This window comes from Mesorhizobium sp., assembly GCF_004962245.1.
In the GTDB taxonomy this organism is placed as follows: Bacteria; Pseudomonadota; Alphaproteobacteria; order Rhizobiales; family Rhizobiaceae; genus Mesorhizobium.
In genome coordinates this window covers 57,672-115,342 of record NZ_SUHQ01000026.1, presented here as the reverse complement: position 1 = coordinate 115,342, position 57,671 = coordinate 57,672, and the positions used below count along the sequence as shown (strand labels likewise).

The 57,671-nt window shown below is 63.3% G+C and carries 46 protein-coding genes, 2 pseudogenes and 1 riboswitch (1 of these 49 only partly in view); of the genes and pseudogenes, 25 read left to right on the top strand and 23 right to left on the bottom strand.

Features of this window, described 5'->3' with window-relative positions; translation table 11 throughout:
* Positions 1–907: 907 nt before the first annotated feature.
* A complete protein-coding gene (locus E5X88_RS24870; RefSeq protein WP_292165975.1) occupies positions 908–1,585 on the bottom strand; it encodes a TetR/AcrR family transcriptional regulator in 678 nt (225 codons plus the stop codon).
* Between the two features lie 38 nt (positions 1,586–1,623).
* Between E5X88_RS24870 and E5X88_RS24865 the strand changes: the two genes are divergently transcribed.
* The 8 genes from E5X88_RS24865 to E5X88_RS24830 all read left to right on the top strand — a co-directional run bounded on the left by E5X88_RS24865 (position 1,624) and on the right by E5X88_RS24830 (position 10,872).
* Complete coding sequence (locus E5X88_RS24865) at positions 1,624–2,661, top strand: uracil-DNA glycosylase (RefSeq protein ID WP_292165973.1); 1,038 nt, start codon at positions 1,624–1,626, stop codon at positions 2,659–2,661.
* A gap of 2 nt (positions 2,662–2,663) precedes the next feature.
* On the top strand, positions 2,664–4,295 hold the full coding sequence (locus E5X88_RS24860; RefSeq protein WP_292165971.1) for a choline dehydrogenase: 1,632 nt from the start codon (positions 2,664–2,666) through the stop codon (positions 4,293–4,295).
* A complete protein-coding gene (locus E5X88_RS24855) occupies positions 4,292–4,612 on the top strand; it encodes an NIPSNAP family protein (RefSeq protein WP_292165969.1) in 321 nt (106 codons plus the stop codon). Before E5X88_RS24860 ends, E5X88_RS24855 begins: the two co-directional genes overlap by 4 nt.
* Positions 4,613–4,719: 107 nt before the next feature.
* A complete protein-coding gene (locus E5X88_RS24850) occupies positions 4,720–5,790 on the top strand; it encodes a BMP family ABC transporter substrate-binding protein (protein WP_292165967.1) in 1,071 nt (356 codons plus the stop codon).
* Positions 5,791–5,812: 22 nt separating this feature from the next.
* Complete coding sequence (locus tag E5X88_RS24845; RefSeq protein ID WP_292165966.1) at positions 5,813–7,372, top strand: ATP-binding cassette domain-containing protein; 1,560 nt, start codon at positions 5,813–5,815, stop codon at positions 7,370–7,372.
* Positions 7,369–8,415: an ABC transporter permease gene (locus E5X88_RS24840; RefSeq protein ID WP_292165964.1), complete on the top strand. Its 1,047-nt coding sequence runs from the start codon at positions 7,369–7,371 to the stop codon at positions 8,413–8,415. Before E5X88_RS24845 ends, E5X88_RS24840 begins: the two co-directional genes overlap by 4 nt.
* Positions 8,400–9,293, top strand: coding sequence for an ABC transporter permease (locus tag E5X88_RS24835; protein ID WP_292165961.1), 894 nt, complete (start codon positions 8,400–8,402; stop codon positions 9,291–9,293). The genes E5X88_RS24840 and E5X88_RS24835 overlap by 16 nt, the downstream gene beginning before the upstream one ends.
* Before the next feature lie 67 nt (positions 9,294–9,360).
* A complete protein-coding gene (locus tag E5X88_RS24830) occupies positions 9,361–10,872 on the top strand; it encodes an amidohydrolase (protein ID WP_292165959.1) in 1,512 nt (503 codons plus the stop codon).
* A gap of 207 nt (positions 10,873–11,079) precedes the next feature.
* Here E5X88_RS24830 and E5X88_RS24825 read toward each other — a convergent pair whose 3' ends face one another.
* From E5X88_RS24825 to E5X88_RS24785, 9 genes and pseudogenes are all read right to left on the bottom strand, one after another.
* Positions 11,080–11,937, bottom strand: a complete 858-nt coding sequence (locus E5X88_RS24825; protein WP_292165957.1) for a sigma-70 family RNA polymerase sigma factor — start codon at positions 11,935–11,937, stop codon at positions 11,080–11,082.
* The gene (locus E5X88_RS24820) at positions 11,937–12,407 is read right to left on the bottom strand and encodes a carboxymuconolactone decarboxylase family protein (RefSeq protein WP_292165955.1); all 471 of its coding nucleotides are present in this window, start codon (positions 12,405–12,407) and stop codon (positions 11,937–11,939) included. Before E5X88_RS24820 ends, E5X88_RS24825 begins: the two co-directional genes overlap by 1 nt.
* 127 nt (positions 12,408–12,534) lie before the next feature.
* Positions 12,535–13,221, bottom strand: coding sequence for an ABC transporter ATP-binding protein (locus E5X88_RS24815; RefSeq protein WP_292165954.1), 687 nt, complete (start codon positions 13,219–13,221; stop codon positions 12,535–12,537).
* The gene (locus tag E5X88_RS24810; protein ID WP_292165952.1) at positions 13,218–13,967 is read right to left on the bottom strand and encodes an ABC transporter ATP-binding protein; all 750 of its coding nucleotides are present in this window, start codon (positions 13,965–13,967) and stop codon (positions 13,218–13,220) included. The genes E5X88_RS24815 and E5X88_RS24810 overlap by 4 nt, the downstream gene beginning before the upstream one ends.
* Positions 13,960–14,940: a branched-chain amino acid ABC transporter permease gene (locus E5X88_RS24805; RefSeq protein WP_292165987.1), complete on the bottom strand. Its 981-nt coding sequence runs from the start codon at positions 14,938–14,940 to the stop codon at positions 13,960–13,962. The genes E5X88_RS24810 and E5X88_RS24805 overlap by 8 nt, the downstream gene beginning before the upstream one ends.
* Positions 14,941–14,949: 9 nt before the next feature.
* Positions 14,950–15,870, bottom strand: a complete 921-nt coding sequence (locus E5X88_RS24800; protein ID WP_292165951.1) for a branched-chain amino acid ABC transporter permease — start codon at positions 15,868–15,870, stop codon at positions 14,950–14,952.
* Positions 15,871–16,034: 164 nt separating this feature from the next.
* Positions 16,035–17,174, bottom strand: coding sequence for an ABC transporter substrate-binding protein (locus E5X88_RS24795; RefSeq protein WP_292165950.1), 1,140 nt, complete (start codon positions 17,172–17,174; stop codon positions 16,035–16,037).
* Between the two features lie 127 nt (positions 17,175–17,301).
* Positions 17,302–17,436 (bottom strand): annotated as a pseudogene (locus E5X88_RS24790) (tryptophan 2,3-dioxygenase); the annotation flags it as partial.
* Positions 17,437–17,465: 29 nt separating this feature from the next.
* On the bottom strand, positions 17,466–19,091 hold the full coding sequence (locus E5X88_RS24785; RefSeq protein ID WP_292165948.1) for an AMP-binding protein: 1,626 nt from the start codon (positions 19,089–19,091) through the stop codon (positions 17,466–17,468).
* A 424-nt stretch (positions 19,092–19,515) separates the two neighbouring features.
* Here E5X88_RS24785 and E5X88_RS24780 point away from each other — a divergent pair, with 424 nt between their 5' ends.
* On the top strand, positions 19,516–20,346 hold the full coding sequence (locus E5X88_RS24780) for an alpha/beta hydrolase (RefSeq protein ID WP_292165945.1): 831 nt from the start codon (positions 19,516–19,518) through the stop codon (positions 20,344–20,346).
* Between the two features lie 58 nt (positions 20,347–20,404).
* A pseudogene (locus E5X88_RS24775) lies at positions 20,405–20,640 on the top strand (Lrp/AsnC ligand binding domain-containing protein).
* Between the two features lie 148 nt (positions 20,641–20,788).
* On the opposite strand, the gene E5X88_RS24770 reads toward E5X88_RS24775, so the two are convergent.
* On the bottom strand, positions 20,789–21,868 hold the full coding sequence (locus tag E5X88_RS24770) for an AI-2E family transporter (RefSeq protein WP_292165943.1): 1,080 nt from the start codon (positions 21,866–21,868) through the stop codon (positions 20,789–20,791).
* Positions 21,869–22,020: 152 nt separating this feature from the next.
* The gene (locus E5X88_RS24765; RefSeq protein WP_292165942.1) at positions 22,021–22,857 is read right to left on the bottom strand and encodes a universal stress protein; all 837 of its coding nucleotides are present in this window, start codon (positions 22,855–22,857) and stop codon (positions 22,021–22,023) included.
* 334 nt (positions 22,858–23,191) lie between these two features.
* Here E5X88_RS24765 and E5X88_RS24760 point away from each other — a divergent pair, with 334 nt between their 5' ends.
* The 12 genes from E5X88_RS24760 to E5X88_RS24705 all read left to right on the top strand — a co-directional run bounded on the left by E5X88_RS24760 (position 23,192) and on the right by E5X88_RS24705 (position 38,446).
* Positions 23,192–23,389 (top strand): hypothetical protein, encoded by a 198-nt coding sequence (locus tag E5X88_RS24760; protein ID WP_292165941.1) that lies wholly within the window; start codon positions 23,192–23,194, stop codon positions 23,387–23,389.
* Positions 23,390–23,877: 488 nt separating this feature from the next.
* Positions 23,878–25,281 (top strand): sigma-54 dependent transcriptional regulator, encoded by a 1,404-nt coding sequence (locus tag E5X88_RS24755; RefSeq protein ID WP_292165939.1) that lies wholly within the window; start codon positions 23,878–23,880, stop codon positions 25,279–25,281.
* A complete protein-coding gene (locus E5X88_RS24750) occupies positions 25,274–27,352 on the top strand; it encodes a HAMP domain-containing sensor histidine kinase (RefSeq protein WP_292165937.1) in 2,079 nt (692 codons plus the stop codon). Before E5X88_RS24755 ends, E5X88_RS24750 begins: the two co-directional genes overlap by 8 nt.
* A gap of 324 nt (positions 27,353–27,676) precedes the next feature.
* The gene (locus E5X88_RS24745; protein WP_292165936.1) at positions 27,677–29,326 is read left to right on the top strand and encodes an OFA family MFS transporter; all 1,650 of its coding nucleotides are present in this window, start codon (positions 27,677–27,679) and stop codon (positions 29,324–29,326) included.
* A gap of 318 nt (positions 29,327–29,644) precedes the next feature.
* Complete coding sequence (gene otnK / locus E5X88_RS24740) at positions 29,645–30,898, top strand: 3-oxo-tetronate kinase (RefSeq protein WP_292165935.1); 1,254 nt, start codon at positions 29,645–29,647, stop codon at positions 30,896–30,898.
* The gene (locus E5X88_RS24735; RefSeq protein WP_292165933.1) at positions 30,895–31,530 is read left to right on the top strand and encodes an aldolase; all 636 of its coding nucleotides are present in this window, start codon (positions 30,895–30,897) and stop codon (positions 31,528–31,530) included. The genes otnK and E5X88_RS24735 overlap by 4 nt, the downstream gene beginning before the upstream one ends.
* Before the next feature lie 2 nt (positions 31,531–31,532).
* On the top strand, positions 31,533–32,309 hold the full coding sequence (locus tag E5X88_RS24730) for a TIM barrel protein (protein WP_292165932.1): 777 nt from the start codon (positions 31,533–31,535) through the stop codon (positions 32,307–32,309).
* A gap of 90 nt (positions 32,310–32,399) precedes the next feature.
* A riboswitch (cobalamin riboswitch) is annotated at positions 32,400–32,610 on the top strand.
* Between the two features lie 192 nt (positions 32,611–32,802).
* Positions 32,803–34,746 (top strand): TonB-dependent siderophore receptor, encoded by a 1,944-nt coding sequence (locus E5X88_RS24725; RefSeq protein WP_292165930.1) that lies wholly within the window; start codon positions 32,803–32,805, stop codon positions 34,744–34,746.
* Positions 34,747–34,772: 26 nt separating this feature from the next.
* On the top strand, positions 34,773–35,615 hold the full coding sequence (locus E5X88_RS24720) for an ABC transporter substrate-binding protein (protein ID WP_292165928.1): 843 nt from the start codon (positions 34,773–34,775) through the stop codon (positions 35,613–35,615).
* Positions 35,612–36,613, top strand: coding sequence for an iron ABC transporter permease (locus E5X88_RS24715; RefSeq protein ID WP_292165926.1), 1,002 nt, complete (start codon positions 35,612–35,614; stop codon positions 36,611–36,613). The genes E5X88_RS24720 and E5X88_RS24715 overlap by 4 nt, the downstream gene beginning before the upstream one ends.
* Positions 36,610–37,407 (top strand): ABC transporter ATP-binding protein, encoded by a 798-nt coding sequence (locus E5X88_RS24710; protein WP_292165924.1) that lies wholly within the window; start codon positions 36,610–36,612, stop codon positions 37,405–37,407. Before E5X88_RS24715 ends, E5X88_RS24710 begins: the two co-directional genes overlap by 4 nt.
* Positions 37,408–37,411: 4 nt before the next feature.
* Positions 37,412–38,446, top strand: a complete 1,035-nt coding sequence (locus tag E5X88_RS24705; protein WP_292165923.1) for a hypothetical protein — start codon at positions 37,412–37,414, stop codon at positions 38,444–38,446.
* A gap of 158 nt (positions 38,447–38,604) precedes the next feature.
* On the opposite strand, the gene E5X88_RS24700 is transcribed toward E5X88_RS24705, so the two are convergent.
* The 8 genes from E5X88_RS24700 to E5X88_RS24665 all read right to left on the bottom strand — a co-directional run bounded on the left by E5X88_RS24700 (position 38,605) and on the right by E5X88_RS24665 (position 51,289).
* Positions 38,605–40,116 (bottom strand): aldehyde dehydrogenase family protein, encoded by a 1,512-nt coding sequence (locus E5X88_RS24700; protein ID WP_292165921.1) that lies wholly within the window; start codon positions 40,114–40,116, stop codon positions 38,605–38,607.
* Positions 40,117–40,284: 168 nt separating this feature from the next.
* Entirely contained in the window at positions 40,285–41,559 is a 1,275-nt protein-coding gene (locus tag E5X88_RS24695; protein ID WP_292165920.1) for an RNA polymerase sigma factor, read from the bottom strand.
* The gene (locus E5X88_RS24690) at positions 41,556–41,930 is read right to left on the bottom strand and encodes a YciI family protein (protein WP_292165918.1); all 375 of its coding nucleotides are present in this window, start codon (positions 41,928–41,930) and stop codon (positions 41,556–41,558) included. The genes E5X88_RS24695 and E5X88_RS24690 overlap by 4 nt, the downstream gene beginning before the upstream one ends.
* Before the next feature lie 114 nt (positions 41,931–42,044).
* Positions 42,045–43,148 carry a DNA topoisomerase IB gene (locus E5X88_RS24685; protein ID WP_292165916.1) on the bottom strand — a complete coding sequence of 368 codons (1,104 nt, stop codon included), beginning with the start codon at positions 43,146–43,148 and terminating at the stop codon, positions 42,045–42,047.
* A 139-nt stretch (positions 43,149–43,287) separates the two neighbouring features.
* On the bottom strand, positions 43,288–44,172 hold the full coding sequence (locus E5X88_RS24680) for a transglutaminase family protein (protein ID WP_292165914.1): 885 nt from the start codon (positions 44,170–44,172) through the stop codon (positions 43,288–43,290).
* A 24-nt stretch (positions 44,173–44,196) separates the two neighbouring features.
* Positions 44,197–46,602, bottom strand: a complete 2,406-nt coding sequence (locus E5X88_RS24675; protein WP_292165912.1) for a circularly permuted type 2 ATP-grasp protein — start codon at positions 46,600–46,602, stop codon at positions 44,197–44,199.
* A 6-nt stretch (positions 46,603–46,608) separates the two neighbouring features.
* On the bottom strand, positions 46,609–49,986 hold the full coding sequence (locus E5X88_RS24670) for a DUF2126 domain-containing protein (protein ID WP_292165911.1): 3,378 nt from the start codon (positions 49,984–49,986) through the stop codon (positions 46,609–46,611).
* Between the two features lie 112 nt (positions 49,987–50,098).
* Positions 50,099–51,289, bottom strand: a complete 1,191-nt coding sequence (locus tag E5X88_RS24665) for an acyl-CoA dehydrogenase (protein ID WP_292165908.1) — start codon at positions 51,287–51,289, stop codon at positions 50,099–50,101.
* 100 nt (positions 51,290–51,389) lie between these two features.
* Between E5X88_RS24665 and E5X88_RS24660 the strand changes: the two genes are divergently transcribed.
* The 3 genes from E5X88_RS24660 to E5X88_RS24650 all read left to right on the top strand — a co-directional run bounded on the left by E5X88_RS24660 (position 51,390) and on the right by E5X88_RS24650 (position 52,997).
* On the top strand, positions 51,390–52,286 hold the full coding sequence (locus E5X88_RS24660; protein ID WP_292165906.1) for a LysR family transcriptional regulator: 897 nt from the start codon (positions 51,390–51,392) through the stop codon (positions 52,284–52,286).
* Positions 52,287–52,428: 142 nt separating this feature from the next.
* Positions 52,429–52,686, top strand: coding sequence for a type II toxin-antitoxin system ParD family antitoxin (locus E5X88_RS24655; RefSeq protein WP_292165904.1), 258 nt, complete (start codon positions 52,429–52,431; stop codon positions 52,684–52,686).
* Positions 52,686–52,997, top strand: coding sequence for a type II toxin-antitoxin system RelE/ParE family toxin (locus E5X88_RS24650; protein ID WP_292165902.1), 312 nt, complete (start codon positions 52,686–52,688; stop codon positions 52,995–52,997). The genes E5X88_RS24655 and E5X88_RS24650 overlap by 1 nt, the downstream gene beginning before the upstream one ends.
* Before the next feature lie 88 nt (positions 52,998–53,085).
* On the opposite strand, the gene E5X88_RS24645 is transcribed toward E5X88_RS24650, so the two are convergent.
* The 3 genes from E5X88_RS24645 to E5X88_RS24635 form a co-directional block, all read right to left on the bottom strand.
* Positions 53,086–55,398, bottom strand: a complete 2,313-nt coding sequence (locus tag E5X88_RS24645; RefSeq protein WP_292165985.1) for a Tex family protein — start codon at positions 55,396–55,398, stop codon at positions 53,086–53,088.
* A gap of 131 nt (positions 55,399–55,529) precedes the next feature.
* A complete protein-coding gene (locus tag E5X88_RS24640) occupies positions 55,530–56,711 on the bottom strand; it encodes a serine hydrolase (protein WP_292165901.1) in 1,182 nt (393 codons plus the stop codon).
* 27 nt (positions 56,712–56,738) lie between these two features.
* On the bottom strand, positions 56,739–57,671 hold the 3' portion of the coding sequence (locus E5X88_RS24635) for a serine hydrolase (RefSeq protein ID WP_292165900.1). The gene runs 264 nt beyond the window's last position; the window shows 933 of its 1,197 coding nt (coding positions 265–1,197); its start codon lies beyond the right edge, outside the window — the gene reads right to left on this strand; the stop codon is at positions 56,739–56,741.

The window sequence follows — 57,671 nt, the reverse complement described above, 5'->3', positions numbered from 1 at the left end:
ATTGAGGCGCGAAGCCGCCATTCGCTGTGGGACAGACATAAGTCGCCTTTGGGTCACAACTTCTTGACCGGCGACCGTCGGCGAAGGTCCGAGAAAGATGGAAGACTGTCCTTTGAGTTGAAGCCTCGAGAGGCTTAGGGCTCCGCCCTCGGCGCGCTTCGGAGCGCCTTCCGCCCAGCTTCGGTCGCTTCCCTCCATGCAGCCGGTTCCCCGCGAAGGCGCCCACTCCGCTTGCACACCCGCTGCTCGCCGCGAGGCAGGGCTGCAGCGCAGTGCTGCGCCGCACCCCGACCTCAAGGCCGGCGTGGACGAGAGTGGTGGCTGGGTGAAAATCAGCCTTGCAAAAAGGTGGGGAGTCCTCCGCCAGCCCGCTCTTGTCCTCTGCTATCTTGGTCTCGGCGATGGCCAGAAGATCATTGCTCAGCTGCGATTTGTGCGGCAATCGGCGGTCTATAGAGGGCCGGGAGGGTTTCGAACTCCGCGTTAGGAAGAGCGTCCTTCTCGTCTTCACCGTGCAGGCTGGTTACTCTGGGCGGCAGAGTGCCCTTCCGCGCTTCGCAAACCTGCCGTGGGAAAAGCCTTGCCGTTTTTTCCGGCGGGGCTTTGATCAGATCGCGACTATAGTGATTTATGCTGGAACTGGTTGCGGAGGTTGGAGTCGGACCAATTTGCGCCGATTAAGAAACCCCGTCAGCAAACGAACTCGGTCACAGCACTGTATTGGCGGTATCCCTCTCCCGCTACCATCTTCCAACTCCTTTGACGCCGTTGGGAAGCCTTCTTGCCCAAAAGCGCGGATAGATGTCCCGATATCTCGACCTCGACGTCACCGAGCCTTAGCGAGTGCGGCTAGGCTCCTCGACAGTTCGCTCCGGACGACGACGGACCATCTGCCTTTTCTTAATCGTCACAACGGACGGGTAAGGAGCCCCCCTAAGACCGTTCTCGTGATCGTCTTCGCTGCCATATTGTAGTCAGCCGGCTTTAGTTGGCTGACATGTAGCGCGTCGCAGGCAAGAGCCTCGAACTCGACATAGAATTGCGTTGCGGACCATAACAGAATGAACAGATGGCGCGCGTCGACTTTCTCGATCTTTCCGGCCGCGGCCCAGGCATCGATCACCCGCGCCTTCTCGGACGTGACGGTTCGCATGTGATCGCGGGCCTCGGTCGAGAGATGTACGGCTCCCTGCAGTATCTCGTTTGCGAAAAGGCGCGTCTCTGCGGCATTCTCCCGGGCATGGTCCAACTTCGCTCGAATGTAAGCCTCGATTGCCTCGCCGGGCTCACGATCGGCTGATATATGCTGGAACGCATCATCCCAGCTATGGATGAGGCGATCGATGGCGGCGTTGTAGATCTCCTCTTTCGACGAGAAGTAATAGTAGACATTGCCCTTCGGCAGCCCTGACGCCTTCGCGATCTCAACGATGCGTGCACCGTCAAGGCCCTTCCGCGAGAATATCTCGACAGCAGCCGCCAGGATCTTGAGCACGTTCCGCGCTCTGATCCGCTCATCTGCCGCGGCTTGCAGCGGGAGCCCTTTTTCAGCGGAAGCATAGGGCGCGTTACGTTCTTCTGCCATTATCTATCTCGTTGTTATCATTTAATTTTTATTCCTAAATGACCACCCGGGTCAGCAGTCCGATTCTCGGGGCCTCATACAATCCGTCGAAAGACCTCCGAGCAAAACGACGCTTCAATAAAAAAGAAGTTGACAATCTGGTCAAGTTTTTTCATGAAAAGCTGACAAAACGGTCAGGTTCTTGGAAGGGCCGCCGCAGTCGACCACCTTGGAGAGGGGTGCGAATGGCAATGTTGCTAAAGGCCGCCATGGAGGAATTCCTGTCAGATTGGTCCACCGATCTGAACGAACCCTGGCGTTCACTGATCAGGCATCCGGGCCCGGACGTTGACGGGATCGCCGCCGAACTCGAGCTCGAAGTCTGGGAACCGATCTTTCCCGTTCGTCGCGGCAAGCACCTTCCGGGAATGCCTGCGGGCGCGCATTGCCTGAGAGCTTTCGACGGTATCGCCCCGGAAGAGGTTCGCTGCGTCGTTCTGGGCCAGGACCCCTACCCTGAACCCGGGTTTGCCACCGGACGGGCCTTCGAAGCTGGAAACCTCGCGGGATGGCACGAGCTCGACAAGATGTTTTCCAAGAGCATCCGAGCCTACATGCAGATGATCTTGGCAGCGCGCACCGGCGACCTGTCCTATGCCCGCAGCTTCGACGATTGGCCGAAGACACTTGCGGCCATGGAGGGCGGTGCGGCCGACATCGAGCAGCCGTCTGACATCGCGGACCGCTGGGTCTCAAATGGCGTTCTGCTGCTCAATGCGTCGCTGACACTGACCCGCTTCAAGGTGGATATGGATCCACATCAGTCCAAGGGCCATCTCCGGCTCTGGCGTCCGCTGATCGTGGAGACCTTGCGCGCGCTTGCCTTGCAGGGAAAGCCGCTGGTCTTACTGGGATTCGGCGACGCCGCCGCGGAAGCATTGGCAGAAGCGGGAATTGACGAGAACGCGAGCGGGCGCCTTCGCTGTGTTCTGCGCGATCATCCCGCCCACGCCGAAGCCGTCCTTTCCCGACCCAATCCATTCATTCTTTGCAACCGCTACCTGGAGGAGATGGGCTCTCGTCCCATCGCGTGGTGACCATGGCGGCAACGAAGACGTTCGACTTCATCATCGTCGGTGCCGGTTCGGCAGGCTGCGTCCTGGCAAACCGCCTGTCCGCAGATCCCGCCAACAAGGTGCTTTTGCTCGAGGCCGGCGGCAGAGACCTCAACCCACTGTTCCGGCTGCCCATGCTGATGGGCAAGCTGTTCCATTCGGGCATCTACAACTGGCACTACCACACGGAGCCCGAGCCGCATCTGAACGGACGCTCGCTCTACTGGCCTCGTGGCAAGGTGCTCGGCGGCACGTCCACCATCAACGGCATGATCTATGTTCGCGGAAGCCGGCACGACTACGATCGCTGGGCGCAGATGGGCGCTACAGGATGGTCCTACGATGAGGTGTTGCCAGCGTTCCTGCGCTCGGAAACCCATGTGCAGCGCAATGGCGCCTATCACAACACCGAAGGCGAACTGACCGTCTGCCGGGCGCGCGGCTGGAACAGCCTGCTTGATGTCTTCCACGAGGCAGGCGGACAGGCGGGATATCCTCACAACGACGATTTCAACGGCGAAGAGCAGGAAGGTTTCGGCCGCTATGACTTCACCATCGCGAAGGGCAAACGCTGCTCGGCAGCCTATGCCTTCCTGCGGCCTGCAAAGAAACGCCCGAATCTGACGATTATCACCCGCGCCCATACGAGGCGCATCCTCATCGAGAACGGCCAGGCTGTCGGGGTCGAGTTCAGCCGAAAAGGCAACATTTCGAAAGCCTATGCGAACCGTCAGGTGATCCTGTCGGCCGGCGTCGTCAACTCGCCGCAGATCCTCATGCTTTCAGGGATAGGCGCTGCTGATGAGCTCGCACAGCATGACATCCCCGTCGTCCAGGATCTTCCCGGTGTCGGCAAGAACCTGCAGGATCATGTCGATTGCGTCATGGCCTATGAATGCCGGGAGCCAGTCACGCTCTATTCGGACCTTCGCGTCGACAAGCTCACCTGGTCGGTGATCCAGGGCATGCTGTTCGGTGAAGGCATCGCCACGACCTTCCCCTACGAAGCCGGAGCCTTCGTCAAATCGCGAACCGATCTGGCCGCACCCGACATCCAGCTTCATTTCATGCCGGCGCTCGAAAAGACGGCGAACCTGCATTTTCCAAACCCGTTCAAGAAAGAGCGGGTGGAGGCCAACCATGGCTTCTCGTTGCGCGTCGGCCCGGTCAATCCCGAGAGCCGCGGCGAGATCAGGCTGCGCTCGGCCGATCCGACTGACCGGCCGCGCATCAATGCGAACTATCTTCAAACCGAGTTTGATATTCGTACGATGATCAACGCGATCCGCATGACGCGGGACATCATCAATCAGAAGGCTTTCGAGAAATATCGCGGCAAGGAACTCGCTCCGGGTCCAGCCGTCGAAAGCGATGCCGAAATGGTCAAGTGGCTGCGTACCAATGCCATGACGACCTTCCATCCGGTCGGCACCTGCAAGATGGGCAACGACCCAATGGCTGTGGTCGACGCTCGACTGAAAGTTCACGGCATCGAGGGCCTGCGTGTGGCGGACGCCTCGATCATGCCAATCATTTCCAGCGGCAACACGAACGCGCCGGCGATCATGATCGGGGAGCGGGCCGCCGAATTCATTCTCAATGAGGCGTCCAGATGATCGTTGAACATCGCACGTACACGTTCCAGCCCGGAACAGTCGATGGTTGGCTGAAGAGATACGAGACCGAGGGCCTGCCGATCCAGAAGCGGCATCTCAACACCTTTCTCGGGCTCTATGTCAGCGAGATCGGCCGGCTGCACACGACGGTCCTGATGTGGCGTTATGACAGCCTCGCCGACCGCGAGGCGCGGCGGGCAGCCATGTATGCCGACCCGGAATGGCAGGCGTTCATCTCCGGCGTGTGGTCTCTCGACGCCATTCAGAGTCAGGACGTGATGATCATGAATCCGGCGCCGTTTTCTCCCGGCGCCTGAGGAAGAAGGGTGCGAGACCTTGCACCCTGATGACGACAGGGCGGCGAACGAATCCACCCCAATAAGAAGTTACGGATATCGAACCTCTAGAGCAAGGAAATGGGAACATGACCAACAAGACTTCAAATGAAATGAATGTGCTGCACCGGCCGATCGGCCGCCGCACCCTCCTCAAGTCCTCGGCAGGATTGGCTGCCTTCACAATGGCGGGCGGTCTGCTGACAGCCGCCGCGCACGCTTCGGGCGGCCTCGTGGCGCTGGTTCACACGCAGGCAGCAGGCGATGCCGGTCCGGTGGACTCGATGATTGCCAGGCTCAAGCAGCTCTCCGAGGAGCAGGGCTTCCAGTACCGCGCGGTATACGCTCAGGACCCGGCGACCTACGAGACCATTTTTCGTACGCTTGGCGATGCCGGTGTGGCAGTGATCGTTTCGACCTTCAACGAGGTGGCGGAACCCTTCAAGGCGCTCGCTCCTTCCTACCCCAACACCAAGTGGATCCAGCTCTTTGCAGATCCCTTCGAACCGGCGATCCCGAACGTCGTCACCGTTTCCTATGATTACTACCTCGGCTGCTACCTTTCCGGCATTTTCGCCGCGCGTGTGAGCAAATCAGGAAAGCTCGGCTTCATCGGCGGTGTTTCCATTCCACCGATCAATGCCGACTACAACGCGTTCAAGGCAGGCGCCCAGTCCGTACGTCCAGACGTGTCGGTCGCCGTCGCATTCGCCGGCTCCTTCCAGGACCCGGCCAAGGGCCAGGAAATCGCCACGCAGATGTACTCGAGCGGTGTCGACTTCATCCAGACCGACGCCGCGGCAACGGACTTCGGCATCATCGCCGCCGCAAACGAGGCGGAGGGCCGTCTGGTGAGCGTGCTCGACCCGGCCCAGTTCCCGCAGGGGCCAAAGTCCGTGATCTCGATCGTCGGCCTCGATTTCGGTACCTCGCTTTACAACGAGGTCACGAAGGCACTCGGCAGCGATTTTTCCGGTGGCGCGCATGAGCATACCGGCCTCGGAACTGGCGTCATCGACTTCATTCCATCGCCCCTGTTCGCGCAGCAAGGACCGGCGGACATCATCACCAAAGGCAAGGAGGCCGAGGCCGAAGTAGCGACGGTGCGCGCGGCGATCCTCGATGGGTCGCTTAAAGTGCCGTTCAATACGAGCCTCTGACCTTCGATTGGATCGTGCTGCGGTGAGCGAGGACAGATCCCCCATATTCGAATGCCGCGACGTGACCGTGCGCTACGGTCACATCGTCGCGCTCTCCGATGTCGGAGCAGTCTTCCAACGTGGCATGATCCACGCCGTGGTCGGGCAAAACGGCGCAGGAAAGACGACTTTTGCCCGTGTCCTGGCCGGTCTGGTCCGCCCTGCGTCGGGTGAGCTCAAGATCGACGGCCGTCCGCTCGCGGCCGGAAACGTCAAGGATGCCCGGCGTTCGGGCGTCGAACTCGTCCACCAGAGTTTTGCCCTTCCGCCCTCTTTCACGGTTGCCGAAGCAATGCAGTTCGGCGCGGAAGGCGGAGGGCTATTCACAAAGGCAAGTCTTGAAAAGCGATGGCAGCCTCACCTCGACGCACTCCACGTGAAAGTAAGGGCCAAGCAGCGTATCCGCGACCTGCCGGTGGAAACCCAGCAGAGTGTTGAAATCGCCAGAGCCCTCGTCTCGGACGCTAAGCTCCTCATCCTGGATGAGCCGACCGCGGTCCTGTCTCCTGAAGGCGCTGAGAAGCTCTTCGATCGGATTCGACGTCTCAAGGAGCGCGGCGTCACGGTCATCCTCATCCTGCACAAGATCCGGGAAGTTCTGGCGATTGCGGATACGGTGACGGTTCTGCGCGGCGGAAAGCTCGTCGATGGGCCGCTATCCTGCGACGGGATTGACGCGGATCGGCTGGCCGAGCTCATCATCGGGCCAGCCGCTCGCAACCTCAACCCGCACGACAAGGCGGCTTTGACAGGTGCCGCCGTGGTCACCCATGCCGAACAGCTTGTTGCGGGCACAGATGCCGCCCCCGTCCTCAAGATGCGCGCCGTCTCCACACGATCCGATCCCGAAGGTCCGGCGCTCGACGGGGTTAACCTCGACATCCGTCCCGGGGAAATCATCGGCGTAGCCGGCATCGAGGGCAACGGGCAGAGAACGCTTGTGCGCGCGATCTCGGCACTAGCCGATGTCGTCAGCGGCGAGATCTCCATCGACAGGACGGATGTGACCCGCGCACCGCTCGCTGCACGACGGGCGGCCGGACTGCGCGTCATTCCCTTCGAACGGAATGTCGAAGGACTTAGCCTCACCAGCTCTCTTTGGGAAAACTGGTCGGCGCGCGGTCTCCTTCAGAGACCGCTCCTGTCCACCATCAGCCCCTCTGCTATCCGCAAGCAATGCGATGCCGCCCTTAAGCAATGGGATGTCCGCTATTCGGATGTCGGTCAGCGGGCCGGCTCGCTATCGGGCGGGAATGCCCAGAAGGTGATCCTGTCGCGTGAGATGGACGAAAACGCCCGCCTTATTCTTGCAGCACAACCCACGCGAGGTCTCGATATCGGCGCAACGACATTCGTATGGGAAGCGATGCTCAATGCGCGGGCGCGCGGTTGCGGCCTGCTGTTCATCTCTTCGGATCTCGACGAGATCTTCGATATCTCGGACCGCGTCGTTGTCATGCTGTCCGGGCGCATCGTCGCCGAGTTCCGTCCGCCCTATGACCTCACAGCCGTCGGCGCAGCCATGACAGGAGTGCTCAGATGATCGATCGGTTCGTCTCCGTTTTCCGCGCTCTGATCTTCATCCTGATCGCCCTTGCACTTTGCGGTGTGATCTTCCAGGCCGCCGGCTATTCGGCGCCACTGATGTTCCAATCGATCGCCGATGGTGCTTTCCTAAGGCCCGGCGCCCTGCAACAGGCACTTCGTTGGGGGCTTCCCCTGTTCATCACGGCCGTCGGCGTGGCCGTATCCTTCCGGGCGGGCTACTTCAACATCGGCGCCCAGGGCCAGTTCTACATGGGAGCCATTGCGGCCGCGTTCATGGCCGAATGGCTTGACGGCGCACCAGCACCGATCCTCATAACCGCCTGCTTCTTCGCCGGCATGGCGGGTGGTGCGCTGTGGGCTTTCTGGCCCGGGCTTCTGCGGCTGAAATCCGGCGCGGACGAGGTGATCACCACGCTGATGGGCAATTTCATTGCCGGCCTGGTGCTGCTTTACGTGACGGCTGGACCGCTCAAGGACCCATCGGGCACTGGACAGCAGGCGTCGAGTCGCCCGCTCGACGGCGCTTACCGGATCAGCGACTCGCTCGGATTGTCTCCGACGATCATCGCCATAGCCATTCTGGTCGGCCTGGCAATGTGGTTTCTGGTCAATAGAACCGCCTTCGGCGTGCTCTCCGGCCTTGCCGGTCGCAATCCGACCATGATCGAGTGGCAGGGCGCGAAGACATGGCGCATCGGGCTCGCAAGTTTCCTGCTCAGCGGCGCGCTCGCCGGTCTCGCCGGTGTCATAGAGTTCATGGGCCCTAACGGACGACTGACCGGCGGTTTCCTGCCAGGCCACGGCTTCACCGCAATCCTGATAGCGCTCGTCGCCAACTTTTCGGTCGTCGGTACGGCTTTCGTGTCGCTGTTCTTCGGCGGGCTCGCGTCCGCCGCTCTCTACCTGCCGATCATGACCGGTCTGCCGTCCTCGGCAATCGACATCATCAACGCAGCGATCGCTCTCTTCATCACCGCAAAGTCCAGTGCCGTCGACCGGATTGCGAAACTCGGAGGACGGATATGGAAGACTTCGTAATCGCCGTCCTGCGGTCGGGTACTCCGCTGATCTACGTCACCCTTGCCGGCGTCATCGCCCAGCGAACCGGTATCTGGCATCTAGGCCTCGAAGGCCTGATGATTACTGGCACTTGCGCTACCATCCTCGGTATTGTGCTTACGCAATCGATCTGGATCGCGCTTCTCGGTGCGATCACGGTCTGCGTCCTCGGCTCAATCCTGTTCTGGTTCGTGGTTGAGAAGCTAAAGGCCAACCAGATCATTGCCGGCCTCGGGCTTACGGGGCTGGGCCTCGGCGGAACCGCCCTTGCCGTGCAGTCGACGTTCGGAACGCAGGCCGCAGTCAGCGCCCCCTTCGGTTTACCGCGCATAGGGCCAGCATTCGGGGCCTTCGGGTCCCTTTCGATCTTCGTCGTCATCATGCCGGTGATCGTCTTCGCGATGTGGATCGTCTTGCGGCGAACCCGTTTCGGCCTACGTCTGGCGGCATCGGGCGAACATCCTTTTGCCGCGCGCGGCGTGGGTATCAATCCAGCGGCGATGCGCCTCGTCGCGCTGATGATCGGCGGCGTGCTCTGCGCGCTCGCAGGCGCGGAGCTTGCTGCGGGGAGCCTCCAGATCTTTGCACAAAACATGACGGCCGGCCGAGGCTTCATGGGATTTGCCGCCGTCATATTCGGCGCAGGCCATCCAATCGGCGCTGCTCTGGCAGCCGTGTTCTTCGCAGTCGTTGGCGCACTCGGCATCAGGGCGCAGCTCACCTTCGGCGATCGCGTCCCGCATGATCTGCTGCTCGCCTTGCCCTACATTGCCACCGTTCTCGGCATCTGGATCAGCACGCAACTGCGCGGCGGCACCAAAGCCGCCAGTGGCTTCGGTGAGCTGCGCGACCAATAGACACCGGCCTGGCGTCGCACCGGACCGAGAGGCGGCGCGCACGGCGCGACACGAGCAGGACATGCCCATGCCCCAGACACTGATCAAGAACGCCACCCTTTTGACGATGTGCGCCCGGAACGGAAGCAAGCCGTTCCAAGGCGACATTCTGATCGAGGACGGCCGCATCTCTGCAATCGGACAGAGCCTCGTGGTTGCGCCGGATGCCACCTTTATCGACGGCCAGAACCGACTCGTGATGCCGGGCCTCGTCAATGCCCATACCCATTCGAGCGAAACCTTCCTGCGTGGGCGATATGAAGGCATGCCGCTAGAACTCTGGCTTCTCTATGCCTATCCCCTGCTGATGGGTCCTGTCGTCGACGAACGGCTTCTCTACCTGCGCAGCCTTCTTCTCGCGATGGAATCGCTGCGCAGCGGCGTCACGACGATGTGCGACGACTTCTTTGATCCGCCTGCGCACGATCTCTCACGGCTATCAACCGTCTTCAGGGCCTATGAGGACGCCGGCATCCGCGCCAATGTGTCGAGCGCGGCCATGAACGTGCATACGCTCGATGCCCTGCCCTACGCCCGGGAGGTGATGCCGCTCCACCTCCAGGAGAAGCTCGATTTCGGACCGCCGATGTCGGCCGAGGCCTATATGGATTACTGCCGTTCCGCCTTTGCTTCGCTGCATGGCATGGCCGGCCGGCTCAATTTCATGATCGCGCCGTCTGCGCCGCAACGCTGCACCCCCGACTTGCTGCAAGCTTGCCATGCACTCGCCATTGATATGGGTGTGCCGCTACACACGCATGTCCTGGAAACCAAGACGCAGGCCGTGACCGGCCATGAGGTCTACGGCAAGAGCCTGATCGGCTATATGCGCGATCTCGGCGTGCTGTCGCGCAACACGACGATCGCCCATTCCGTCTGGGTAAGCGACACGGACATCGCGACGATAGGCGAGGCAGGGTGCTCAGTTGCCCACAATGCTATTTCCAACCAGAAGCTCGGCGCCGGAATTGCTCCCATTCGCCGCCTGATGGATGCAGGCATAACCATTGGTCTCGGGACCGATGGCATGTCGTCGAATGACACAGCGCGCATCTTCGACGTCATGCGGGTGGCCGGGCTGATCCATAGCGTTTCCGGTCCGGATTATGAGCGGTGGGTCCGTGCCGACGAGATCCTGACCATGGCGACGATTGGCGGGGCACGCAGTGCCATGCTGGAGAATGTCACCGGTTCGCTCGAGGTCGGCAAGGCCGCTGATCTGCTGATCCTCGACCTCACCACCCTCGCCTTCACCCCGCTCAACGATATCGCCAAGCATCTCGTCTATGCCGAGAACGGTTCTTCCATCGAAACCGTGATGGTAGCGGGGCAGATCGTCGTCCGTGATGGCCGCCTGCGAACGATCGACGAAACCGCCATCCTGGCCGAGATCCGTGAGCTTGTCCCAGCGCACCTCGCCGCGCATGCCGAACTGGAGACTCGGAACGCGGCGTTCCACTCCGCCATGGCCGAAATCCATCGGCGCGCCACGTCAAAGGACGTCGGCATGAACCGCTATGCCGGAGATCCCGGCGTGTGAGTCTGCGCGGCAGCGCCATCAATCCGCCGGCGACATGCCTCGAGCAAACCGTCGTCATGGTCGGCATGGGGTTTAAGCAGACCAGCCTCTTTGCGCGCCACTCCACACTCCCTCGTCATGCCAAAAGCACTCTACGTCACTTCGCTTCGTCCTGGTGGTCAGAGGCACGCCCGCTGACAACACGCCTCACCGCCAAGCCGTCGCCCCCTAATGCAGATGTCTCAGCTTGTCAGGGTTCCGCACCACATAGATCGCGGCAACCTTCCCGTCTTCGATTTCGAGCGCGGTTGTCTGGAGTTCCCCATCAGCCTCCAGCGTGATGAAACCGGGCAATCCGTTGACGAATCCAGCACGAACGAATTTCGAGCCATAGTTCTGGAACTGAGCCGCCAGATTTTCGTGCACCTCCATGACGGCATCAAAGCCGAAGATCGGCTGCATGGCTGCGGAACGCTTGCCGCCGCCGTCTGCATGGATGCTGACATCGGCCGCCAACATCGCACCAAGCGCCCTCATGTCGCCGCTGCGAGAGGCGTTGAAGAAAGCCTCGGCAAGCTCGAGGCTACGTTGTTTTTCCACCTGGAAGCGAGGCCTCGCCTCGCGGACGTGGGTGCGTGCACGCGCGGCAAGCTGGCGGCAGGCAGCCGGATCACGCTGGATGGTTGCTGCGACTTCCTCGAATCCTAGCCCGAACACGTCGTGCAGCAAGAAGGCCGCCCGCTCGAGCGGAGAAAGGCGCTCCAGTGCGAGCATCAACGGCAAGGTCACGTCTTCCTCTTCCTCCTCTTCCATGACGGGATCGGGGAGCCAGGGGCCGACATAAGTCTCACGCTGGCGTCGCGCTGATTTGAGTTGATCGAGGCAGAGCCGCGTGACAGTACGGCGCAGGAATGCCTCGGGCTCGCGCACCTCGCTGCGGTCGGCCCTCATCCAGCGGATGAAGGCCTCCTGTACAGCGTCCTCGGCGTCAGCCACGGAGCCCAGCATGCGGTAGGCGACACGCATGAGCTTTGGGCGCAGCGGGGCGAAACTCGCCGCTGCATCCTCGTCTCTGACGCCTGCCATCAGGCGGCCGCCTTGACAGCGGACTTTGCGGCCGCCGGATCGACCCACAAGCCGAAGCCGACCGCAAGGCGGTTCCACCCATTGATGACATTGATCATCAATGTCAGTTTGACTTGCTCCTCGTCGGTGAACTGAGCCTTCAGGGCTTCATAGGCACCTTCCTGCGTATGTCCTTCGGAAAGCCGCGTCAGAGCCTCGGTCCAGCCGAGCGCAGCGCGTTCGCGGTCCGTATAGCAAGGGGCCTCGCGCCAAGCCGACAGCAGGTAGATGCGCTGTTCGGTCTCTCCTTTCGCGCGCGCTTCCACCGTATGCATGTTGATGCAGTTGGCGCAGCCATTGATCTGGGAGGCACGGATCTTCACGAGCTCGACAAGACCGGGCTCGAGGCTGGAAGCGATGGCCACCGATGTGCCGGCCCAGCTCTTCATGAGTGAAGGGGCGGCAGCGAAGAGATCAAGTTTGGCAGTCATGGTTCGTCTCCTTTTGTTGGTTCCGACATCATGACGAGGCAGGGCCTGCCAGTGTGACATACACGACGCAATTTCTTGTTCGATGCCACCATGAGAGCACCCGTGGCGGCTGCGCATCCGTGCGCAATCAGACGCCGAGATAGCGATCCTGCAGTTCAGGCGTGAGGTCGACGGGACGGCCGGTCCAAACAGTCGTTCCCTTTTCGAGCACGAAACAGCGGTCGGCGGATGGCAGCAATTCGGCAAGCGTCTTGTCGACGATCAGGATCGACTGCCCTTCCGCCTTGAGCGTACGGATGACCGTCCAGATGTCGTGACGGATCACTGGCGCCAATCCCTCGGTCGCCTCATCGAGGATCAGCAGGCGCGGATTGGTCATCAGTGCCCGGCCGATCGCCAGCATCTGCTGCTCACCGCCGGAAAGCGTCCGCGCCATCTGGTCGCGCCGTTCGGCGAGCCGCGGAAACAGTCCGTTGATCTCCGCAAGCGACCAGCGGCCGGGGCGCGCGGCCGCGGAGAGATTTTCCGCAACGGTGAGGTTGGGAAAGCAGCGCCGCCCCTCCGGCACCAGCCCGATGCCGAGCCGTGCAATGAGGTGCGGACGCATCGCCTGGGTCTCCCTTCCGGCGAAACGGATTGTTCCGGATCGCGCCGGACTGAGCGCCAGGATCGAACGGATCGTGGTCGTCTTGCCCATGCCGTTGCGGCCCATCAGCGCCACGACCTCGCCCTCGGCAACGTCGAGCTCGACGCCGAACAGAGCCTGGCTCGCACCGTAGAAGGTTTCCAGTTCGGCGATTTCGAGGAGGCTCATGCCGGATCTCCCAGATAGGCGCGCCGCACTTCCGGATCGGCGCGGACCTGGTCGACCGTGCCGGAGGCGATGATGCGCCCGTAGACGAGAACGGAGACCCGGTCGGCAAGCGCGAAGACCGCATCCATGTCGTGCTCGACCAGGAGGATCGGCGCTTCCTCGCGCAGCCTGTCGAGAAAGCCAGTCAGCGAGCGCGAGCCTTCCGGCCCCATGCCAGCCATCGGCTCATCGAGCAGGAAGGCTTGCGAGCCGAGCGCCAGCGCAATGGCGATCTCGAGCTGGCGCCGCTCGCCGTGCGAAAGCTCGGCGGCCGGGACGCGCGCGCGCGTCGCCAGCCCAACCCGCTCGAGCGACGCCATTGCGGGCTCGATGAGCGACGCATCGCGCATCACCGGCCGGAAGAAGCGGAAGGACGAGCCCTGTCGCGACTGCACGGCGAGCATGACGTTGCGCAGAGCGGAGAATTCCGGCGCCAGCGACGAGACCTGGAAGGATCGTCCTAATCCCATCCGGGCGCGTTCGACAACGCCGAGATGGCCGACCGGCCGCCCGAGAAAGTCGATGTCACCGCTGTCGGGCGCCAGCGTCCCGGCAATCTGATGGATAAGGGTCGACTTGCCCGCCCCGTTCGGGCCGATCAATGCATGGATCTCGCCCGGCTTCAGGTCGAGGCTCACATTCTCGGTGGCCTTCAACGCGCTGAAGCTCTTGCACAGGTTGCGGACAGCGAGGACGGCATCAGCCATGACGCATTCTCCCCGCGAGAAATCCGATAAGTCCGCCACGGGCGAACAGCACGACAGCCAGGAGAGCGACGCCGAGGAAGAACTGCCAGCGTTCGGTCAGCCCGCCGAGGACGAATTCGAACACCACGAACAGCATTGCGCCCGCCACCGGTCCCCACAGCCGGCCGACGCCCCCGAGAACGACGATGATGATGAGTTCACCCGACATGTGCCAGGACAGCATCGACGGGCTCACGAAGCGGTTGAGGTCGGCATAAAGCGCACCGGAGAGCGCTGTGATCATGCCGGAGATGATGAAGGCGACGAGCCTTACCCGAAACGGAGCGATGCCGATCGACGCAACGCGCAGTTCGTTCTGACGGGATGCCTGGAGCGCGGCGCCAAAGCGCGAACCCCTGATCAGCGCGAAGATCAGGAGCGCCGTCAGAAGCAAAGCGTAGCAGACGAGGAAATAGTTGATCGGTATGAGCGTGTTTATGGCCGGCACCACGTTGCGGATAGTGATCGACAGTCCATCCTCGCCGCCATAGGCGGGCCAGGAGATTGCGAAATAGTAGGTCATTTGTGCGAAGGCCAGCGTGATCATGATGAAGTAGACGCCGGAGGTGCGCAGGCTGATCATGCCGATGGCGGCCGCCAGTAGCCCGCCCGCGAGAACCGCCACCGACCAGACGACCAGCATCTGGTTGGTGCCCGGCAGGGCGAACAGGCCAAGATTGAGCGGCTGGCCGGCAAAGGCGTGGCTGGCGAGAATGCCTGCCGCGTAGCCGCCGACACCGAAGAAGGCGGCATGGCCGAACGAGACCAGCCCGCCCAGGCCAAGCGCCAGGTTGAGCCCGACCGCGGCGAGACCCAGGATCGCCATGCGGGTGGCCAGCGTTACATAGAATGGCTTGCCGAGCTGGAGCGCCACGAAGGGCATCGCCAGCAGGACCAGGGCCAGCGTGACGTTGATCGCGGTTTCGCGGGAGATCGTCATCGGTCATCCCCTCGCCGCGAACAGGCCCTGTGGCCGCACCGCGAGGATCGCCGCCATGACGATGTAGATCAGCATCGAGGCCAACGCGCCGCCGACGAGGCCGGCCTGCGATGGGGTCATGAGGAGGCTGAAGAGTTGTGGCAGCAGGAAGCGCCCCATCGTGTCGACGAGGCCGACCAGGAGTGCGCCCACGAGCGCGCCCTTGATCGAGCCGATGCCGCCGATCACGATGACGACGAAGGCAAGGATGAGCACCGGCTCGCCCATGCCGACCTGCACCGATTGCAGCGCGCCGACCAGCGCGCCGGCGAGCCCGGCCAGCCCCGCTCCGAGCGCAAAGACGACGGTATAAAGCGTGCGGATGTCGACGCCGAGCGCGCCGATCATTTCACGATCCGATTCGCCGGCGCGGATTCGCATGCCGAGCCGCGTCTTGGAGATCAGCAGGAAAAGCCCAACCGCCACCGCGATGCCGACGCCGATGATGGCGAGGCGGTAGAGCTGATACCGAGAACCGCCGGGGATTGGCACGGTGCCGCGCAGCAGTGGCGGAATGTCGAGGTAGAGCGGAAAAGAGCCGAACAGCCAGCGCGTGCCTTCGGAAAAGATCAGGATCAATGCGAAGGTCGCCAGCACTTGGTCGAGATGGTCGCGCTCGTAGAGACGACGAATGACAAGGATCTCGATGATCGCGCCGGCGGCAGCTGCCGCCGCGAGGCTGGCGGCGAGCCCGAGCCAGAACGAGCCGGTGGCGGCCGCGACTGTGGCGCACGCGAAGGCGCCGACCATGTAGAGCGATCCATGGGCAAGGTTGATCAGCCCCATGACGCCGAAGATGAGAGTAAGGCCTGCGGCCATGAGGAACAGCATCACGCCGAGCTGCAGCCCGTTGAGCACCTGTTCGATGAAAAGAGCGGTTTGCAAGGTGGGTCAGGCTCTTCTGGTCAAATTGGGCCGCAACACAGGCACACCAGGTTGCTGCCGTGCGGCAGAGGGCGAGGATTGGAGGCCACAGGGGAAGCCGGCAGGAGATACGCCTCATCATCCCCTGCCGGTACCGTCTCCCCGCAAGCGGAGAGCAGGCATGATCATTTCATCGCGCAGTCGGCCGCGTAGGCGTCCTGGTGCTTCTCGAAGGCGGTGCCGATGATCTTGTTGGTGAGGCCGCCGTTCTCCTTGATCACCTCGCGCACATAGATGGTCTGGATCGGATGGTTGTTGTTGCCGAACTCGAAGTCCCCGCGCACGGATTCGAAATCGGCTTTCTTCAGCGCAGCGCGGAACGCGTCGGTATCCTTGACGCTCGCCTTGGCCGCGGCCGAGAGGATCAGGTTCGCCGTGTCGTAGCCCTGGCTGGCATAGAGCGAGGGCAGACGCCCATATTCGGCCTGAAAGGCCGCGACGAAGGCCTTGTTGGCCTCATTGTCGATGTCCTTGCTCCACTGCGAGGAGTTTTTGACGCCCAGCGCGGCGTCACCAACCGCGGCGAGGATGTCCTGGCTGAGCGAGAAGCCGGGACCCATGATCGGGATGCCGACGTCGGACTGGGCATACTGCTTCATGAAGGCGATGCCCATGCCGCCCGGCAGGAAGAAGAACACGGAGTCGGCGCCGGAGGCGCGGATCTGCGCGATTTCGGCGGCGTAGTCCGTCTGGCCGATCTGAGTGTAGATTTCACCGGCAAGCTCGCCCTTGTAGAAGCGCTTGAAGCCGGTCAGGGCGTCCGTCCCGGCGGGATAGTTCGGCGCCATGATGAAAGTCTTCTTGTAGTCCTGGTTGGCGTACTGGCCCATGGCCTCGTGCAGATTGTCGTTCTGCCAGGCCACGTTGAAATAATTCTCGTGGCACTGCGCGCCGGCCAGCGCCGAGGGTCCGGCATTCGGCGACAGGTAGAATTTGCCCTGCGCAACCGCACTCGGAACAACGGCCATGGCTAGATTCGACCAGATGATCCCGGTCAGGATGTCGACTTGGTCGGACTGGATCATCTTGTCGGCGATCTGCACCGCGAGTTCCGGCTTCTGGCCGTCATCCTCGATCACGACCTCGATCTCGCTGTTGCCGGCCTTTTTGAGCGCCAGCATGAAGCCGTCGCGCACATCGATGCCAAGGCCCGCGCCGCCGCCCGAAAGCGTCGTGATCATGCCGACCTTGATCGGCTCGGCCGAAGCGAGACCGGATACGCCCAGGGAAAGCGCCACGAGGCTTGCTGCAATCAGTTTCTTCATAGTGTTACTCCCGTTGTTATCTGTATCGTTGTCTGGACCCTCTGGGGTCCTCACGATGAAAGAATCCCCGTGGCTTTGCCAGCCCGGCGAAGTGTTTTTGTTGTTGGGCCGCAGTGCGGCCGATGGTTCAGAGCTTCGTCCTCGCTGTCCAGAGTTCGGGAAAAAGCCCCACTTCCAGCATTCGCCCGGGACAAGAGACGCCCGCTGTGCCGCCGGTGCCGCGCTTGAACTCGATGATCCGTTCGACGGCGATCACGTGATCGATGCCGTTGTCCTGCGCTGTCCTTGCCATCAGCCTTGCTCATCGCGCAGGCGAAAGCGCTGGATCTTTCCCGTCTGCGTTTTCGGCAGCGTGGTGACGAACTTGACCGAGCGCGGATATTTGTACGGCGCGATGACCGCCTTGACGTGCTCCTGCAGGAGCCGTGCCGTCTCGTCGTCGGCCGAAGCGCCTTCGACGAGCACGACATGCGCCTCGACGATCTGGCCGCGTTCCTCGTCCGCAGCACCTATGACCGCACATTCGAGCACAAGGTCGTGGGCCAGCAGCGCGGCTTCCACCTCCGGACCGGCGATATTGTAGCCGGACGACAGGATCATGTCGTCAGCCCGGGCGGCGAAGCGGAAGCGTCCGTCCTCATCCTGGATGAAGGCGTCGCCGGTCAGGTTCCAGCCGTTTCGGACATACTCCCGCTGGCGCTCATCGGAGAGGTAGCGACAGCCTGTCGGACCGCGCACGGCAAGCTTGCCGATCGTACCGCGCGGCATCTCGTTCATCTGGTCGTCGACGATCTTCGCCTCGTAGCCGGTTACCGGCCTTCCAGTCACTCCCGGCGCGCGATCGTCGAGCCGATTGGTGATGAAGATATGCAGCATTTCGGTGGCGCCGATACCATCGAGGATCGGCTTGCCGGTCTTCTGCGTCCACTCGTTATAGACAGGCGCGGGCAACGTCTCGCCGGCAGAGACCGCGATGCGCAGCGAGGAGAGATTGGCGCCCTCGTCCATGGCCTTCATCATGGCGCGATAGGCGCTCGGTGCGGTAAACGAGATCGTCGCGTGATACGTCTCGATGATCTCGACCATGTTGGGTGGCGTCGCGTTTTCCAAAAGCGTCGCTGCGGCGCCGAAGCGCAGCGGGAAGACCGCGAGCCCGCCAAGCCCGAAGGTGAAGGCGAGCGGCGGCGAGCCGACGAAGACGTCGTCTGGCGTGACGCCCAGAATTTCCTTCGCATAGCCGTCGGCGATGATCAGGATGTCGCGATGAAAATGCATAGTTGCCTTGGGCACGCCGGTGGTGCCCGAGGTGAAGCCAAGCAGCGCAGCATCGTCCCGGCCGGTCTTCACCGCCTCGAACCTGACCTGCTTGTCGAGCGCAACGCGGTCGAGTTCGGCGTCATGGTTGGCGGTGCCGTCGAAGCCGACCACCTGCTTCAGGAAGCGACTATCCTTTGCGCAGGCGACGATCTCGTCCTTGATGCGCGTGTCGCAAAGCGCAAGTGTGATCTGCGCCTTGTCGACGATCTTTGCCAACTCGCCGGCGCGCAGCATCGGCATGGTGTTGACCACCACCGCGCCGGCCTTGGTTGCGGCCAGCCAGCACGCGACCATTGCCGGGTTGTTGGGCGAGCGGATCAGGATGCGATTGCCGGGCTTGACGCCGTAGTTTTCGACCAGCGTGCGGGCAAGCCGGTTGGTCCAGTCCGTCAGCTCTTTGTAGGTGCGTCGGCGGCCATTGCCGATCAGGGCGGTGTGGTCGCCGAAGCCCCTCTCCACCATGCGGTCGGTCAGCTCGACCGCGCAATTCAGGTGGTCGGGATAGTCGAAGCCGTCCTGTGGCAGGTCCGGCCACTGGTCCTGCGGCGGCAGGTGGTCACGACAGAAGGTGTCGGTATGGGCGGTTGGTCCAAGTTTCATGCCGCCACTCCCACGATTGCGCAAACCATCCTGATGTGGGGATGCTGAATCGACAAGCGACAATCCATGTTCGTCATGCTCCCATTGTCTGGCGCGCGATCGCCATCTTCTGGACTTCCGACGCGCCTCGTAAATTCGCACGGCGCTCTCGACGATGCGCCCCTTGCGCACGCCGTCGCCGCGACGGAGCTGCACCGCTCTGTCGACGACCGCCTGCGCGTCAGTCGGTGCGTAAAGCCTGCCATCGCAGCTTCTCTCGTAACCTGCACGGTACCGGAATCCCTTGGTCCAGGCAGCGCATTTTGACGGCAGGATGACATCGAACCGGATTTATTCAAGCATGAACTTTCATGGTTGAAATATTCGCATCTGGACAGCTTGGCACAGCCGGGCAATTAAGGCCTGCATCGACCGGGAGATGGCAATGATCTATCGTCGCGTTGAAGACTGGGACGACGCCTATGCGAACGGACCCAACATCCCGGGCGGCGACCGCTGGCCCGGCCTGTGGGCGGAGCAGGCCAGGGCATTTCGCGACAAGCTCTCAGCCAGGGGAAGCATGGAGCTCGATCTTTCCTATGGCGACCGGCCGCGCAACCGCTTCGACCTGTTCCTGCCTGAAGGCGAGCCGAAAGGGCTCGTCATGTTCGTTCATGGTGGCTACTGGGTACGTCTCGACAAAAGCTACTGGTCGTATCTGGCGGAAGGCAGCCTCGCGCGCGGCCATGCGGTCGCACTGCCCTCCTACACGCTCTGTCCCGATATCCGTATCTCCGGCATAGTGACTGAAGTCGCGGCGGCAATCGAGGCTGCCGCGAGGATGATAGGAGGGCCGATCCGCCTCGCCGGCCATTCCGCGGGCGGCCATCTCGTCTCGCGGATGATTACGACGTCCGCGCCGCTTTCGCAGGACGTGCAGCGGCGGATTGTATCCACGGTGTCGATTTCAGGGCTGCACGATCTGCGGCCGCTGATGAACATCGCTATCAATGCCGATCTCAAGATCGACCGGGAAGAAGCAATGGCGGAAAGCCCGGCGCTGCTCGAGCCCATGGCGGGAGCGCGATTGGCCTGCTGGGTCGGCGCGGGCGAGCGCGCCGAGTTCATCCGTCAGAACGCCCTGCTCGCCAACATCTGGACCGGCCTCTGTGCATGGACGTCAGTTATCGAGGAGCCAGACCGGCACCATTTCAACGTCATCGACGGGCTTGCCGATCCTGACCACGCCCTGACGAGAACCTTGTTGACAGGCTGAAGGCGACGCCCGACTCTGGCCGGGGATTTGTTGAAGCAGTGACCCTGCGAGGAAAGAGATGAGACCGGTTTTCGTGCAGCTTCAATGTTCGCCTGGCAAGACCTACGAGGTTGCCGACGAACTGTTCGAGCGCGAAGTCGCGTCGGAACTCTATTCGACCAGCGGCGATTATGACCTGCTGATGAAGGTCTACATCGAAGATGGCGTCGATATCGGCAAATTCATCAACGAGAACGTCGCCAATGTGCCGGCATCGTCCGCTCGCTGACGACGCTGACCTTCAAGGCGTTTTGAGGCTCCCCGGGCGCTGCGGCAACTTTGACCCCATTTGGTTGCCGAAGGTCAAGAATACTATGAAAATCGATTTGTATAACTGTCACAAATCCTACCGAGCAGCATATCATGACCGCCGCCACCGCAAGCCGCTTAACAGGTCCTGAACCTAGGTCGCGCGCCAAACAGGCGAACGCGCCGCCTCGGGTTGGTCGTTCAATCGGTTCTTGAGAATATCGATGAGGCTGATGGTGACCGCGATCACCGCAGGGCCGAGGACGAGCCCGGATGCTCCGAAGAGCACGATGCCACCGACCGCGCCGATGAAGGCCACCAACGTGTGGAGCCGCAGCCGGCTCCCGACAAGCATCGGATAGAGCAGATTGTCGATGCCGGCGACGACGACGCCGCCCCAGACCGTCAGTATCGCCGCGCTCACCCACGCCCCTTCCAACGCGAGGTAGATCGCAGCCGGCACCCAGATCACGAAGGCGCCGAGCACTGGCACGATGGCCAGAAGTCCCATCACCAGGCCCCAGAAGACCGGAGTGGGCAGGCCGAGCCACCAGAACATCAGGCCGCCCAGCGTTCCCTGCACGGCGGCGACGAACACGGTACCCACCAGGATCGCATGCACCGTCTCTGCAAAGCGGGACAGCATGTATGCCGTCTCCGGAGCACGAAGGGGCGAGAGACCCTCGATCTCCCGCAGGGCGGCTTCGCGGTCCCGCAGGAAATAGAACAGCAGGTAGAATGTCAGCACGAACATCACGGCCTGATTGATCGAGACGCGCAGCAGCGACGTGCTTTGTCCCGTCAGCCATTGTACAAGTGCGGCGACCGAGCCGGCCGGATCGAACTGGTTCTCGATCCACAGGGCAACGGCTGAAAGTGTGGGATAGTTCGACATGAAGCCATCCGGGTCCCAACCCCGTATGACTCCCTCCAGATAGGTCGCTCCGTTTACCGCCTCGCGAACGAGCTGCTGCGCGACGAATACCAGCGGCAGGCCGACGGCGATCGCCGCGACGCCAACCGATATCAGGGCCGCCAGATTTCGATTTCCGAGCCTTCCCTCGACCCACCGATGAGCCGGATAGAGGATGATTGCCAACACGAGGGCCCAGGTCAAAGCGGGCAGAAACAGCAGCGCCAACAGATAGCAGACATACAGACCGAGCGCTGTCGCCGCCAGGATGCCAAGCAATCTCAGTTGTTTCAGGTCGGGCATCTGCTTCAGGTCAGGCATCTGTCGTCGTTCCACAAGCCAGGCAAGCCTATTCGGTTCCCTGAAAAAAGGCAGCCACCTTTGCCGTGCCCTTAGGGTGAGTGCGCTGTCGGCTTGGACGGGCAAGCACGTCAAGGACGTTTGCCGGCAATTTTCATATCGGGACACGCGGTTCAGTGTGAGAACAGCACCGGCAACCTGAGGTCATCGAGCACATCCTCGGTTGCCCCACCCAGCACGAAATCGCGAACGACGGAGTGGCCGTAACCGCCCATCACCAGCAGGTTGGCTCCCCGCTCGATGGCATGCGACTGCAGGGCGATCCCGACCGGCCGGTCGTCGGCGTCGATAGAGGCGGCTTTCGCGGTCAGCCCACTCTTCCCAAGTCCGGCCGCCAGACGCTCGGCGCCATTGCCTTCCATGATAGGCTTCTCGCCGACGATGGTGAGCACGGTGATCTTGGACGCCCGCTCAAGGAATGGCTTAGCGTCCGCAACGGCACGCGCCGCGACCCGGCTCCCGTCCCAGGCGATCGCAACATGGTCGATCGGCTCGAAGGCCGGGGTCTCCGGCAGCAGGATGGCCGGGCGGCCGGATCCGAACATGACGGCTTCCGCGGTGGCCCGAGACGTCGGATTGTCGGTCTCCCATCCGAGCAGCGAGATATCGAAATAACGTGCCTCGATTGCCGCGGCTTCGCCAATCAGCGCCAGCGCGGCCGACGATACGCCGGTCGTCAGGCTCACCGGTTTTCTTGTGGCTTCCTCACGAATCCTCTCGAGCAGGTGCTCGCCGCGCTGGCGGCTAGCCGCTTCGGCTTCGCGAATGAGTTCCGGCAATTTCAGCAGCAGCCGCGACACGGCGTTCGAAACGTCCGGAATATGGGCGTTGATGACTTCGGCATGAAGTTCGGCGTCCAGATATGCTGCAATCGCCACCGCATTGGATGCGATCGCATCCGAGTTGCTGTCGGGATAGGTGGCAAGAGGGAGAAATGCCTGCGATTTCACGGGTCGACACCCCTGGTTGAAACGACCATCGCCAACACCGGTTGGGTGGCGACGCCGAAACCATAATTGACGCATACCGGCCGCGAAGCTTTGATGTGGCTCAAATCGACCAGTTCCGGCACCGCGAAAGAAGCAACACGCCGTGCCTTCGCCAAAATGGTGTTTCGGCCTGGCGTTCCGGTGACATCCGGCCCCTGAGCAGGAACCGACCCCGTCAAAAATCTGGTCTCCGGGCACCTACCGGCCAATCGATCGTTGTTTTCGATTGATCCAGATCAACGCCTTTCCGCCATTCGTGCGGTCTCCTCGGTCCGTCTTTGAAGGGAGAACAAACGTGCCAACGGACAGCTTGCTGGTCACTATCGCCGTCTTGGTCGTCTTTGCATTTTTTATGGCTGTGCTGGGCTATGCCTCTTTCGATGAATCGCGTCGCCAGCCATCCAAACAGCGCCTGGGCCTGGTCAGGACAGATGCGAAAAATCGCGCCCGAATTCAGTCAAGCCGAAAGCCTGAAGCATCAAATATGAGATAGCGCCCCGTAACCAGGGGAACCTTGAGAATCGGGCCCTCCTGATTTCGGTCCTGCATCGGCGGGCCTGCGACGCATGCATGTCCCTTTAACGTGGTCTGCCAGATCGTAGGGAAGTCCGCGCCCTTGCTTCGCGTCGAATTACACTCCTTGACAAGCCTGGAGACGATGTTCGCCATCGGCGCGACCTCTTCGATAAACTGCTGATTCCCAAGGCATCCTATGATCGCGACCGCCTGCATTTGATTTAAATCAAATGACCCGACATTTCTCGCTCATTGGGCTGGTCATGCCGGTTGGATGCTGCCTATCTCCTTGCCCTACGAGCGATTCCATGGCTCGCTCGCGGACAGCAGTCTTGCGGTCTCGTCGTTCAAGGCCGCGCACGGGTCGATCTGCTTGCCTGGCTCAGCAGTATCCAGAGCTTGTTTGAGCACCCGTCTGCCCTCATCATGCTCTCCGGCCAACGATCGGTCGGGAGGAGGATCAAGGTGGCGGCAGAAACAGTGCGCAAGCTGCGTGAGACGACGGCCGATCCGGAATTCGGACCGTGGCTTGCCCAGGCATCGATCCTGGTTGTGGACGACGAACCCGGCATGCGAAATTTCCTGGTGCGCACGCTCGGGCCGCGCTGCAAGCGCCTTGAAGAGGCGGCCGATGCCGAGGAAGCGTCGCGCAAGCTCGACGAGTTTCACTTCGACGTGGTCATCCTCGACAACATCATGCCGGGCAAGAACGGCGTCGACTGGCTGGCCGAGCAGCGCGCGATCGGCTTCTTCGCCGATGCCATCCTGATGACGGCCTATGCGGACCTCGACACCGCGATCCAGGCGCTGCGCGCCGGTGCCGTCGATTTCGTGCTCAAGCCGTTCCGCTCGAACCAGCTTCTCAACGCGGTTGCACGATGTCTCGACCGCCTCCGCCTGCAGCGCGAGAACTACATCCTTAACTATGAATTGAAGGCGAACTCCGACCACATCCTGCTCCGCGACAAGCTGATCGGAGAATCACCCGCGGTCCGGCAGGTTCGCGACACGATCGCGCGGGTTGCCCCGCTGCCCACGTCCGTGTTGCTTACAGGCCAGTCCGGCACCGGCAAGGAAGTCGCGGCGCGGTCGCTTCATACGCTGTCCGACCGGGCCGACAAGCCGTTCGTCCCGGTCAACTGCGCGGCGATTCCGCCCGACATGATCGAGAGCGAGCTGTTCGGCCATCTGAAGGGCGCGTTCACCGGAGCCGAGACGATGCGCGAGGGGCTGTTCATGCACGCCCAGGGCGGCACCTTGTTTCTCGACGAGATCGGCGAACTGCCGCCGGCGACGCAAAGCAAGTTGTTGCGTGCGCTGGAGGACAGGCGCGTCAGGCCCGTCGGATCGGAGCGCGAGATCCCGGTCGATCTGCGTTTCGTTTTCGCGACCAACGCGGAACTGGAAAAAGAGGTGCAGAGGGGCCGGTTCCGGGCCGATCTCTACTTTCGCATCAACGTCATGCAGATCCATCTGCCGCCGTTGAAGGACCGAGGCGACGATGTGCAGGAACTTGCGACGCTGTTCATGCGCAAGCTGTCGCAGCAACTTGGCATGCCGCCTGTGCCGATCCCGGACAAGATGCGCGCCGCTTTCGCGCGCTACGACTGGCCCGGCAACGTGCGCGAACTGCGCAACCTGATCGAACGAACGCTGATTCTGGGACGTTTTCCCGAAAGATTGGGGCTGGACGGCCGGACGCTGGAAATGACGCCGGAAATATCGGGCGAAACCAGTCTCGCCGATGTCGAACGACGGCACATCCTGGCGGTGCTGAAGGAAACCGGCGGCAATCGCGACGAAGCATCGCGGCGCCTCGGCATCTCGCGCAAGACCATCGACCGCAAGGTCGCTTCCTGGGATGGCTGACGCCGTTTCCCCACTTGCCGACGCGAGCGGCCGTCCGGACGCCGGGGTCGCTCGTCGCGGCGTGCCTGTCGGCGTTGGCGGCCGGTCAGTACGGTTCCGGCTCCTGGCGATCGCGCTTTTGCCGACCCTCGTCATCCTGCCGCTGCTGCTCGGCGTCACCATCGTCCGCTGGAACGCCAAGTTCGACGCGACGCTGATTTCAAAGGTCAACGGCGATCTGACGATCGCGCATCAGTATCTGGCACGCATCCTCGAGAACACCGGGGAGAAGGTGCAGGCGCTGGGCGCGTCGGCGCGATTTCGCGACACGGTCGCCGGCCGCGTCGACGACCCGGATGCAACGGATCTGCTGCTCGAGCACAGCCGAACCGCCCTGGGCTTCGATTTCCTCTTCGTGATCGATGCCGAGCGGAAGATTCACGCGTCCGCCCGCGAGCACTCGGCCACGACGCCCAGGACGGATTGGCCCATCGTCGCCTCCGCCCTCGCAGGCGCGCCCTCAACCGCAATCGACATCTTTGCCAACGAGGAGCTGGCCGACGTCGCGCCGGAACTGGCCGAGCGGGCGCGCATCGATCTGGTACCGACGCCGAACGCGCTTCCAACCGACCGCACGCAGGAAACGCGCGGCATGGTGGTCCACTCGGCCAGTCCCGTGACTCTGGCGGACGGCCGGTCGGCCGCGCTCGTCGGCGGCATCCTGCTCAACCAGAACCTCGTCTTCATCGATACCATCAACGACCTGGTCTACCGCGAGGCCAGCCTGCCGGAAGGCAGCCAGGGAACCGCGACGTTGTTCCTCGACGACGTGCGCATCAGCACGAATGTCCGTCTGTTCGAGAGGCGCCGGGCGCTCGGCACGCGGGTTTCGGCGGCTGTCCGCTCAGCCGTCCTCGACAAGGGGCGCACCTGGCTGGACAGCGCCTTCGTCGTCAACGACTGGTACATTTCCGCCTACGAGCCGATCGTCGACGGTTTTGGCAAGCGCGTCGGCATGCTCTATGTCGGCTTCCTCGAGGCGCCGTTCACGGCTGCGAAATACCAGACGCTGCTCTTGATCGCGCTTGCCTTCCTGGCGATCACCGCCGCCAGCATCCCGATCTTCCTGCGCTGGGCGCGCGCCATCTTCCAGCCGCTGGAGCGCATGACCGGAACGATCGCCAGGGTGGAAAGCGGCGATCTCGGCGCAAGAACCGGCCATGGCGACGGCAAGGACGAGATCGGCCGGGTGGCGCTGCATCTCGACCATTTGCTCGACCAGTTGCAGGAGCGGGACCGGGAATTGCGCGGTTGGAACGAAGAGCTGAATGCGCGCGTCGAGGAACGCACGCACGAATTGCAGCTCGCCAACCGGCAGTTGGAGGCGACGACCAAGCAACTCATCATGTCGGAGAAGCTGGCGGCTATTGGTGAGATCACCGCCGGCGTCGCACATGAGATCAACAATCCGATCGCGGTGATACAGGGCAATCTCGAGGTCGTCCGCAATGTCATGGGCAAGAAGGCGCAGCTGGCGCGGACGGAGTTTCGCCTGCTCGACGAGCAGATCCATCGCATCAGCCAGATCGTCACAAAACTCCTGCAGTTCGCCAGGCCCGAGGAATATGCCGGCTATGTGGAGCGGCATACCGCGAAGGCCGTGATCTCCGACTGTCTGCCCTTGGTGCAACACCTGCTCAACAAGGCGAGCATCGACGTGGCGCGGGAGGATAGCGCGACCCGGCTGCTGCTCATGAACCGGACCGAATTGCAGCAGGTGCTGGTCAACCTGATCGTCAACGCCATCCACGCGATGCCGGATGGCGGACGCCTGACGCTCAGGACCTTCGATCAGGACCTGGACGACCGGCCGGGGCTGGTCGTGGAGGTCGCCGATACCGGGGTCGGGATGACGCCGGAAGTCATGCAGAAGGTGTTCGATCCCTTTTATACGACGAAGCGCCGGGAAGGGACCGGGCTCGGCCTGTCCATCAGCCAGACCCTGGTCACCCGGCAGGGCGGCAGGATTTCGGCGACCAGCGCACCGGGCGAAGGAACGACGTTTTCCATCTGGCTGCCCGAGGCGGCGTAAGCCGCGACGACATCCCGCCCGACATTTTGTCCAGCCGTCAGGACAGATTGTCCATTGGCATTTCCTTCAGCGCGACAAGTCTTTGAAATCATTGGCAACGCCATGGTGGCACGAGGTTTGCGTCGCTGTTGCTGGCAACAGACGGGAGGACGCTGCTTGAGGCCAGGAAAAATCGGCCGGTAGACCGGACGGCGCAAGGAATCCGCGGAGGGCGGATCGCCGATCGGACGGTACGGGCGATCGAACAGGATCGCCCGAGACAACATCGATCAATCAGTTGGACGACCGCCTGGGAGGACCTTTGGCGGAACGGAGGAGATTTGCATGTCCACAGCAAGTGATACCATTTCCGGCGGCCTTGGCGGCGGCGGAGTTCTCGATCGTGAAAGGATCATCGCCAAACCGGGCTTCAACCGATGGCTGGTGCCGCCGGCGGCGCTGGCCATCCATCTGTGCATCGGCATGGCCTACGGCTTCAGCGTGTTCTGGCTGCCGCTGTCCCGCTCGCTGGGCATAGACCAGCCGGTCGCGTGCGCCGACCTGAACCTGCTTTCCGCCCTGTTCACCACGAGTTGTGACTGGCGCGTCGCCGACCTCGGCTGGATGTATACGCTGTTCTTCGTCTTCCTCGGCTCCGCCGCCGCTATCTGGGGCGGCTGGCTCGAGCGCGCCGGGCCGCGCAAGGCCGGCGTTGCCTCGATGATATGCTGGTGCGGCGGCATGGTCATCGCCGCTTTTGGCGTCATCACCCATCAGCTCTGGATCATGTGGCTCGGCGCCGGCGTCATCGGCGGCATCGGCCTTGGCCTCGGTTACATTTCGCCGGTCTCGACCCTGATCAAGTGGTTTCCGGACCGTCGCGGCATGGCGACGGGCATGGCTATCATGGGCTTCGGCGGCGGCGCCATGATCGGCGCTCCGCTTGCCAACTTCCTGATGAACTATTTCAAGACGCCCGACTCCGTCGGTGTCTGGCAGACCTTCATCGTCATGGCGGCGCTCTACGCGGTGTCGATGCTGTGCGGTGCTTTCGGCTACCGCATCCCGCCGGCTGGATGGCGGCCTGATGGCTGGACGCCACCCGTCACCAAGGCCCTGGTCACGACGCGCCACGTCCATCTGCGCGACGCGCACAAGACGACGCAGTTCTGGCTCATCTGGGCCGTGCTGATGCTCAACGTTTCGGCCGGCATCGGCGTGATCGGCATGGCATCGCCAATGCTTCAGGAAATCTTCGCCGGCAAGCTGATCGGCATGCCCGACCTGGCGTTCAACCAGCTCGATGCCACCCAGAAGGCTGCGATCGCCGGCATCGCCGCCGGCTTCGCCGGGCTGCTCTCGTTGTTCAACATCATGGGCCGCTTCTTCTGGGCCTCGCTGTCGGACTATATCGGCCGCAAGAACACCTACTACGCGTTCCTGCTGCTTGGCATCGCCCTCTATCTGCTCGCGCCGACCGCCGCCCACATCGGCAGCCAGCTCATGTTCGTCGCCATCTTCTGCGTCATCCTGTCAATGTATGGCGGCGGCTTCTCCACCATCCCGGCCTATCTCGCCGACATTTTTGGCACCCAGTTCGTCGGAGCCATCCACGGTCGGCTGCTGACGGCATGGTCGACGGCTGGCATCGTCGGCCCGGTGGTGGTGAACTACATCCGCGAGTTCCAGCTTGCCGCCGGTATCCCCAGCGCGCAGGTCTACGACTTCACGATGTATATCCTCGCCGGCATGCTGGCCCTGGGCGTGCTCGCCAACTTCTTCGTCAAGCCGCTCGACGACAAATGGTTCATGTCGGATGACGAGGTCGCGACCCTGCAGGCCAAGACAGCTACGACGCAGGCCGGGCATACCGGCTCTTTCGGCATCGGCAAGGGTGGGTTGGACACCAAGGCGGCGCTGGCCTGGGCAGCCGTTGGCATTCCGATCCTATGGGGCGTCTGGATCACGCTGCAAACGACGGCGAAGATGTTCTGAGCACGCCAGCTCCACAGGGCCAAAAAGAAAAAAGGCCGGACTGTTGAAGTCCGGCCAAGCATGAAGGTTCAAAACCTCCAGAGGGGAACGCGCCGGACGCAATGGGAGGAAACATCCGACGCAAGGCATATATGGGTCAGCCCAGGTGACGTTTCAACGACATGTGGTGGGCCACATCAGCCGCTCCGTAGAGCCACGCGCGGATGTGATCATCACGGCCCGCCTTTCAGTTTTAGCGTGACAGCCCGCAGCAAGAACGTCATCGTTGTCGGCGTGATCGGAATGCCGGCTGCACTCGGCAAACCCTAGGGATCCACCATGCTTCTGGGAGCCATCGCCGACGATTTCACCGGTGCGAGCGATCTCGCCAACACGCTTGCCAAGGGCGGCATGGCGACGACGCAGTTCATCGGCACCGGCGCCGATCCGGCGCCATCCGGTTGCGAGGCAGGCGTTGTCGCCTTGAAGACACGGTCGATCGCCGCCGAAGCGGCGGTGCGCCAGTCGCTTGAGGCCGCGCGCTGGCTGCTCGCCCAAGGCTGCGAACAGATCGTATTCAAATACTGCTCGACATTCGATTCCACGCCGAAAGGCAATATCGGTCCGGTCGCCGAAGCCCTGCTTGATGTTCTCGGAGCAGACGTGGCGGTCGTCTGCCCGGCTTTTCCTGCAACCGGGCGCCGGCTGTTCATGGGCCATCTGTTCGTCGGCGACCGGCTGTTGAACGAATCCGGCATGGAGAACCATCCGCTGACGCCGATGACCGACCCCGATATCCGCCGCTGGCTTCGGCTTCAAACCCGTGGCGAAGTGGGGTTGGTGCCGCTGCACACGGTCCGTGGCGGTGTATCGGCCATCGGACAGGCCTTCGCTGAGCAGCAGGCACAAGGACGGCGGCTTGTCGTCGCCGATGCGGTCGCGGAAGACGATCTTCGGCTGCTCGGTCAGGCGCTTGCCGGCCACAGGCTTGTGACCGGCGGCTCCGGCATCGCGATGGGACTGCCGGAGAATTTCCGCAAGGCCGGCCGGCTTTCCCGGAGAGCGCACGCCGCCGCAAGCGCCACGGGGCCGGCCGTCGTGCTGTGCGGCTCCTGTTCGAAGGCTTCACAGGCGCAGGTCGCCGCCTATCTCGCCGCCCATCCCGGCCTCGCTCTCGATCCGGCCGCGCTGATGGACAAAACCATGACCGTCGACCACGCTGCCGATTGGTTCTGGCGGCAAAAGCAGGTGCCGATCATCTATTCGACAGCCGACGCCGCCGCTGTTTCCGGCGCCCAGGCGCGCTACGGGCGCGCCGAGGTGGCGGAGGCCATAGAGCGTTTCTTCGCGGCGCTCGTGCGCCGGCTCGTCGATGGCGGGGTACGCCGCGTGGTGGTCGGCGGCGGCGAGACATCCGGAGCCGTGGTCGAGGCGCTCGGCGTCGGCAGCCTGCAAATTGGCGAAGAGATCGACCCGGGTGTGCCGGCGTTGCTGGCAGATCGCGGCGGCCCGCTTGGCCTCGCGCTCAAGAGCGGCAATTTTGGCGCGAATGATTTCTTCGAGAAAGCGGTACAAAGGATCGGTACGCCATGAGCGAGCAGGCAGTCCGCGACAATCTGGTCAAATGGGGCAAATCGCTGTTCGAGCGCGGCCTCACCGCCGGCTCGTCGGGCAACATGTCGGCGAGATTGGATGACGGGTTTCTGTTCACGCCGACCAATTCCTGCCTCGGCTTCCTCGACGCGGACAGGCTGTCGAAACTCGACGCCTCGGGCAAGCATGTCTCGGGCGATGCGCCGACCAAGGAATTGCCGCTGCATTTCGGCTTTTACGACCAGCGGCCTGCGGCGCGCGCCGTGGTTCATCTTCATTCGACCTATGCGACCGCGCTATCCTGTCTTTCCGACATCGATCCGGCCGACGCCATTCCGCCGATCACGCCCTATGTCGTGATGCGTGTCGGACAGGTGCCGGTGGTGCCCTACACACGCCCCGGTTCGGAGGCGGTCAAGCCGCTGATCGACGCGCTTGCCGCGCGCCATCCCGCCGTCCTCCTGCAAAACCATGGGCCTGTGGTGGCCGGCGCCTCGCTCGATGCGGCGGTCTTCGCCATTGAGGAGCTCGAGGAAGCGGCAAAGCTTGCCATCATCTTGCGAGGCATGAGCGTCCGCCACCTCGATGCCGGCGCCATCGCCGAGCTCAACCAGCATTTCAAGCTGAAGTGACCATGCCGAAATTTTCCGCAAACCTCGGTTTCCTGTGGACCGACCGGCCCTTGCTGGACCGCATCGCCGCCGCCGCATCGGCGGGTTTCAAGGCGGTTGAACTGCATTGGCCCTATGACGTCCCGGCCGGACTTGTGAAGCAGGCTTGTGAAAAGCACGGCGTGGAATTGCTCGGCATCAACACAGCTGTCGGCGATGCCGCCAAGGGCGATTTCGGCCTCGGTGCGTTGCCGGGCCGGCAGTCGGATTTCGCCAAAAGCCTCCACCAGGCCGTGGACTATGCGCGCCAGAGCGGCGCTTCGTCAGTCCATGTCATGGCCGGTGTCGTCGAGCCTGAAGCCAAGCCGGAAGCCACGGAAGTCTTTGCGCGCAATCTTGCCTTCGCGGCAGCTGCCGCCCCGGATATGACACTGCTTCTGGAACCGATCAACCAGCGCGACAAACCGGGATATTTCTATTCGACGATCGCCGAGGCGGCGGCGTTGATCGAACGCGTCGGCGCGCCCAACATCCGGATCATGTTCGACGTCTATCATGTCGGCGTCAGCGAAGGCGACATCCTCAAACGCCTCGAACGATATTTGCCGATGATCGGCCATGTGCAGATCGCCGCCGTTCCAAGTCGCGCCGAGCCGGACGAAGGCGAGATCGCCTACGGCGCCATATTCGCCGCGCTGGACCGGCTTGGCTATGCCGGTTGGGTCGGCTGCGAATACAGGCCGCGCGCCGGCACCGACGAGGGATTGCGCTGGATGAAGACGCTCCAGGTTTCGCTGTAAGCAAAGAGGAAAGCCTATCGAGGATGAGCTCAGCTCGGTATCGCCATCGATCGTCACAATCCACGATTGACGACCGAGGGATCGCTCGCTAGCTTCCCGCTCGGAATTGGTTCCGCCGCGAGGCGGATGAAAAGGGAACACGGTGAGGCCGCACATTTGGCCGAATCCGTGACTGCCCCCGCAACTGTAACCGTTGAGCCATCTTCCAATTAGCCACTGAGAGCGCGGCGCGTGATCGGGAAGGCGGGAGACCGGCGAAGACACGGAAGTCAGGAGACCTGCCTGTTCCGGTCACCCATGCACGAACACGGGGTGTGTTCATGCGCGGTCGCCCGTGGCGGTGACATTTGAAAAAGTGTTGCCGCATGCCGGGAACGGTCGAGGGTGAAGATGCACGTGCCAAGAAATCTGCCTGACGCTTTCTGCCTGCGGTTTTTCGAGAAAACCCGGGGCGCGAGACTTCTCGCTCTCCCAAACCGATTCGGGGGCAGATATGTACCAACGGACATTCGCGGCCGGCTCCTTGGCGCTGGCACTGACAGGCGTCGCTGACGCGCAGGAACAAGCCGACCAGGGCAAGGCAACAATGCTCGACCGGATCCTCGTCACCGACGGGCGCACGCCGATCGAACAGGAGAATTCGGGCCGGGCCTTCACGGTCATATCAGGCGAACAGCTGGAAAAGAACCAGGTGCGCTATGTCGCCGACGCGCTGCGACAGGTCCCGGGCTTTGCCGTATCGCGCTCCGGCTCCTTTGGCGGCCTCACGCAGGTGCGCGTGCGTGGCGCTGAAGCCAACCATCTGCTGGTGATGATCGACGGTGTCGAAGTCGGCGAGACGGCAAGCGGAGAATTCGACTTCGGCAGCCTGCTTGTCGACGACATCGACCGCATCGAAGTCCTGCGCGGCCCGCAGAGCGCCTTCTGGGGATCGAACGCAACAGCCGGCGTCGTCAACATCATCACCAAGCGCGGCGAGCGCGGCGGCTTTGCGGTCAATGCGCGGACCGAAGCCGGTACCGATGGCACCTTCTTGGGCGGCGTTTCCTTGCGCGGCGGCGGTGAGAACCATGATGTGGCGCTATCGGCGGCGTTCCGCCGAACCGATGGCTTCAACATTTCCCCGGACGGCGACGAGAAGGATGGCGACCGCAACACCACGCTGAACGGCAAGTTCACCGTCGATCTCTCGCCCGACCTCACCGTCGACGCCACCTTGCGCTATGTCGACCGCAAGAGCGACACCGATCCGCAGGATTTTGAATGGGGCAGCGAAACCTATGGCAAGGTCATCGACGAGCCCGATTGGACGGCGACGCGCGAGTTCTTTGGCTCGGTCGGCGCCACTTATGTCTCCATGGATGGCGCCTTGACGCAGAAGGCCCGCTTCACCGGCAGCGATACCCATCGCGACAATTTCGCCAGCGCTTACGGCGGATCGATGAGTTGGGACGACGGCAACCGCTATAACGGCACCTATCAGGCGAGCTATCAGTTCGATACGCCCAATATGCTCGATGCCCACCACCAGTTGACCGCGGGCTATGAATGGGAACGCGAAACCTTCGCACCCTCGCATCTGAGCGAGACCTTTAGCCGCAACACGAATTCCTTCGTCGGCGAATATCGCGGTGAATTTCTTGACCAGTTCCACATCAATGCCGGCCTGCGCCGCGACTTTAACGACCGCTTCGAGGACGCCACCACCTGGAGCCTGAGCGGTGCCTGGAAAATCCCCGACACCGCCACGCGCCTGCATGCCTCGGTCGGCACCGGCGTCACCAACCCGACCTTCTACGAGCAGTTCGGCTTTTTCCCGGGCAGCTTCAAAGGCAATCCCGACCTGATTCCCGAGGAAAGCACCGGCTTCGATCTCGGCATCGAGCAGGGCTTCTTCGATGGCGGATTGGTCGCCGACATCACCTACTTCAACCAGAACCTGACGCACGAGATCGCGACCGATTACAGCGGACCTCTTCCATCTCCCGTCAATCTCGACGGCGTCAGCAAGCGGCAAGGCGTCGAACTGTCGGCAACGCTCGATCTCTTCAACGGCTTCACCGCGACGACGACCTACACCTACACCGATGCGAGCGAGCAGACGGTCGCGGGCGGCCCCCGCCTCGACGAAGTCCGTAGACCCAAGCACGCCGGTTCGCTCAGCGCCGCCTATGTCTTCGACGAGGATCACGCCCGCGTCTTCGGCGAGGTGGTATTCAACGGCAAGACGGAAGATGTCGCCTTCGTCCCTTCCCTGCCGCCGCGCATGACACTCGAATCCTACACCGTGGTCAACATCGGCGGCAGCTACAAGCTCAACGACCATCTCGAAGCTTATGGCCGCATCGAGAACCTGTTCGACGAGCAGTATCAGGAGGTGTTCGGCTATAACACCGAGGGACGAACCGCTTTCATCGGCCTGAAAGGGATTTACTGATGGCGATGGCGACAAGGAATCATCCGATGCGCGCAACGATCGCGGGGACAGCGCTCGCCACCCTCGTGATGCCCTGTTGCGCGCCGGCTCTGGCGACCGAACCACCGAAACGCGTCGTTTCGATGAACCTTTGCACCGACCAGATGGCGATGCTGATTGCCGGCCCGGGTCAGCTTTATTCGGTGTCCTATCTGGCAGGAGACCAAAGTTCCTCGGTCTTGGCCAGTCAGGCCAGCGGCTATGTCGTCAATCATGGTCTGGCCGAAGAGATTTTCCTGATGCAGCCGGACCTCGTGATTGCCGGCACCTACACGACGCGCACCACTGTGGCGCTGCTCAGGCGCCTTGGTTTCCGGGTCGAGGAGTTCGCGCCGGAGAGCTCCTTCGACGATGTCAGAGCCAACCTCAGGCGCATGGGCGACATCCTCCAGCGGCAGCGGCGTGCGGCCGAACTTGTCGCCGAACTCGATGCCGGGCTGGCGAAGCTCGCCGCGAATGCCGTACCCGGCAAGACCGTCGCGCTCTACTACGCCAACAGCTACACCTCAGGATCCGGAACCCTGGCCGATGCGATCGTGAAAGCCTCGGGCCTCACCAATATCGACGACACGCTCGGTCTTGCCGGCACGGTCAGGCTGCCGCTCGAACTGTTGCTCGTCGCCAATCCCGATCTGATCGTCGCCGACGACAGCCGCGATGAGGCTCCGGCGCTGGCGCAGGAGAATTTCGTTCATCCCGCCTACAAGGCCTTGTCCGGGCAGAAAATCGCCGTCCCCGGCAAATACACGATCTGCGGCGCGCCGTTCACGCTCGAAGCCGCGCGCATGCTCCAGGACGCGGCGCGGAAATCCGATGGCGCAACGCCATGAGCGACAGCGCGCGCTACCGGCTGGTTCTCGTCTTTCTCGGCCTGGCCACGGTGGCCCTGTTCCTGCTGTCGCTGACCGTCGGTCCGGCGGCGATTGCATTCGGCGACAGCCTGTCGGCCCTGCTTTCGGACAAGGGCGACGCCATCGCCTTGATCATGCGGGAAATCCGCCTGCCGCGCGCCATCCTCGGCCTGATGATCGGCGCAACGCTTGGCCTGTCGGGAGCTGCCCTTCAAGGCTGGCTGCGCAATCCGCTGGCCGAGCCGGGTCTGCTCGGCGTCAGCGCATCGGCTTCGCTCGGCGCGGTGATCGCGATCTATTCCGGCCTCTCCGCCGTCTTCCCGCTCGGCCTGCCGCTGGCGGCCCTGGCGGGTGCGGTGCTGGCGGTGTTCGTCGTTCGGTCAATGGCCGGAACCCGCGCCAGCGTCTTGACCATCATCCTGTCCGGCATTGCCGTATCGGCCTTCGCCGGTGCGATGACCTCGCTTGCCCTCAACCTGTCGCCCAATCCGTTCGCGGCGCTTGAGATCATGTTCTGGATGCTGGGTTCGCTCACCGATCGTTCGATGACGCATGTCTGGCTGGCGGCGCCGTTCATGATTGCCGGCTGGGTTATGCTGGCAAGCCTCGCCCGCGCGCTCGACGCACTGACCTTGGGAAGCGACGCGGCAGCCAGCATGGGCGTCGACATGCGCCGCGTGCAGTTCCTCGCCGTGCTCGGCACGGCGGCATCCGTGGGCGCGGCAACGGCAGTGGCTGGCGCCATCGGCTTCGTCGGACTGATCGTGCCGCATATCCTGCGGCCGTTGGTCGGGTCCCGGCCGTCGCGCCTGCTTCCCGCCAGTGCGCTCGGCGGCGCCTGCGTGCTGCTGGCAGCGGACATCCTGGTGCGCGTCATTGCACCGGGACGCGATCTCAAGCTCGGCGTGCTGACGGCGATCGTCGGCGCGCCGTTCTTCCTGTGGCTGGTCTACCGGACGCGGAGGCAAATGCTGTGAGCCTGCTCTCCGTTTCAGACCTCCACGCCTCGCTCGGCGGCAAGCCTGTGCTCAAGGGGCTTTCCTTCGCCATAGGCGCGGGCGAGTTCGTCGGGCTGATCGGCCCTAATGGCGCCGGCAAGTCGACGCTGCTGCGTGCTGCTCTGGGCCTGGTTCGCAGTGAAGGTCATATTGCCGTTGGCGGGCGCGAGACTCTGTCCATTCGCGAACGTGCGCGCCACATAGCCTACCTGCCGCAGGAGCGCGATATCGCCTGGGCGGTTTCGGTGGAGATGCTGGTGTCGCTGGGTCGCGCGCCGTACGGCTCGGCCTTTGCGGGCCTGAGCGCTGAAGACATCAAGGTGATCAACCGCGCCATCCAGCGTATGGAAATCGAGACCTTTCGCGACCGGCCGGCGACGCAGCTGTCCGGCGGCGAGAAGGCACGGGTTCTCATCGCGCGCGCCCTCGCCCAGGACGCGCCACTGCTTTTGGCTGACGAACCGACGGCGGGTCTCGATCCCTCGCACCAGATAATGGTGATGCGGACCTTCGCCGAGCTCGCTTCGGAAGGCCGCGCGGTCGTAGCCTCCATGCATGATCTCGGCCTGGCGGCCCGCTGGTGCTCGCGGCTGATCCTGCTTGATCATGGCATTATCGTCGCTGACGGGCGGCCGCGCACCGTGTTGACGGCAGAACGGCTGCGGTCGGTCTATGGCGTCGAAGCCTATCTCGGTGAAGCGGCGGACGGAATGATCGTCCAGCCATTGAACGTCGCCGCTGCTGGCAATCCGGCGCAAACAGGCAAGGCGTGAAGCGATGAGTGATCTCGAAGATCTCGTGCGGCGGCATCTGGCCGACTGGCGAACAGGCTGGAGCATGGGCATATTCGGCGCCATCGCCGAGTTTCACCAGGATCAAGGCGAGGTCGCTGTTGTCGACGAGCCGCATGTATTGATGCGCGCGACCAGGCGGGGCGCCATCCACATCGACTGGCGAAAGCTGGGCGATGTACATGCCGTTGCCTATGAGACGCCAAGCCCCAGGCGTCATCGCTGGAGCCAGGCCCTGTCGTTCTGTCTGCCTGACGATCTGGCACGACGCACCGCACGCCCGGTGCTGACCGAGCTCGGTCCGGACGACGACGCCGTTCGCGGCATAGATCGCACCGGCATCCTGTTCGATATGGGACTGTCGTTGCCGCAATGCGATTTCTGCATCCGCACCAGTGATCCGAAGCTGCTCGCCGCATTGCGAGCCGGCCTGGGACGCTCGCTGTTCGAACACGACAATCCCGCCTTGACGGCTATTCTTTCAGCGCATCCGCATCGCGTCGCGCTGACCAATATCGGCCGCGTCGAGGTTTACCAGAAGATCGGCGGCCCGGACACGGGCGGCGTTTCCCCACCAGGACCGCATACGCATCTCTTGCCGAAACTGCTGAAGAGCGGTCGCACGCACTCGGCAAACACGCCCATTCCCGACGGCCTGCTGCCGCTAGGCTCGATGCATCCCGGCAATCCGGTGATCGGTCCGATGGGCGAGGACCTGCCGTTCGACAGCGACCTTCATCGCGATTTCCAGGCGTTGCTTGGCAGGTATGGCGACCCCGAGATCGTGGCGGTGAAGAAGCGCGTGATTGAACGGCTGGAACGCGGTGATGCGCCCGAGAGCTTCGGCATGCCCGCCAACCGCTTCGCACGCGCTGCCGTGCGCCTGGCCTTGCGTCAGCAGGCACGCCTTGCCGATCATCTCCAGGATTCCTCGCTGGGCCGAACGGTCGCCGACTGGCGGAAAGTTCACGACCAGAACGCCGAAGCCGACGGTGAAGACGACGATTCACCCGGGCACTGACCAGCCATGTGGCGCTAGGCCGCGAAGCTCGCGATCATCGATGCGGCTTTCGAAACCTGTTTTCGCCATCGGCGAACGACTGAACGGCGATCGCGATGGCGACCTGAGATTCGTCGTGGCGGCCATTTGCTGCCGCCACGACAGGAACCCTGGCGTCCTCAGTCGATGTCGAAGGAGACGCCCTGCGCCAGCGGCAGCGCCTTCGAATAGTTCACCGTGTTGGTGGCACGCCGCATATACGCCTTCCAGGCGTCCGAGCCGGACTCACGACCGCCGCCGGTCTCCTTCTCGCCACCGAAGGCACCACCGATCTCGGCCCCCGATGTACCTATGTTGACGTTGGCGATGCCGCAGTCCGAACCGTCGACGCCGAGAAAGCGTTCGGATTCCTGCAGGTCGCGGGTGAAGATCGACGACGACAGTCCCGCTCCAACTGCATTGTGCTCGTCGAGCACGGCGTCGAAATCCGAGTATTTCATCACATAGAGGATCGGCGCGAAGGTCTCTTCCGTCACCGGCGAAACCTGCTTCGGCATTTCGACCAGCGCCGGATGCACGTAATAGGCGTCGGGATGGCCGTTCTCGACCCGTGTGCCACCGGTCACCTTGCCGCCATGCGAAACCGCTTCCTTGAGCGCCTTCTGCATGCTGTCGAAGGCGGCCTTGTCGATCAGCGGTCCGACCAGCGCTGATGTCTCCAGCGGATTGCCCACCGAGACGCTTTCATAGGCCTTCTTCAAGCGCGGAATCAGGGCGTCATAGACGCTGTCGTGCACGAACAGGCGCCTGAGCGTCGTGCAGCGCTGGCCGGCCGTGCCCATGGCGCCAAAGGCGATGGCGCGCAAGGCCATGTCGAGATCTGCCGTCGGGCAGACGATGCCGGCATTGTTGCCGCCGAGCTCCAGCACCGCGCGCGCAAAGCGTTTCGCCAGCCGCGGACCGACGTCCCTGCCCATGCGGGTCGAGCCGGTGGCCGAGACCAGCGGAACCTTCGGATGGTCGACCAGGATTTCGCCGACAGCGCGATCGCCGATCAGCACCGGCGCCAGTCCTTCGGGCGCATCGCCGAAACGCTTTGCCGCGCGCTTGAAGATCGCTTCGCAGGCGAGCGCCGTCAGCGGTGTCTTTTCCGACGGCTTCCAAACCACCGCGTCGCCACAGACCAGCGCCAGTGCGGCGTTCCACGACCACACCGCGACCGGGAAGTTAAAGGCGGAAATCACGCCGACCACACCCAGCGGATGCCAGGTTTCCATCATGCGATGACCGGGGCGCTCGGTGGCGATGGTCAGGCCGTAGAGCTGGCGTGACAGGCCGACGGCGAAATCGCAGATGTCGATCATCTCCTGCACTTCGCCGAGGCCTTCGGACGGGATCTTGCCGACTTCGATCGACACCAGCCGGCCAAGCTCGGCCTTGTGCGCGCGCAGTTCCTCGCCAAGCAGCCGCACCAGCTCGCCGCGCTTCGGCCCCGGCACCAGCCGCCACGCCTGAAAGGCTTTGTGGGCATTATCGATGGTCTTTGCCGCATCGGCCGGCGAGATCGTCTTCAGCGCGGCAATCTGCTCGCCCGTGACCGGGCTGCGCACGATAAGATCGCCGCCCGAAAGCGCGTCCTCGGCGACGCCCAGTTTCGCCAGCAGCCCGGCTGTTTCCTTCGCAATCGTCATTTTTGTCCCTTTCAGATCCCGTCGCTCATATGGCGTCGATGGATGCCTTGCACCGCGCGCCGTGTGCTTGTCGGCACATCAGGCGCTGTCATGGCGTGGCCTTACTCGTTTCAGGGAAAAATCGCCACCCCGGCATGGTCTAAGCTCTGCGCAGACGATTGAACCAGATCAGCGTGTCGTCTTTGCAGCGCCCCGCGCGGCGCCTTCGTTCATCAGCCGGTCGATATGCATGCGGATATGGGCAGCCTCGGCTGCCGTGTTGGCAAGTGCGATGGCGCGGTCGAAGGCGATGCGCGCCTCCTCGCCACGACCAAGCTGCATCAGCAGTCCGCCCTTGAGGCCGAAGAAGTGGAAATAACCGGAAAGCCTTTGTTCCAGCGGCTCGATCATGGCAAGTGCCGCTTCCGGCCCGCGCACCTTGGCGACCGCGACGGCGCGATTGAGCGTCACCACCGGCGACGGCTGCATCTGCTCGAGCAGGCCGTAGAGCAGGTCAATCTCATTCCAGTCCGTGTCCTCGGGCTTTTCCGCCCGCGCATGCAGGGCGGCGATCGCCGCTTGCACCTGATAGGGACCGGGTTTCCGGTGGCGCAGCGCCTTGTCGACCAGCGCCAGCCCCTCGTCGATCATCTTGCGGCTCCACAGGCTGCGGTCCTGGTCTTCGAGCAGCACGATCTCGCCGTTCTCGTCGAAACGCGCCGGTGCACGCGCATGCTGGAGAAGCAAAAGCGCCGTCAGGCCCATGATCTCCGGCTCGGTCTGGAACAGCCTGAGCAGCAGCCTGGCCAGCCGGATCGCCTCTTCGCAGAGCGGCGCGCGGGCCGGCGCCTCCCCGCTGTTGGTCGAATAGCCTTCGTTGAAAATCAGGTAGACCATGGCGGCGACGGCGGCGAGCCGTTCGGACCGTTCGACCGCGCCGGGCGTCTCGAACGGCACGCCGGCATCGGCGATGCGCGCCTTGGCACGTGTGATACGCTGCTCCATGGCGCTTTCACCGACGAGAAAGGCACGAGCGATCTGCTTGACGGACAGGCCGGAGACGATGCGCAGCGCAACGGCGACCTGCTGCGTCTCCGGCAGGTCGGGATGACAGCAGATGAACAGCAGCCGCAATATGTCGTCGCGGTAATGCGCGCCGTCCAGCCGTTCGACGATATCGGCCTCGGCATCTTCCAGATCGGAGATCTGGTCCTCTTCCGGCAGCGGCGCCTGCTTGGCACGCTTGCGCACCGCATCGATGCCGCTGTTGCGGCCAACGAAGATCAGCCAGGCCGCCGGATCGCGCGGCGGGCCGTTTGTCGGCCAGTTCTTCAGAGCGCGCAGGCAAGCGTCCTGGAAGGCTTCCTCCGCCGCATCGAGATCGCGGAAGTAGCGCAGCAGCGCGCCCATCGCCTGCGGGCGGGCGGTGCTGATCGCGGTGCTGATCCAGGTAAGGTCGGTCATGCGGAAACCTTGGCGGGGCTGAAGAGCGAAACCGGCCGGATTTCGTACGAGCCGCCGCTCGGGTTGACGTCGGAAAGCTCGCGCGCAAAGGCGACGGCCTCGTCGAGATCGGTGCATTCGAGCGTGTAGAAACCGAGGAACTGTTCCTTGGTTTCGGCGAACGGGCCGTCGATGACGACCGCTTCGCCCTTGACCTTTCTCAGCGTTGTCGCAGCGGTCGTCGGCAACAGCCGCGCCACCGGGCCAAGCCGGCCGGCCTTTGCATATTTCTCCTGCACGCCGATGAGTTTTTCCATGACGGCATCGTCCTGTTCCTTGCTCCACGAGCAGACGACGTCTTCGGAGGCATAGCAGAGGATAGCGTAGAGCATGAGTGCGTCCTTTTCTCTGTCAAAGGACGAAACAGTAGAACCGATCCCGACATAACGTCGATAAAAAATTGCGCCCTGCCAGGGCTCTGAAAGCCTGTGACTGCTCCGCTCGGTTCAGCCTGACTCTGCCTTCAGCCACCTCAGGACGACGGCTTCTTCGTCGTCAAGGTCGGGTATCGATCGCTTCCGCTTGTTCACATCCGCCATTTCGCTGAGCAGCCGTCCTTCGGACCAGGCGTCGAAAACCTGCGGGTGGATGTAGCATTTGCGACAGATGGCGCGCGTGTTGCCCAGCCGCTCGGCCACCTTGTCGATGATGCCGTTCATCACCCGCTTCTGCTGTGCCTGGTTTTCGGGCCGTTCGGTTTGCGCAAACAGCGACGCAGCGTGGATGGTGCCGCCCCAGGTTCGGAAATGCTTGGAGCTGAAATCGGCCCCTGCCGTCTCCCTGATATAGCGGTTGACGTCGTCGGAACGGATCGGTCGCCTGCTTCCGTCCTCGTCGAGGTACTGGAACAGCTTCTGGCCCGGCAGATCCTGCGCGCCGCGCACGATCCTGGCGATCCGGCGATCGACGAGCTTCAGCTTCCATTCCTTGCCGGACTTGCCTTTGAAAGCGAAACGCAGGCTCGAGCCGTTGATGTCGACATGGCGGTCGCGCAGCGTGGTCACCCCAAAGCTGTTGTTGTCGCGAGCGTAGGCGGAATTGCCGACGCGGATCATCGTGTTGTCGAGCAGCCAGACCACAGCGGCGACAACGCGTTCCAACGGCAGGCCGTGACGGCGCAGATCGGCATCGATCTGGCGTCGCAGCTCAGGCAGGCTTTCTGCAAAGGCGACGAGGCTCGAATATTTGACGCCGTCGCGCTCCTCCGCCCACAGCGCATGGTAGCGATACTGCTTGCGCCCACGCTGATCCCGGCCCGTCGCCTGGATGTGACCGTCGGCATCCGGCGAGATCCACACGTCCGTCCAGGCCGGCGGTATGGCGAGCGCCGTGATGCGGGACATAGTGGCCTCGTCGACGCCCTGCCCGTCAGGCCCCTTGTATGAAAATCCCTTGCCAGCCCTCAGACGGCGGATACCGGGCTCGGCGTCGGTGATGTAGGAAAGCGAGGCGCGATCGGCAGAGGCTTGCGACCCATTTTTCGGCACCCCGTTCTTTGGTGCAACCCCGGCAGTTAATTTGCCGGAGGACGACCCGGATCTATCCAGCATGTCCTCTCCACGAGAAATTATCCCGTAGATAAGCGCCGGACCCGCCGCTGGTTCCGCCATGGCTTCACAAAGATGTCAGGCTCACCACATGCGTTTGGGAACCAGTCTTCGGCGCATGCGATTGCGGCCTCGCTTGCCGTCACGCCTTCTCGAGCACGACCGGAATGACGTCGACCGCTTGCTCGCCGACCTGCCCTCCGGTCGTCTTCAGGACGCCGACGATCGGCGCTACATCCGAATAGTCGCGGCCATGGCCGACGGTGATGTGGTCGTTGCTTGCCCGCATGCCGTTGGTCGGATCGAATTCCTGCCATCCGGTGTCGCGCCCGCACCACACCTTCACCCAGGCATGCATGGCGTCGGCCCCTTCCAGGCGCGGTTTTCCGCGCGGCGGAATGGTGCGCAGGAACCCGCTGACATAGCCGGCGGGGACACCCAGGCCGCGCAGCCCGGCGATCATGATGTGTGAAAAATCCTGGCAGACACCCCGCTTCAGGCTGAAAGCGTCGCTGGCTCGGGTCCGAACGGTGGTCGCCTTGCCGTCATAGGTGAAATCGCGATGAATACGGTTGCACAGGTCCATGGCGATGCCGGCGACGGAACTGCCGGCGCTGGCCTGCGCGTAAGCCGTGATCGCCGCATCGAGGCCTGCATGGTCGCTGGCTGCCAGAAAGTGATGCGGTGCATCGGGCGACAGCGACCGCACCGCGTCGAGTTCCTCCCGCAGCCGGCGGATGTCGGGCGATACGTCAAGCGCCGGTTCCGGCCGCGAGACCGCAACGCGCGCGCTCATCCTGATGTCGAGCGCATCGTGGACGTCGCGAAAGGCGATCGACGTCACGCTGTTGCCAAAGAAGTCGAAAAAGTCCGAGCGTTCGCTCGGCGCCGGCGCGAAGGACAGCGAAGCGGCGATCACGCGCTGCACACCTGGTATCGTCGGCGGCAGCACATGCACCTGATGACGACCGCCACCGGCGGCAGCATCATAATCGTAGCGCAGATTGAGCCTGATGTCGTAGAGCATGTCCGCCTTTACCCGAACCCGCCCTTAGCCGAAATAGGCCTTGGCGAGGCTGTTGTAGAGGCCGCCGATCTCATCGGCGAGATCGTCCAGGGCATTCGCCGTCATATCCGAGGGCTCCATGATGGCGATCGCCGTGTTGAGCTGCAGGATCTCCTTCGCCGCCGGCGACATATGCCCTTCGCCGCCGACAGAAGGCAACAGCGCGATTTCGGCCTTCAGCCGCTCGAGCTGGAACAGGATGGAGCGCGGGTTGAGCGGATCGAGCACCAGGAGGTCTATCACCGTGCGCCGGCCGGCCTGCACCGGATACTGCCGCCGATGGGTCATGACGCTGTCGCCGATCTCCAGCATCATGTCCAGCGCGCCGTCCGGCGCCGCAGCCCTGGTCAGCCGGGCGAGCGTGCGGGCGATCTGGATGCCGCGTTCCAGCCGCCGGCCGATCTCCAGGAAGCGCCAGCCGGTGAAGCGGTACATATTCTCATGCAGCAGGCCGGAAAACCCGGCGAGCTTGCGCAGGATGACCGTCATTGCCCGCGTCGCGTCATCGCCCGGCGCCACCGTCGTCGCGAATTGATGAATGGTCTTCGACAGATCCTTCAGCGCCAGCCAGCCATCGGGCGAGAAGCGGTCGCGGATCTGTCCGGCGCTGTAGACGGCGCTGTCCAGCGTGCCGATCAGCCCCGGTGGGATCGCCGTCGCGACGTCGATGCCGAACGGTTCGAGATAGTCTCTGATATCGGCAAGCAGCGGCATGTCCGGATCGGAGGCCTCGGCCAGCCGCACGTGATAGGCGCGCAGGATGCGCACCGTGTCTTCCGATCGCTCGATATAGCGGCCGAGCCATGTCAGGTTCTCCGCCGCGCGGCTGGGCAGGCTGCCCGGCAAGGTGCGGGTGAAGCTGTCGTGCTCCTGCGGCAGCAGCGTCTCGCGCTCCACCGGTCTGTCGCTGACCACCCACACATCCGCCGCCTGGCCGCCACGCTGCATGGCGATGGCGGTCGGGTCGAGCGAGAAGCCGACACGGGCAAAACCACCTGGCATCACCGTCCAGCCTTCCGGCGTTCGCGCCAGATAGACGCGCAGGGCTGCCGGCCGCGGCTCCAGCCAGCCGCCGACATAGACCGGCGTGGTCGAAAGCGTCACCGCTTCCTGACCGACAAAGTCGCCGCCGTCCCGTTCGATCCGCGCTATCAATTCGGCCCGTTCCCCGGCCGTCAGCGCCGAGCCCAGCCTGGTGGACTCGTCATCCTCGAAGGCAAGCCGTGTCGACAGCGCCGGACCGATCACCATGCGGTCGATATTGGCGAGCACATGGGCGCGCTCCGTCTCCCGCCCGCACCACCATGTCGCGATGCTCGGCAAGAGAAGCTCCTCATTGCGCAATTCTCGCGAAATCTTCGGCAGGAAGGCGAACAGCGCCCGCGTTTCCATCAGCCCGGAGCCGAGTGCGTTGACGGCCGAAACGGCTCCCCGGCGGATCGCCTCGACCAGCCCCGGCGTGCCGATCTGCGAATCCGGCCGTAATTCGAGCGGATCGGCGAAGGCGGCGTCGAGCCGTCGCCACAGCACGCTGACCGGCATCAGCCCCGAAACCGTGCGCACCATAAGCCGGCCGCCGGAGACGGTCAGATCCTCGCCTTCGAGCAGCATGATGCCGAGATAGCGGGCGATGTAGGCATGTTCGTAATAGGTTTCGTTGAGCGGCCCCGGCGTCAGGATGGCGACACGGCCGCCGGTCTCCTTGGCCATGCCGTTCAGCGCGTCGCGAAAGCGACGGAAGAAGCCGGCAAGGCGGTGCACATGCATCTCGCCATAGATGTCGGACAGCGCACGCGTGGTGGCGACGCGGTTTTCCAGCGCAAAGCCGGCACCCGACGGCGCCTGCGTGCGGTCGCCCAGCACCCACCAGCGGCCGTCCGGTCCACGGCCGAGCTCGAAGGCGCAGAAATGCAGGAAATGGCCGCTGGCCGGTCTGATGCCGACGACGGGCCGCAAATATTCCGGGCTGGCCGCGATCAGCCCCGCCGGCAGGATACCTTTCTCGATGAGCCGGTTCGGTCCGTAGATATCGGCGATCGTTTCCTCGAACAGCTCGGCCCGCTGGACGAGGCCGGCGCTGATGTCGGCCCATTCCTGCTCCTCGATCAACAAGGGAACATGCGCCAGCGGCCATTCGCGTTCATTGGCGCCGGCCTTGTCGTAGACCCGGTAGTAGACCCCGGCGTCGCGCAGATACTGGTCGGCGCGGGCGAAACGCTGGGCGAGCTTTTCTGGCCCCAGATTCTCCAGTGCCTCGATGAAGTTCGTCCAGACCGGGCGGGGATTGCCCGATGCATCGACCATCTCGTCGACGACGCCGTCGATCGGCTGGTAGTGCTCCAGCAGGTTATGCGGCCTGCCGCGTATTTTCTCGTGATTCCCCTTTGCCATGGCTGATCAGAGTCTTGCAGGCCGCCGCAGGTCAAGGGTCATCGGGAAATCTTCAGAAGCTTCTTCGTTGCGCAACACGTAACCGGACGGCGTATGCCCGCGCGGTTCGAAACGGGCAAGCCGCCGCGCCTCCGCTTCGTTGCCATTGACCGGGAAGGTGTCGTAGTTGCGCCCGCCGGGATGCGCGACATGATAGACGCAGCCGCCGACCGCCCGGCCCGACCAGCGGTCATAGATGTCGAAGACCAGAGGTGTGTTGACCGGCAGCGCGGGATGCAGGCCCGAGGCCGGCTGCCAGGCTTTGAAACGGACGCCCGCCACCGCGATCTCTCTGGTGTCGGTCACCTTCATCGGCACGATGCGGCCGTTGCAGACGACGGCATGACGCTCCGGATTGAGCCCTTCGGTCTTCACCTGCAGCCGTTCGACCGAGGAATCGACGAAGCGCACGGTGCCGCCGATCGCGCCCTGCTCGCCCATGACATGCCACGGCTCCAGCGCTTGCCGCAGCTCCAGCTTGATGCCGGCATGCTGGACCTCGCCGCAGAACGGAAAGCGGAATTCGAGCTGCGCGTCGAACCATTCGGGACGGAATTCGAAGCCGTTCAGCTTGAGGTCGTCCAGCACGTCGAGAAAGTCCGCCCAGACGTAGTGCGGCAGCATGAAACGGTCATGCAGCGACGTGCCCCAGCGCACGAAGCGGCCATCGAGCGGGTTTTTCCAGGCGCGGGCGATGATGGCGCGCACCAGCAATTGCTGCGCCAGGCTCATGCGCGCATTAGGCGGCATCTCGAATCCGCGGAACTCGACCAGCCCCAGCCGTCCGGTCGGGCCGTCCGGCGAAAACAGCTTGTCGATGCAGATTTCCGAGCGATGCGTGTTGCCGGTGACATCGGTCAACAGATTGCGGAACAGCCGGTCGACCAGCCACGGCAATGGCGCATTGCCCTTGTCCGGGTGCGGCACCTGCGCCATCGCGATCTCGAGCTCATAGAGCGAATCGTGGCGCGCCTCGTCGAAGCGCGGTGCCTGGCTGGTCGGGCCGATGAACAGGCCCGAGAACAGATAGGACAGCGACGGGTGCCGCTGCCATTGCAGCACCAGGCTCTTCAAGAGGTCGGGGCGGCGCAGGAACGGACTGTCATTGGGTGTTGCGCCGCCGACGACGACATGGTTGCCGCCGCCGGTGCCGGTATGGCGGCCGTCGATCATGAACTTGTCGGCGCCAAGCCGCGTCTGCCGCGCCTCTTCGTAGATCGCTGTGGTCGTCGCCACGCAGTCCTGCCAGTTCGCAGCCGGATGGATGTTCACCTCGATGACACCAGGATCCGGAGCCACACGGATCACATTGAGGCGCGGATCGTGCGGCGGGCCGTAGCCCTCGATGTGCACCGGCAGGCCGATGGCCTTTGCCGCGTTCTCGGCCGCCGCGACCAGTTCGAGATAATCTTCCAGCGCCTCGACCGGCGGCATGAACACACAAAGCCGTCCGTCGCGCGGCTCGACCGACAGCGCGGTACGCACCGCTCCGCCGATCTCGGTGATCTCCTGTTCGACACGGTCCTGCTGACCGGTCGTGGCGGTGAAGGACATCGCCTGCTGGCGTCGCACCATTTCGTCGGCGCCTTCCAGTTCGGCCGGGGCAGCCTCCGGCAAAGGAGCGGCCTCAGGCACAATGGCCTCGCGCGCCGGCAGTGGTCCGCGCGGCAGCGAAGGATCAACCGGCACGATGTAGGGGAACTGCGCCGGCGGCACATAGGGAAGCGTGCCGAGCGGCAGGCGGTAGCCGACCGGTGAATCGCCCGGCACCAAGAACAGCCTGCCGCGCCGCGTCTTCCACTTCTCCGAACGCCAGCGCGGACCCGACGCCTGACTGTTCCAGCGCTGCACAGGCAGGACATAGCCCGACGGCTTGGTCAGGCCGCGCTCGAACACCCGCGCCATGCGGCTGCGCTCTTCGGGGTCCTCCAGCTTCGAATTGGACGGATCGACATTCTCCGGCAGCTTGCCTTCCTTGAGCAGCCACTCGGCTGGGTCCTCATAGGCTTCGCTGACCATCGCCTTGTCGATGCCGAGTTCATCGGCAATCGTCGTCAGCAGGCTTTCAGCCTGCTTCGGCCCAATATCTGCTTCGCTGTTTTCCCGTGCGATCAGCGATGGGTCGCTCCACACCGGCTCACCGTCGGTGCGCCAGTAGAGCGAGAAGGTCCAGCGCGGCAGGCTTTCGCCCGGATACCACTTGCCCTGCCCGTAGTGCAGGAAACCGCCGGGCGCGAAACGCTCACGCAGCCGGCGGATCAAAGCATCGGCCTTTTCGCGTTTTGTCGGGCCGACGGCGGCGGTGTTCCACTCCTCCGCCTCGAAATCGTCGATCGACACGAAGGTCGGCTCGCCGCCCATGGTGAGCCGGACGTCCCCTGCCTCGAGCGCGGCATCGACCTGATTGCCGAGCGCATCGAGCGCTTGCCAGCTTTCGTCGGAGAACGGCTTGGTGATGCGCGGGTGCTCGGCGATGCGGTCGACCCGCATGTCGAAGCCAAACTCAACATTGGCGAAGCTCGCCATGCCGGAAATGGGCGCGGCGTTGCGGAAATGCGGCGTGGCGGCCAGCGGCACATGGCTTTCGCCGGTGAGCAGGCCGGAGGTCGGGTCGAAGCCTATCCAGCCGGCGCCCGGCAGATAGACTTCGCACCAGGCATGGAGATCGGTGAAGTCGACGGCGGTGCCTGGCGGTCCGTCAAGCGCGACAAGATCGGGTTTCAACTGGATCAGGTAGCCGGAGACGAAACGCGCGGCGATGCCGAGGTTCCTCAGGATCTGCACCAGCAGCCAGCTCGAATCCCGACACGATCCCTTGCCGGCGGCCAGCGTTTCCTCGGGTGAGAAGACGCCGGTTTCCATGCGCACGATATAGGCGATCTCGCGCTGCAGCCGCGCATTGAGGTCGACGAGGAAGTTGACGGTGTTTTTGGGACTGCGATCGATGGTTTCCAGGAACGCCGACAGCAGCGGCCCGGCCGGCTCCGGCGTCCGGTAGATGGCGAGATCGTCGCTGATCTCTTCCGGGTATTCGAACGGAAAAGTTTCGGCCGACGGCTCGACGAAGAAATCGAACGGATTAAAGACCGTCATGTCGGCAACGAGGTCGACCTCGATCTTCAGTTCCGTCACCGGTTCCGGAAAAACGAAGCGCGCGAGGAAGTTGCCATAGGGGTCCTGCTGCAGGTTGACGAAGTGGTTCGCCGGCTCAACCTTCAGCGAATGGCTGAGCACCTTGGTGCGGGAATGCGGCGCCGGCTGCAGCCTAATGACCTGAGGGCCGAGAACGACCGGCCGGTCATATTTGTAATGGGTCAGGTGGTAGACGGCTGCCAGAATTGCCATGGTGCCCCGGAAGTCGGCGTTTCAAACGATGTCGCCGAACCCTGACACATCCGGCGGGCATTCTCCAAGCAGAGATGTTGCGGTGCACCTAATTTAAGCGACGGTTGCCGGCTTAGAAAAACGCCTGTATCCCCGTCTGCGCCCGTCCGAGGATCAGCGCATGCACGTCATGCGTGCCCTCATAGGTGTTGACGGTTTCAAGGTTCTGCGCGTGGCGCATGACGTGGTAGCCGATCTGGATGCCGTTGCCGCCATGCATGTCGCGAGCCTGGCGGGCAATGTCGAGCGCCTTGCCGCAATTGTTGCGCTTGACGATCGAGATCATCTCCGGCGCCATCTTGCCTTCATCCATCAGCCGCCCGACCCGCAGTGAGCCCTGCAGTCCGAGCGCGATTTCGGTCTGCATGTCGGCGAGCTTCTTCTGGAAAAGCTGCGTGCCGGCCAGCGGTTTGCCGAACTGCTTGCGGTCGAGGCCATATTGGCGGGCCCGGTGCCAGCAATCCTCCGCCGCGCCCATCGCGCCCCAGGAGATACCGTAGCGCGCCCGGTTTAGGCAGCCGAACGGCCCTTTGAGACCGGAGACGTTGGGCAGCAGCGCGTCTTCACCGACCTCGACGCCTTCCATCACCACTTCGCCGGTGATCGAAGCACGCAGCGACAGCTTGCCGCCGATCTTTGGCGCCGACAGCCCGTTCATGCCTTTTTCCAGCACGAAGCCGCGAATCTGGTTGTCATGCGCCGCCGATTTCGCCCAGACGACAAAGACGTCGGCGATCGGCGCGTTGGAAATCCACATCTTCGAGCCGGAGAGCTTGTATCCGTTCGCGGTCTTCTCGGCTCGCGTCTTCATGCCGCCCGGGTCGGAACCGGCATCCGGCTCGGTCAGGCCGAAGCAGCCGATCCACTCGCCGCTGGCGAGCTTCGGCAGGTATTTCTTGCGCTGCGCCTCCGAGCCATAGGCATGGATCGGATACATCACCAGCGACGACTGCACGCTCATCATCGAGCGATAGCCCGAGTCGATGCGCTCGACTTCCCGCGCCACCAGCCCATAGGTGACATAGTTGGCGCCGAGCCCGCCATATTCCTCGGGGATAGTGATGCCGAGCAGCCCGGCCTCGCCCATCTCGCGAAAGATCCCGGCATCGGTCTTTTCCTCGAGATAGGCTTCCTCGATCCTGGGAGCGAGCTTGTCGGCGGCGAAGGCCGCCGCGCCATCGCGCACCATCCGCTCGTCTTCCGAAAGCTGGTCCTCGATCAGGAAGGGATCTTCCCAGACGAATGCGTTCTTGTCGGCGGCCATGGCTCGGTCTCCAAATGCAGGGATGCCGGGCTTATCGGCTTCCGGCTCGAAAAAATCAAACGAAATTGCTTCACCTATCAATGAGCGTTAGTAATGGATTATGAACGTCCAGCGTCGCCTTTTGCCCGGTATCAGCGCCCTTGCCGCCTTCGAGGCGGTCGCCCGGCTGGGCAGCTTTACCGCCGCCGCGCAGGAACTCGATTTGACTCAAGGCGCTGTCAGCCGGCAGATCAAGCTCCTGGAGGACCAGTTCGGCCGCCGGCTGTTCGACCGCGACAGCCGCAATGTCAGGCTGTCGGTGGCAGGTGAGATCTATGCCGAAGCGGTGCGCGCCGCCCTGGGTCAATTGCGTGACGCAGCCCTTGGATTGATGAGCAATCGGCATACTGGCATCTTGAACCTCGCGATCCTGCCGACCTTCGGCACACGCTGGCTGATGCCGCTCATCCCGGATTTCGTCGAAAACAACCCCGACATCACCATCAATTTCGTCACCCGCATCGGCCGCTTCGACTTCGCTCGCGAAAGGCTCGATGCCGCCATCCATTTCGGCCTGCCCGACTGGCCGGACGCCGACTCGACGCTGCTGGTCCACGAAGAGGTGGCGCCTGTCGTCTCGCCCGAATTTCTGGCCGGCCGCGCCATTGCCACGCCTGCCGATCTCGGTCGCCTGCCACTGCTGCATATGGCTACGCGGCCCGGCGCATGGACGGAGTGGTTCGAGCATCAGGGTTTGAGTGCGCCGACCGGGCCGGGCATGCAATTCGAGCAATTCGGCACCGCCGCCCAGGCCTGCATGGCCGGGCTCGGCGTGGCGCTGCTGCCGCAGATCCTCATATCAGGCGAATTGCAGCGCGGCCAGCTCGTGCCGGCGCCGGGCCGACCAATGCAAAGCCGCAGCGCCTATTATCTTGTCGTGCCGCACGACAAGCGCGGTCATCCGCCGGTTGCCAGCTTTCGCGACTGGCTGCTCGGCCATGTACCAGCGGAAAGGTGACGGCTTCCGCTTCAACGCTTTGGCCAAGCACTCTCGCCGGGAGGCAGGGCTGCAGGATAACTCTCCCGGCGATCGACAGTTTTTCCTTGGCCGATTTATCATAAATTGATAATATTGGACAAAGTGTAAGGAATGCCAAGCCATGCCTGCCAGTTACAGTATCGGCTCCCGTTATGAAGCATTGGTGCGCGAGTTGGTTGAAAGCGGCCGCTATGCCAGCGCCAGCGAAGTTGTGCGCGATAGTCTACGCCTATTGGAAGAGCGCGAAGAGCAGCGCAAGGCAAAGCTTGCCGCGCTGCGCGAGGATATTCGCAGGGGTATAGAAAGTGGTCCCGGCATCCCAGCCGGGCAAGTCTTTGAGCGGCTGGAAGCAAAATATAGCGGCAAAAGCCGCACATAATGGCGGTCACATTTGCGCCAGCCGCCGCGCAGGACATTGAAGAGATTGGCGACTACATCCACGCCGAAAATCCATCTGCGGCTGGTCGCTTCATCACCGCGCTCAGGGTACGATGTGGCCGCATTGCAGACGCACCGCGTGGCGGTACTCCCCGCCCTGCCCTATGGCCCGGCCTGCGTTCCGTTGTATTTCAGCGCTATGTGATTTTCTACATTGCCGAAGGCGATGACGTGCGTATCGAGCGCATCTTGCATGGTGCCCGCGACATCCAGGCCATTCTCGAGGGGGGAGAACCACCCGACGGCGCTTGAACCGCGCCATCCGTCCCGTTGAACTGAAAGCTTGCGATCGACAATCGCCGGTCCGGCGTGGCGCGGTCTAATGTCTTTCGCGGAACAGCTACTTCCGCTTCAACGCATCCGCCAACGCGGCGCCGAATGCGCCCTGTTGCGCCGGCCGCTCCGGCTGGCGTTGCGGTGCAGGAGATCGCGGCACTGATCTGCCGCCATTGTCACGCGGCTTCGAAGCACCGCCGTCACCATCCTTGCGCATCGACAGGCCGATGCGCTTGCGCTTGATGTCGACCTCGACGACACGCACCTTCACCACATCGCCGGCTTTCACCACCTCATGCGCGTCCTTGACGAAACGATCGGCCAGTTGCGAGACGTGCACCAGTCCGTCCTGATGCACGCCGATATCGACGAAGGCGCCGAACGCCGCGACATTGGTGACGGTGCCTTCCAGCAGCATTCCCGGCTTCAAATCCTTGATGTCGTCGACGCCGTCGGCGAAGGTCGCGGTCTTGAAGCCTGGACGCGGATCGCGGCCGGGCTTCTCCAGCTCCGCCAGGATGTCACGCACCGTCGGCAGGCCGAACCGCTCGTCGACGAAGACACGCGGATCGAGCGCCTTGAGCGCGGCACTGTCGCCCATCAGCGAGCGGACGTCGCGCCCACAGGCGGCGACGATCTTCTTTGCCACGCCATAGGCTTCCGGATGCACGGCCGAGGCATCGAGCGGTTCGGTGCCGTTGGCAATGCGCAGGAAGCCGGCGCATTGCTCGAAAGCCCGCGGTCCGAGCCGCGCCACCTTCAACAGGTCGCGGCGGCTGGCGAAGGGGCCGGTCGCATCGCGATGCGCGATGATCCCTTCAGCCAGCGATGCGCCGAGACCCGAAACCCGCGCCAGAAGCGGCGCCGAGGCGGTGTTGAGATCGACGCCGACGGCATTGACCGCGTCCTCGACCACCGCTTCCAGCGAACGGCCGAGACGGTATTGATCGACGTCATGCTGATATTGGCCGACGCCGATCGACTTTGGCTCGATCTTGACCAGTTCGGCGAGCGGATCCTGCAACCGTCGCGCGATCGACACCGCGCCGCGCAGCGACACGTCGAGGCCGGGAAATTCAGCCGCCGCCGTCGCCGAGGCGGAATAGACCGAAGCGCCCGCCTCGCTGACGATAACCTTGAGCGGCTTCGGCCCGGACTCGGCAGGCATGTCGGACAGCATGTCGGCCACCAGCCGTTCCGTCTCGCGGCTGCCGGTGCCGTTGCCGATGGAAATCAGCTCGACCTTGTGCAGGCGGATGAGCTTCGCCAGTTCGGCTTGCGTGCCGCGCACATCGTTCCTTGGCGGAAACGGATAGACCGTCGTCGTCGCCAGCAGCTTGCCGGTGCCATCCACCACCGCCACCTTGACGCCGGTGCGGATGCCTGGGTCGAGTCCCATCGTGGCGCGCGAGCCGGCGGGTGCCGCGAGCAGCAAATCCTTCAGATTGCGTGCAAAGACGTGGATGGCCTCCTCCTCGGCACGTTCGCGCAGATCCCGCATCAGATCGAGTGTCAGGTGCAGCGACAGCTTTATCCGCCAGGTCCAGCCCGCCACCTCCATCAGCCAGCGGTCGCCTGGCAACTGGCGGCCGATGGCGTAGGCGTCGGCAATCATCCGTTCGACCGGCTTCACCGGAGATGCATCGTCGGCATCGACCTCGATGTCGAGCGACAGCACCTCCTCGTTGCGGCCGCGCAGCATCGCCAGGGCGCGATGGCTCGGCACATTGGCCCAGCGCTCTACATGGTCGAAATAGTCGGAGAATTTCGCGCCGGCCTCCTGCTTGCCGTCGACGACGCGTGAGCGCATGAAGGCGCGTTCCTTCATATAGGCCCGCAGCTTGCCGACCAGGTCGGTATTCTCGGCGAACTGTTCGGACAGGATGTCGCGCGCGCCCTCAAGCGCCGCCTTGGCGTCGGCAACCTCTTCGCCGACATAGGCCAGCGCCAATTCGCCAGGCACTGCCGCTCGATCGGCGAGGATGGCCTCGGCCAGCGGTCCCAAGCCACGCTCGCGCGCGATCTCGGCCTTGGTCCGGCGCTTCGGCTTATAGGGCAGATAGATGTCTTCGAGTTCCGCCTTGGTGGCGGCCTCAGCGATCTTCGTCTCTAGCTCTTCGGTCAGCTTGCCTTGCTCGCGGATCGAACCAAGGATGGTGTCGCGGCGCGCGTCGAGTTCGCGCAGATAGGCGAGCCGCTCGGCCAGCAGGCGAAGCTGCGTGTCGTCCAGGCCACCGGTGACCTCCTTGCGGTAACGCGCCACGAACGGCACCGTCGCACCTTCGTCCAGCAGCCCGATCGCCGCAGCAGCCTGTTCGGGCCGGGCAGCGATCTCGGTCGCTATGATTGCTGCGATGCGCTTGATGTCGGATGCCATGTCGTTCCTGCTGTCCTGTCGAAGAGAGCGGCGACCATAGGCGCAGAGTGTCGCCCCGCCAACCGCCGCGTTTTCGATCATCCTGACAGTTCCACAGGAAAGCTGCGATGCCAGGGGTTACCTGGATCGGGTCAGACCATCAGACTCAGCGCCTTGAAGAAGGCAACGATCTCCACATCGAGCGGCTCGTCGACCGGCTCCGGCTGCGACGACATCTTCGCGATGACGACCTCCGCCTTCGGATCGACGTAGAGCCACTGGCCGTGGATGCCGATGCCGCAGAAGGCGCCGCTTGCCGCGCCCGTCTGGTACCATTTGTTGCGGTAGCGGCCTTGCGGAAAGAGGAACGCCATCGTGCCGCGCTGCCAGGCCTCGATGTCTCCGCCTGTGCCGGTCGTGTCGCGCACCCAGGCTTCCGGGACGATGCGGCGGCCGTTGGTCATGCCGCCTTGCCGCATCATCTCGCCGACACGCGCCAGATCGCGCGGCGTCACCGAAATGCCGCCGGCCGCGCGCGCCGTGCCTGCCATGTCGACGGTCACCGAGGCTTCGCTGGCCGCGCCGAGCGGCAGCCACAATTTCTCGTGCATCAACTCGGCGAAGCGCTGGCCGGACGCGCGCTCCAGCAGGATGCCGAGCAGGTCGGAATTGGGCGAGCGGTAGCGGAAGGTCTGGCCATGCGGCTCGGCCAGACGTTGCAAGGTCAAGATGAAGCCGGCCAGGCTTTCGCTGCCGCCGCCCGGATTCCACAGCGTCGCGCGGCGGTAGCGGGCAAAGGCGCTTTCCGGATCGAGATAGGCTTCTTCGAAGTCGAGGCTGACGGCCATGTCGAGCACATGCCGCACGCTGGCATCGCCATAGGCCGAACCGGCGGCTTCCGGCAGATAGCGGGTTATCGGAGCCTGCGGATCGAAAACCCCCTCGCCTTCCAATATGCCGGCAAGAATGGCGGTCAGCGACTTGCTTATCGAGAAGATGATGTGGCGCGCACCGAAATCCATATGCGGTGCGAACCAGTCGCCGACGAGCTTGCCGCCCTTCATGATCGTCAGCCCGTCGGTATCGGAACGCGTGAGAAAGGACGCAACGGTCTCCGGGCCGCCAGCCAGAGTGACTCTCTCGCCGAGCAGTCCATCAAGAGCCCGCGCTGGCGCCTCACCGCCGGCTGGCGCTGCGGCCACGCGCGCGCTCGGCACCAACTCTCCGACATTCTGGAACGACCACCGGCTGAACGGGCTTTCGCGCCAGTTGCCGAGCAGCACCTGGTTGCGGGCAAAGCCGTATCTGGTCTCGAACACGGTCTTGCCGGTCATAGCGTTTCCTTCCGATCTTTTTGAAATTCAAGCCAGCGCAGCGGCGATGGCGTGCACAGCTTTCATCGTCGCCTCCGAATAGGCGATGTTGGTGAAGTCCGGGTAGCTCGAAAGCTTCACCACGACCATTCTCGTGTTCCAGTCGATATGGATCAGCTGCCCGAACACGCCCCGGCACATCAGCGCGCGCGAACGCGGATCCTCGATCCAGAACTGGTTGCGGTAGCTGCCCTCCGGCAGGCTGGGATTGAAATCCGGTCCATGCCTGCCGTTGCGCGTCGCTTCGATCCAGTCGGCCGGCACCACGCCGCCGCCATTATCGAGGATCAGCTGGCCGAAACGGCCATAGTCGCGCAGCGTGGCGTTGAAGCCGCCATCAGCGACGGCGTAGCCGGCGCTGTCGACGGTGAAGCAGGCGCTTTCATCGGCTCCGAGCTTTTGCCAGAGTTCTTCCGAAACCAGTTGCGCCAGCCGCTTGCCGGTGACCCGCTCCATGATGAAGGCGAGCACGTCGGTCTCGATCGAACGGTATTCGAACGCGGCACCATGCGGCCGGCTTGTCTCCTTGAGCCCCAGGATCAGCTCGAACATATGCGACGGCCACTCGAAGGCCGGATCGCTGCCCGGCGGCACCGGTTTCCAGCCCGAGGCGACATCGACCTGGCCGATATCGGAATAGGGGTCGGTGTATTCCTCGGAAAAGCGCACGCCGGTCGTCATATCAAGCACATGCTGCACGCTGGCACCCGCCCACCCGGTGGCGTCGAGCTCCGGCAGATAGGTCGTCACCGGCAAGGCCGGATCGATCAGGCCGCGCCCGACCAATATGCCGAACACCGAAGCGGTGACCGATTTCGCCATCGACTGCGACAAATGCAGCGTGCGGTCGGTCATGCCGTTGAAATAGCGCTCATAGGCGACCTTGCCGTCCTTGAGCACGAGCAATCCGTCCGTATAGGT

What these genes read in the sequence shown, in the direction of transcription:
- E5X88_RS24840 (WP_292165964.1), top strand. Translation starts at nt 7,369, where the DNA reads ATGATCGATCGGTTCGTCTCCGTTTTCCGCGCTCTGATCTTCATCCTG.
- E5X88_RS24835 (WP_292165961.1), top strand. Translation starts at nt 8,400, where the DNA reads ATGGAAGACTTCGTAATCGCCGTCCTGCGGTCGGGTACTCCGCTGATC.
- E5X88_RS24820 (WP_292165955.1), bottom strand. Translation starts at nt 12,407, where the DNA reads ATGACTGCCAAACTTGATCTCTTCGCTGCCGCCCCTTCACTCATGAAG.
- E5X88_RS24735 (WP_292165933.1), top strand. Translation starts at nt 30,895, where the DNA reads ATGAGCGAGCAGGCAGTCCGCGACAATCTGGTCAAATGGGGCAAATCG.
- E5X88_RS24815 (WP_292165954.1), bottom strand. Translation starts at nt 13,221, where the DNA reads ATGAGCCTCCTCGAAATCGCCGAACTGGAAACCTTCTACGGTGCGAGC.
- E5X88_RS24780 (WP_292165945.1), top strand. Translation starts at nt 19,516, where the DNA reads ATGATCTATCGTCGCGTTGAAGACTGGGACGACGCCTATGCGAACGGA.
- otnK (WP_292165935.1), top strand. Translation starts at nt 29,645, where the DNA reads ATGCTTCTGGGAGCCATCGCCGACGATTTCACCGGTGCGAGCGATCTC.
- E5X88_RS24870 (WP_292165975.1), bottom strand. Translation starts at nt 1,585, where the DNA reads ATGGCAGAAGAACGTAACGCGCCCTATGCTTCCGCTGAAAAAGGGCTC.
- E5X88_RS24850 (WP_292165967.1), top strand. Translation starts at nt 4,720, where the DNA reads ATGACCAACAAGACTTCAAATGAAATGAATGTGCTGCACCGGCCGATC.
- E5X88_RS24830 (WP_292165959.1), top strand. Translation starts at nt 9,361, where the DNA reads ATGCCCCAGACACTGATCAAGAACGCCACCCTTTTGACGATGTGCGCC.
- E5X88_RS24660 (WP_292165906.1), top strand. Translation starts at nt 51,390, where the DNA reads ATGAACGTCCAGCGTCGCCTTTTGCCCGGTATCAGCGCCCTTGCCGCC.
- E5X88_RS24680 (WP_292165914.1), bottom strand. Translation starts at nt 44,172, where the DNA reads ATGCTCTACGACATCAGGCTCAATCTGCGCTACGATTATGATGCTGCC.
- E5X88_RS24855 (WP_292165969.1), top strand. Translation starts at nt 4,292, where the DNA reads ATGATCGTTGAACATCGCACGTACACGTTCCAGCCCGGAACAGTCGAT.
- E5X88_RS24695 (WP_292165920.1), bottom strand. Translation starts at nt 41,559, where the DNA reads ATGACCGACCTTACCTGGATCAGCACCGCGATCAGCACCGCCCGCCCG.
- E5X88_RS24670 (WP_292165911.1), bottom strand. Translation starts at nt 49,986, where the DNA reads ATGGCAATTCTGGCAGCCGTCTACCACCTGACCCATTACAAATATGAC.
- E5X88_RS24690 (WP_292165918.1), bottom strand. Translation starts at nt 41,930, where the DNA reads ATGCTCTACGCTATCCTCTGCTATGCCTCCGAAGACGTCGTCTGCTCG.
- E5X88_RS24685 (WP_292165916.1), bottom strand. Translation starts at nt 43,148, where the DNA reads ATGCTGGATAGATCCGGGTCGTCCTCCGGCAAATTAACTGCCGGGGTT.
- E5X88_RS24810 (WP_292165952.1), bottom strand. Translation starts at nt 13,967, where the DNA reads ATGGCTGATGCCGTCCTCGCTGTCCGCAACCTGTGCAAGAGCTTCAGC.
- E5X88_RS24665 (WP_292165908.1), bottom strand. Translation starts at nt 51,289, where the DNA reads ATGGCCGCCGACAAGAACGCATTCGTCTGGGAAGATCCCTTCCTGATC.
- E5X88_RS24860 (WP_292165971.1), top strand. Translation starts at nt 2,664, where the DNA reads ATGGCGGCAACGAAGACGTTCGACTTCATCATCGTCGGTGCCGGTTCG.
- E5X88_RS24730 (WP_292165932.1), top strand. Translation starts at nt 31,533, where the DNA reads ATGCCGAAATTTTCCGCAAACCTCGGTTTCCTGTGGACCGACCGGCCC.
- E5X88_RS24825 (WP_292165957.1), bottom strand. Translation starts at nt 11,937, where the DNA reads ATGGCAGGCGTCAGAGACGAGGATGCAGCGGCGAGTTTCGCCCCGCTG.
- E5X88_RS24700 (WP_292165921.1), bottom strand. Translation starts at nt 40,116, where the DNA reads ATGACGATTGCGAAGGAAACAGCCGGGCTGCTGGCGAAACTGGGCGTC.
- E5X88_RS24720 (WP_292165928.1), top strand. Translation starts at nt 34,773, where the DNA reads ATGCGCGCAACGATCGCGGGGACAGCGCTCGCCACCCTCGTGATGCCC.
- E5X88_RS24795 (WP_292165950.1), bottom strand. Translation starts at nt 17,174, where the DNA reads ATGAAGAAACTGATTGCAGCAAGCCTCGTGGCGCTTTCCCTGGGCGTA.
- E5X88_RS24745 (WP_292165936.1), top strand. Translation starts at nt 27,677, where the DNA reads ATGTCCACAGCAAGTGATACCATTTCCGGCGGCCTTGGCGGCGGCGGA.
- E5X88_RS24705 (WP_292165923.1), top strand. Translation starts at nt 37,412, where the DNA reads ATGAGTGATCTCGAAGATCTCGTGCGGCGGCATCTGGCCGACTGGCGA.
- E5X88_RS24750 (WP_292165937.1), top strand. Translation starts at nt 25,274, where the DNA reads ATGGCTGACGCCGTTTCCCCACTTGCCGACGCGAGCGGCCGTCCGGAC.
- E5X88_RS24655 (WP_292165904.1), top strand. Translation starts at nt 52,429, where the DNA reads ATGCCTGCCAGTTACAGTATCGGCTCCCGTTATGAAGCATTGGTGCGC.
- E5X88_RS24865 (WP_292165973.1), top strand. Translation starts at nt 1,624, where the DNA reads ATGACCACCCGGGTCAGCAGTCCGATTCTCGGGGCCTCATACAATCCG.
- E5X88_RS24715 (WP_292165926.1), top strand. Translation starts at nt 35,612, where the DNA reads ATGAGCGACAGCGCGCGCTACCGGCTGGTTCTCGTCTTTCTCGGCCTG.
- E5X88_RS24725 (WP_292165930.1), top strand. Translation starts at nt 32,803, where the DNA reads ATGTACCAACGGACATTCGCGGCCGGCTCCTTGGCGCTGGCACTGACA.
- E5X88_RS24675 (WP_292165912.1), bottom strand. Translation starts at nt 46,602, where the DNA reads ATGGCAAAGGGGAATCACGAGAAAATACGCGGCAGGCCGCATAACCTG.
- E5X88_RS24770 (WP_292165943.1), bottom strand. Translation starts at nt 21,868, where the DNA reads ATGCCTGACCTGAAGCAGATGCCCGACCTGAAACAACTGAGATTGCTT.
- E5X88_RS24645 (WP_292165985.1), bottom strand. Translation starts at nt 55,398, where the DNA reads ATGGCATCCGACATCAAGCGCATCGCAGCAATCATAGCGACCGAGATC.
- E5X88_RS24640 (WP_292165901.1), bottom strand. Translation starts at nt 56,711, where the DNA reads ATGACCGGCAAGACCGTGTTCGAGACCAGATACGGCTTTGCCCGCAAC.
- E5X88_RS24650 (WP_292165902.1), top strand. Translation starts at nt 52,686, where the DNA reads ATGGCGGTCACATTTGCGCCAGCCGCCGCGCAGGACATTGAAGAGATT.
- E5X88_RS24785 (WP_292165948.1), bottom strand. Translation starts at nt 19,091, where the DNA reads ATGAAACTTGGACCAACCGCCCATACCGACACCTTCTGTCGTGACCAC.